Consider the following 57,671-nt stretch of genomic DNA (forward strand, 5'->3'; position numbering starts at 1 on the left):
CCACACCATCCCATCAACCACCAAACCCACACCCATCAAAAAACCGCCATCATCGCGGCGTCGACGGCGTGCGCCTTCGCAACCTCCCGATGAACATCCCCGTTCAGCGGCCAAATGACGATTCACCCTGGTGCATAAAGGCGGCTATCTGGTCATCGTCGGCGAGATCAAGCGGATGGAACTGAAGACGTAACGACCGGCCGGGGTGGGCGGGGGTCGATGGCCTACCGCCCCTCGCCCGGTACGCGTCGAACGGTTTGGCAGAGAACGGTCTGGCAAAGGGTCTTTCCCATGTATATCGGCGAACAGCTCATCAACCCCACCGACAAGCGCCTGCGCCTGTCCGCCCAGCTCGGCGCCCGGGGCATCGTCATCGACAGCCGGCCGAACGCGCCGGTCATGGCTGACGACAATGTCGAGGCCGGGCTGTGGGACGGCCGCAAGGTCGCCGATCAGCGCAAGTGGGTGGAGGGCCATGGCCTGACGCTGGACTGTCTGGCGCTGGACGTCGGCTCCATCCTGCTCGACAGCCTGCGGGAGCCGGAGAAGGCGGCGGCCACCGCGGAGCGGCTGCGCCACAACATCCGCGCCGCCGCCGACGGCGGGGTCGACACGGTGAAATACACGGTCGCCATGGTCGGCATCACCCGCACCGGCGTGGTCGACGGCCGCGGCGGCATGAAGTGCAGCATTTTCCGCGCCGACGAGTACAAGGCGGAGAACGACGCCCGCTTCTCCTACTGGGGAACCGTGCTGCCGGAGGACGAGACGGGGACCAAGCCGTCGCCGCTGGATGCACGTGGCGCGCCGGAAACCTGCGGGCAGGTGATGGCGAGCGAGGCCGGCGGCGTCAGCGAGGCCGACGGCTGGCGCGCCATCGAATATCTGGTCGAGGCCATCCTGCCGACCGCCGAGAAGGCCGGTGTCAAGCTGGCCTGCCACCCGCACGACCCGGCCTATCCGCCGGGGGGCCTGAACGGCGTCCACCATGTGCTGGGCTCGCTCGACGGGCTGCGGCGCTTCGTCAATCTGGCGCCGGAGAGCAAGTCGCTCGGCTTCAACTTCTGCCAGGGCACCATCGCCGAGATGTCGCGCAATCCGACCGAGACGGTGCTGGAGGCGATCCGCGAGTTCGGCCCGCAGAACCGTATCTTCATGGTCCATTTCCGCAACATCAAGGGCGGCTATCTCGACTTCCGCGAGGCGATGCCGGACGAGGGGTCGGTCGACATGGCGGCCTGCATCCGCGCCTACCGCGAGGTCGGATACCAGGGGATCCTCTGCCCCGACCATGTGCCCTTCTCCGAGGTCGATCCCGACCGCGAACGCTTCTTCGCCTTCGCGCTCGGCTATACCCAGGCGCTGCTGCAAGCCGCCTGATCCGTCCTTCCCGCCTTTCCCGGACCCCGCATCATGGCCACTCAGATGTCGTCGCCCAAAGTCACCGAAATGCTGGTCGTGCCGGTCGCCGGCCAGGACAGCATGCTGCTGAACCTGTCGGGCGCCCATGCGCCCTATTTCACCCGCAACGTGGTGATCCTGAAGGACAGCGCCGGCCACACCGGCGTCGGCGAGGTGCCGGGCGGCGAGCGCATCCGCCAGACGCTGGAGGATGCCCGCGCCCTGGTGGTCGGCCAGCCGGTCGGCGCCTGGAACGCCATCCTCAACAGCGTGCGCCGTGGCTTCGCTGACCGCGATTCCGGCGGGCGCGGTTTGCAGACCTTCGATTTGCGCATCACCATCCATGCGGTGACGGCGCTGGAGGCGGCGCTGCTCGACCTGCTGGGCCAGTTCCTGGAGGTGCCGGTGGCGGCCCTGTTGGGCGAGGGGCAGCAGCGAGACGCGGTGGAGATGCTGGGCTACCTGTTCTATGTCGGCGACCGCAACAGGACCGACCTGCCGTACCGGGCGGAGACGGCCGCCAAGGACGACTGGTTCCATCTGCGCAACGAGGTGGCGCTGACCCCCGACTCGGTGGTGCGGCTGGCCGAGGCGGCGCATGACCGCTACGGTTTCAACGACTTCAAGCTGAAGGGCGGCGTGCTGCGCGGCGAGGAGGAGATCGAGGCGGTGACGGCGCTGGCGAAGCGCTTCCCCCAGGCCCGCGTCACGCTCGATCCCAACGGCGCGTGGTCGCTGGAGGAGGCGATCCGCCTTTGCAAGGGCAAGGGCGACGTGTTGGCCTATGCCGAGGATCCCTGCGGCGCCGAGCGGGGCTATTCCGGGCGCGAGGTCATGGCGGAGTTCCGCCGCGCCACCGGCCTGCCGACCGCCACCAACATGATCGCCACCGATTGGCGCCAGATGGGCCATGCCATCCAGTTGCAGTCGGTCGACATCCCGCTGGCCGACCCGCATTTCTGGACCATGCAAGGGTCCGTCCGCGTCGCCCAGATGTGCCATGAATGGGGCCTGACCTGGGGGTCGCACTCCAACAACCATTTCGACATCTCGCTGGCGATGTTCACCCATGTCGCCGCGGCGGCGCCGGGCCGGATCACCGCCATCGACACCCACTGGATCTGGCAGGACGGCCAGCGCCTGACCAAGGAGCCGTTCCGCATCGAGGGCGGTCTGGTCGCCGTGCCGCAGAGGCCGGGGCTCGGCGTCGAGATCGACATGGACGAGCTGGCGAAGGCGCACGACCTCTACAAGCGGCACGGGCTGGGCGCGCGCGACGACGCCACGGCGATGCAGTACCTGATCCCCGGCTGGACATTCGACAACAAGCGGCCGTGCCTGGTGCGGTGAAGCCGCTCCGCAACGCCTTCAACCCGACCAAACAGTCAGGGCAAGCCATGACCCAGAAGCCTCTCTACATCCTGGTCCATCCCGAGGACAACGTCGCCATTGTGGTGAATTCCGGCGGGCTGCCGCCGGGGACGGAGTTCGAGTGTGGGCTGGTCCTGACCGACTTCGTGCCGCAGGGCCACAAGGTGGCGCTGGCCGACCTGGACGAAGGGGCGTCGATCATCCGCTACGGGCAGGTGATCGGCACCGCGGCCCGGCCGGTTCGCCGCGGCGCCTGGATCGAGGAGTCGCTGGTCCGCCTGCCGCAGGCGCCGGATCTGGATACGCTGCCGCTGGCGACCGCCGTGCCGCCCGACGCCCCGGCGCTGGACGGCTATACGTTCGAGGGCTACCGCAATCCCGACGGGACGGTCGGCACCAAGAATGTGCTGGGCATCAGCATCAGCGTGCAGTGCGTCGCCGGGGTGATGGATTTCGCCATCGAGCGGATCAAGAAGGAATTGCTGCCGAAATACCCCAACGTCGATGACGTTGTCGCCCTCAACCACACCTACGGCTGCGGCGTGGCGATCAACGCGCCGGGGGCCGCGGTGCCGATCCGCACCTTGCAGAACCTCGCCCGCAACCCCAACCTGGGCGGGGCGGTGATGGTGGTCGGGCTCGGCTGCGAGAAGCTCCAGCCGGAACGGCTGCTGCCGGCCGGGGTGGAGCCGAGCATCGTCACCTTGCAGGACGAACGCCACCAGGGCTTCGGCGACATGGTCGCCTCCATCCTGGAGATGGCGGACCGCCGGCTGTCCCAGCTCAACGAGCGGCGGCGCGAGACCTGCCCGGCGTCGGACCTCGTCGTCGGGCTGCAATGCGGCGGCAGCGACGCCTTTTCCGGCGTGACCGCCAACCCGGCGCTGGGCTATGCCGCCGACCTGCTGGTGCGGGCCGGGGCGACGGTCATGTTCTCCGAAGTGACGGAGGTGCGCGACGCCATCCATCTGCTGACCCCGCGTGCCATCGACGAGGAGACCGGCCGGGCGCTGATCCGCGAGATGCGCTGGTACGACGACTATCTGGAGACCGGTTCGGCCGACCGCAGCGCCAACCCGACCCCCGGCAACAAGAAGGGCGGCCTCGCCAACGTGGTGGAGAAGGCGCTGGGCTCCATCGCCAAGTCGGGCACCAGCCCGATTGCCGGCGTGCTGTCGCCGGGCGAGCGGGCGACCCGCAAGGGGCTGCTCTATGCCGCCACGCCGGCCAGCGACTTCATCTGCGGCACGCTGCAACTGGCATCGGGCTGCAACATCGAGGTGTTCACCACGGGGCGCGGCACGCCCTACGGCCTCGCCATGGCGCCGGTGATCAAGGTGGCGACGCGGACCGAGCTGGCCTCGCGCTGGCACGACCTGATCGACGTCGATGCCGGCCGCATCGCCACCGGCGACGCCACCATCGAGGATGTGGGCTGGGAGCTGTTCCGCCTGATCCTGGAGGTGGCGAGCGGCCGCAAGCAGACCTGGGCCGACCATTGGGGCCTGCGCAACACGCTGACCCTGTTCAACCCGGCGCCGGTGACCTGACCGGAGGCTGGGTCTTAAGCCTCCTGCCGCGGAGATGACCGGAGCAACCGGCGCCCGCGGCGGGCAGACATCCACACAAGGGAGGATATCATGGGACGCCGCTACGGCATCGCGCTGGCGATGCTGCTGACTTCCGCTGCCTTCGTCGGAGCCGTGCCGGCGCAAGCCGACAGTTTCGCTTATGTGTCCAACGCCGGCAGCAACGACATCAGCGTCTTCCGGCTGGACGGCAACAGCGGCGCCATGACCCCGGTGGGGACGGCGCCCTTCGTCGGGGTGGACAAGCCCGGATCCTCCACCCCCCTGGCGCTCAGTCCCGACCGGCGCTTCCTCTATGCCGGCGTGCGCTCGCAGCCCTATCAGGTGCAGATCTTCGCCATCGACGCGGCGACCGGCAAGCTGAGCCATCTCGGCAGCGGCCCGCTGGCCGACAGCATGGCGAACATCGTCACCGACCGCAGCGGCAAGTACCTGTTCAGCGCGTCCTACGGCGGCGACAAGGTGGCGGTCAACCCGATCGGGCCGGACGGCAAGGTTGGACCGCCGCAGCAGGTGGTGGCGACCGGCAAGAACGCCCATTCGATCCAGCCGTCGCCCGACAACCGCTTCGCCTTCGCCACCAACCTGGGATCGGACCGGCTGGTGCAGTTCCGCTTCGACGCGGCCACCGGAGGGTTGAGCGAGAACGATCCGCCGTCGGTGGCGCTGCCGGCGAAATCCGGTCCGCGCCACATCGTCTTCCATCCCGACGGCCGCCACCTCTATCTGGTGGACGAGCTGGACGCCGCCGTCGCGGTGTTCGCCTACGACCCCGCGACCGGCAGGCTGACGGAGACGCAGCGTCTGCCGTCCCTGCCGGCCGATTTCAAGGGCGAGCCCTGGGCCGCCGACATCCACACGACGCCGGACGGCCGCTTCCTCTACATCTCCGAACGGCGGACCAGCACCATCCGCTCCTTCCGGATCGACCCGGAAAGCCGCCAGCTGACCCCGCTCGCCAGCGTGGCGACCGAGGAGCAGCCGCGCGGCTTCAACATCGACCCGACCGGCCGGTTCCTGGCGGCGGTGGGCGAGAAGTCGGACGGCATGACCGTCTACCGCATCGACGGCGGCAGCGGCGCGCTGACCACGCTCGCCCGCTATCCGGCCGGCAAGCAGCCGAACTGGGTGGAGTTCGTCGCCGCGCCGTAATACCAGGGTCAGAAAGTTTTGACTTTTGACCCTGGTATCGGCCGCGACGGCGGCCGCGCGGGCACATGCCCGCGAAGCCAAGGCCCGCGCACGCGGGCCGCCCGGCGTCTGAGGGGCCGGAAAGTGCCGACCGCAGGTCGGAACTTTCCGGGACTGGTATAAGGCGCCGGCCTTGCGGGCCGGTCAGCCGGCCCGCACCTGCGCCAGGAAGCGGCCGACCTCGCCGCGCAGGCTTTCGGTCTGCATCGACAATTCCCGCACATTCTCCAGCACTTCGTAGGCGACCGTGCCGTTCCGCCCGGCGGCCTCGTTCACGCCGCCGATGCTGGACGACACCTCGTGGCTGCCCCGGGCGGCCTGCTGGATGTTGCGGCTGATCTCGCGGGTCGCGGCCCCCTGCTGCTCGACCGCCGAGGCGATGGAGGTGGCGACGTCGTTGACCCGGCCGATGACCTGCGCCACGTCCCTGATCTCGCGCACTGCCTGGGTGGTCTCGCCCTGGATGGCGGCGACCTGGGTGGCGATCTCCTCGGTGGCCTGGGCGGTCTGGTTGGCGAGCGCCTTGACCTCGTTCGCCACCACGGCGAAGCCGCGCCCGGCTTCGCCGGCACGGGCCGCCTCAATGGTGGCGTTGAGCGCCAGCAGGTTGGTCTGGCTGGCGATGGAGTTGATCAGACCGACCACGGCGCCGATCCGCTCCACCGCGCCGGCCAGCCCCTCGACCTTGCCGTTGGCCCGTTCGGCGCTCTCGACCGCCTCGCGGGCGATCTCAGCCGACGAGCCGACCTGCCGGCTGATCTCGTTGATCGAGCTGGTCAGCTCCTCCGTCGCTGCGGCGACGGTCTGGACGTTGGCCGAGGTCTGTTCGGTCGCCGCGGTGACGGCGCCGGCCAGCCTGCCGGTCTCGTCGGCGGCGCGCGTCATGTCCTGGGCGCGCCGTTCGATGGCGTCCGCCTCGCCGGCGACGTCATGGATCAGGTTGCCGACGGTCTGTTCGAAATGGCTGGCGAGCATTGTCATCGCCTCCCGCTTCTCGGCTGCGGCACGCTCCGCCTGCTCGGCTTGGCTGGCTTCCAGGCTGGCCTTGGCCTGGGCATTCTCCTTGAACACCTGAAGCGCCTGCGTCATGCCGCCGATCTCGTTCCGCCGCGTCGCTTCCGGGAAAGTGACGCCCATGTCGCCGGCGGCGAGCGCCGTCATCTTGTCGCGCAGCCGGTGCAGCGAGCGCACGATGTCGCGGTTGACCAGGAAGGCGATCAGTACCAGCACGGCAATCAGCGCGGCGGTGGCGGCGCCGGTCCTGGTCAGGAATTCGTGATAGGCGGCGTCGATGTCGTCGGTGTAGACGCCGGAACCGACGATCAGGCCGAGCGGCTGGTAGCGCTGCACGTAGTTGGTCTTCAGCAGCGGGACGTCGGACCCCAGCTTCGGCCAGACATAATGGATGATGGCGTTGTCCTGCCGGCGCAGCGTGTCGACGATCTCGCGGACGAAATACTTGCCGGCCTTGTCCTGCAGCCCCATCCGGTCGGTGCCGACCGCCTTGTGGTTGGAGGGGTTGGCGACGGCGATGCCGTTGAGATCGTAGGCGAACAGATAGTCGGCGCCGTCATGGTAGGACATCGCATGCACCGCGTTGCGGAAGCGCGCCAGCGCCTGCTCGCGCGGTAGGGTTCCCGCCTCGACTTCGGCATTCAGCCCCTTCGCCATGCCGACCGCCATCTCCACCGCGGAGCGGATGGTGTCGATGCGGTCGTCGATCATGCGCTGGTGGGCGAAGCTGCTGCTGATGGCGATCACCACGGCCGGAGCCAGGACGGACAAGGCGACCAATGCGGTCAGCTTCGCCCGGATCGTCAGATTTTCCAGGAGTCTCATGGGTGCCTTCATGTCGCGCGCGTCGGGGGGCGGCAACTGATATACTACGAAAGAGGAGGGCGGTTGAAATCGGATTGGCTGATTTCAGTAATATACTGACGTTATCCAGTTAAAAAATTATTCCAGCCACGTTACCGCTTCGCGGCGGCCTCCATGTTGGAGAAGTGGGCGAGCGTCGAGCCGGCGACCTCGCGCAGCAGGGCGGCGAAACGCTCCGCCGCCGGCGACAGGGAGCGGCCGGTCTTGCGGATGAAGCCGATCCGGCGCACCAGCCCGGCGGTGCGGATCGGCTCCACCACGATGCCCTCGCAGGAGGCGGCGTCGACGGCGGATTCCGGCAGGACCGAGACGCCGAGCCCGGCCCGCACCATGCCGACCGCCGTCGACATGTAGTTCGCCTCGCAGGACAGGCTGATCTCCAGCCCTTCCTTCTCCAACGCCCGCTCGACCAGCGACCGCACGCTGGTGCCGCGCGCCGTCAGGATCATCGGGAAGGCGACGATGTCCTTCAGCAGCAGCGGGCGCCGGCCGTTCAGCGGGTGGTCGGCGGGGAAGAAGGCGCACATGCGGTCGCAGAGGAAATCGATCACCTCGACGTCGCGGTCGGGGCCGACCCGGCTGCCGATGCCGAAATCGACCTCCTCCGCCTTGACCAGCTGGATGATCCGCTCGGCGACGACGTCGCTGACCCTGACATCGATGTTGGGGTGGTCGGCGGCGAAGCGGCGGATGGCGATGGGCAGCAGCCCGGCGGCGACCGACGGCAGGGTGGCGACCGACACCGAGCCGCGCCGCAGCCCGGCCAGATCGTGGCTGACGCTCATCACCGCATCCAGTTCGGCCAGCACCCGCTGCAAGGCCGGGAGCAGGTCGCGGCCGGCCTGGGTCAGCACGACATGGCGTTTGTTGCGGTCGAACAGGCGCACACCCAGGCTCTCTTCGAGCTGGCGGATCTGCACGGTCAGCGCCGGCTGCGACAGGTTGACCTCCGCCGCAGCCTTCGTGAAGCTGCCCAGACGCGCCACAGCGACGAAGGCCTTGATATGTCTCACTCCCTGGAGCATGGCGCGCCTCTTATAGTAAAATCAAATTACCGTGATACAACAAATTCATTTCTCTAATCTGATTGTGGGTTCGTACAGTGTCAATCGCGGATACCGCTTCGGCACGGTGCGGCAAAGTGGCTGATTTATAAAAGGCCCCGCTGCCAGTCCTTCCGTCGGCCGGATTCGCAAAAGACGCAGTTTTATCGAAATCCGCTCATGCGGCGTTACTCGGGGATCGAAGCCGGTCGCCCGCAGGACTCCGCCATGTTTCTTCACCGGACGTGAAGGAATTGTGCAGTGGACGGAAAACAACAATAACAACGGCCATGGAGGAGGTTACATGCTCGCGTTACTCGGCTTGGCAACCATCGTCGTTCTGCTGGCGGCGATCATGACCAACCGGATGTCGCCGCTGGTCGCGCTGATCGCCGTGCCGATCATCGCCGCGCTGGCGGGCGGCTTCGGTCTCGAAACCAGCAAGTTCATCATCGCCGGCATCCGTTCCATCGCGCCGACCGCCGGTATGTTCGTCTTCGCCATCATCTTCTTCGGGGTCGTCACCGATGCCGGGATGATGGACCCGATCATCGACCGCATCCTGCGCGTCGTCGGCACGCGGCCGGCACGCATCACCATGGGCACCACCCTGCTGGCCCTGCTGATCCATCTCGACGGGTCGGGCGCCGTCTGCTTCCTCATCACCATTCCGGCGATGCTGCCGCTCTACGACCGGCTGGGCATGGACAAGCGCATCCTGGCGCTGTGCGTGTCGATGGCGGCGGGCGTCAATTTCCTGCCCTGGACCGGGCCGATGATCCGGTCGGCCGCCGCGCTGAAGGTGCCGGTGACCGACATCTTCAACCCGCTGATCGCGGTGCAGGGCATCGGGCTGCTGTTCATCTTCACTGTCGCCTTCCTGCTCGGTAAGCGCGAGGAACGGCGTCTCGGCCTGTCCTCCCGGCCGCTCGCGGCGGGGGAGGCGCGGTCGGTCGGCGCCATGGGGGTGGATGCCGCCCCGGTCGGGCCGGCGCCGCGCGTGCTGACGCCGGAGCAGATCAAGATCCGCCGTCCCAAGCTGTTCTGGGTCAATCTGGTTCTCACCGCCATCATCATGGCCGTGATGATCGAGGGGGCGGTCGATCCGGTGGTGATGTTCATGGTCGGCACCGTGCTGGCGCTGATGATCAACTATCCCGACGTCAAGATGCAGAAGGAGCGCGTCGACGCCCACGCCAAGGCGGCGCTGATGATGGCGAGCATCCTGCTGGCGGCCGGCGTCTTCACCGGCATCATGACCGGCACCAAGATGCTGACGGCCATGGCCCAGTCCGCCGTCGCCTTCGTCCCGCCGGACATGGCGCAGCATGTTCCCTTCGCGCTGGGCATCCTGTCGATGCCGCTCAGCCTGCTGTTCGACCCGGACTCCTATTATTTCGGCATGATGCCGGTGATCGCCGAAGTCTATAAGACGCTGGGCGGCGACCCGATCCAGATCGCCCAGGCCTCCGTTCTCGGCCAGATGACCGTCGGTTTCCCGGTCAGCCCGCTCACCCCCGCCACCTTCCTGGTCGTCGGCCTGTGCGGCATCGGGCTGGGCGAGCATCAGAAATTCTCGATCCCCTATCTGTTCGCCGCCTCGGTCGTCATGACCGTCGCCGCGGCCATCCTCGGGGTCATCCCCTTCTGACGCGGGCCCAAGGGGGTCCGCACACAGGAGTACCATCATGAAGACCATCCGCATCGGATCGGGCGCCGGCTATTCGGGCGACCGCATCGAGCCGGCCGTTGAACTGGCCGAGAAGGGTGACATCCAGTATCTCGTCTTCGAATGCCTGGCGGAGCGCACCATCGCCATCGCCCAGGGCGCCAAGCTGAAGGACCCGGCGCAGGGCTACGATCCCCTGCTGGCGGAGCGCATGCTGGCGGTGCTGCGGCCGTGCCATGAGAAGGGCATCCGCATCGTTACCAACATGGGGGCGGCCAACCCGGCCGCCGCCGCGGCGAAGACGCGGGACATCGCCCGGTCGCTCGGCCTGGAGGGGCTGAAGATCGCCGCCGTGTCCGGCGACGACGTGCTGGAGACGCTGAAATCTGGCGACCACTGCATTGAGGAGACCGGCGAGCCGGTGTCGGCGATGGCCGGCAGTCTGGTCTCGGCCAACGCCTATCTCGGCGCCGCCCCCATCGTCGCGGCGCTGAAGGCCGGAGCCGACATCGTCATCACCGGCCGCGTCGCCGACCCGGCCCTGTTCCTCGCCCCGCAGATCTTCGAGTTCGGCTGGTCGATGGAGGATTGGGACCGGCTCGGCAAGGGAACGGTGGTCGGGCATCTGCTGGAATGCGCCGGCCAGATCACCGGCGGCTATTTCGCCGATCCCGGCGTGAAGGACGTCGCCGCCCTGGCCCGGCTCGGCTTCCCCATTGCCGAGGTGGGGGAGGACGGCAGCGCCGTCATCACCAAGGTGGTGGGATCCGGCGGCGCGGTGACCACCGCCACCTGCAAGGAACAGCTGCTCTACGAGATCCACGACCCCGCCGCCTATTTCACCCCCGACGTGGTGGCCGACTTCTCGCAGGTGCGCTTCACCCAGGAGGGGCCGGACCGGGTGCGGGTGGCCGGCGCCACCGGGCGTCCGCGGCCGGCCACACTGAAGGTCTCGGTCGGCTACATCGACAGCTTCATCGGCGAGGGGCAGATCTCCTACGCTGGTCCCGGCGCGCTGGCGCGCGGCCGGCTGGCGCTGGAGATCGTGCGCGAGCGTCTGGCGCTGACCGGCGTCGAGGCGACCGAACTGCGCTTCGACCTGATCGGCGTCGATTCCATCCACGGCAACGCGCTGTCCACCGCGGGTGGACAGGAGCCATACGAGGTGCGGGTGCGGGTGGTCGGCCGCACCCGCAGCCTGAAGGAGGCGCGGCGCATCGGCAACGAGGTCGAGACCCTCTACACCAACGGCCCGGCCAGCGGCGGTGGCGCCACCAAGTCGGCCAAGGACGTGGTGGCGATGCTGTCGGCCCTGCTGCCCCGCGAGCTGGCAAAGCCCGCCATCGAGTTTATGGAGGCCTGACATGAAACTCCGCGACATCGCCCACTCCCGCACCGGCGACAAGGGCGACATCTCCAACATCTCCGTCATCGCCTTCGACGAGGCTGACTATCCGCTGATCGAGGCCCACGTCACCGCCGACTGCGTGAAGGAGCTGTTCCACGAGGTCGTCCATGGCGAGGTGGTGCGCTACGAGATCCCCAGCATCGGCGCGCTGAACTTCGTGATGCGGCAGGCGCTGGGCGGCGGGGTGACCCGGTCGCTGGCGCTCGACGCCCATGGCAAGTGTCTGGCTTCGGCGCTGCTCGATCTCGATGTTCCGGTTCCAGACCGGCCCAATCAGGCAGTGTAACGGGAGAAGCGCGTTACTCCCGGCCACGCCGGGCTTTGCCCAGCGCGCTGCCGGCCGACGCGCACATGATGCAGGCGATGGCGGCCCACTGCACGGCGCTCAGCCGCTCGCCCAGCATCAGGAAGCCGATCAGCGCCGCCACGGCGGGGGAGGCGCTGACGGCGAGGCCGAACACATGGCTCGGCAGGCGGCGGAGCGCCATCATCTCCAGCAGATAGGGCACCATGCTCGACAGCACCGCCACCGCCAAGCCGGTGAAGAGCACCGCCGGAACCAGCAGCCCGGCGCCGGCATGGGAAATCCCCAGCGGGACGGTGAAGCTGGCCGCCACCAGCATGCCCCAGGCTACCGCCTGCCCGCCCGGCAGGGCCGAGGCGCGCTTGCCGAACACGATATAGAGCGCCCAGCAGAAGGCCGCCGCCGCCGCATAGGCGACGCCCACCGGGTTCAGCGCGCTGGAGGCCTCCCGCAGCGGCAGCAGAAGGACAAGCCCGACCGCAGCGCAGGCGATCCACAGGAAATCCTTCAGCCGGCGCGATCCGAGCAGCGCCACCGCAAGCGGCCCGGTCACCTCGATGGCGATGGCGATGCCGATGGGGATCAACTCCATCGCGCGGTAGATCGACAGGTTCATCGCCCCCAGCGTGGCGCCGTAGACCAGCAGGTTGCGCAGATCCCCGCGTCCCGGCAGGCTGCGCCACGGGCGCAGGATCGCCATCAGCATCAGCGCCGACAGCCCCACCCGCAGGCCGGTGACGCCCTCTGCCCCGACCAGCGGGAACAGCGATTTCGCCGACGCAGCCCCGACATATTGCGACAGCAGCGAGGCAAGCAGGAGCAGCAGCGGCAGCGCCGCCGGTTCGGGCCGGGTGGCGGCAGACGTTTCGATGGAGGCGTTCGCCATATGCCGGGCTCCCGGTAGAAGAGGATCGGGCGAAAAGATACTGTGACGATGGGGCAGAGGGCGCTTAAGTTTGGCGCTTCCGACGCACTGTTCTTTCGCCGAAGCCGCCATGCGCTCAACAATCGCTCGCCCGCCGGATCAGCTCGACGACCAGGACCGCGCGATCCTGCGCATCCTGCAATTGGACAACAAGACCTCACAGCGCGAGATCGGCGAGGCGGTGCATCTCTCCGCTCCGGCCGTGCAGCGTCGCATTGCCCGCATGGAGGCGGCCGGCATCCTTCGCCGCAATGTGGCGGTGGTCGATCCGGCCGCGGTGGGGCAGGGCGTGACGGTGGTGGTGGAGGTCCAGACGGTCAACGACCGCTCCCCCGTCATCGCCGCCGCCAAGCGCCTGTTCCGCGAGGCGCCGGAGGTTCAGCAATGCTATTTCGTCACCGGGAAGGCCAGTTTCGTCCTGATCCTGCTGGTCCCGGACATGGCGAGCTACGAGGTGCTGTCGCGCCGCCTGTTCGCCGACAACGAGCTGGTGCAGTCCTTCCAGACGATGGTCGTGCTCGACCCGGTGAAGGTGACGCTGGAGGTCGATCTGTAGGGCGGAGCCGCCATCAATCCGGCCATTCCTCGTATCCCCAATCCTCGGCATCCGGGTCGGCGGTGCCCAGCGGCGCCACGGTGGCGCCAGCGTCGAGCGCCGCCGCAAGCCAGGGCTCGACGCTGGTGACCGGGGACAGGCGGCACCAGCGCCGTCGCCGGCCGTCCCACCGGCAATGGCCCTGCCGCTTCATCTCCTCCCGCAATTCCCAGGACGGGATGGCGGGAAAGCGCAGTTCCAGTCCTCGGTCGCTCTGCACGATCTCCACGCGCTCTCCGTCGGCGGTGGTGTGGGTCAGCCCGTCCTTCAACACCTTGCGCAGGGCGGCGGCGCGGTCCTCGCGAACGCGCGCCTCCGCTTCCCGTTGCCGGCGGCGTTCGGCCATGGCGTCGGCGATCCAGTCCGGCGGCTCCTCCAGCACGCGGTAACCGGCGCCACCGCGCGGGCCGGGCGCCTCTTCCAGCAGCCCGTCGCGCAGAAGGTCGGCAAGCAGAGACTTCAGCCGGTCGCGGTCGGCCGGGATGCCGGGCAGGCGCTTCGCCGCGGCATCGGCGACGGTGAAGCGCTCGCCGGCGCCCCAGCCCTCATGGATCGCGGCGGCCAGGGCGTGCAGCTCGGCGATGCGGCTTCGCTGGTCGGTCAGGTGGCCGGCAACGATGGGGTTTGGCGGCAGGTCGGCCCGTCCGGTCAGGCCGCAAGTCCGGCACTGCCAGGCACCGGGGTCGGACAGCAGCAACTGGGGCGCGCAGCGGCGCTTGCGGCAATGCTCCTCGCTGCCCGGTTCCGGCAAGCCGCGCCCGCTGTCCAGCAGGGCGCGGATGGCGTCGAGCGGCGTGTCGGCGACATCGCGCAACCGGTCCAGCACGTCGGCCGGCAGCCAGACCTCAGCACCTCCGCTCTCGTCGGTGGAGACGAAGCGGCTTTTCAGAGCGCGGCGTCTTGCGGGCGTCAGCAGGGCCAGCACCCGTTCGGCAGTGTAGCTCTCGTCGAAGGTGTCGGCGAGCAAGTCCGCCAGATCGCCGAGCGTTGCCGGGGGCGCCAGCGCGCCCTCGTCCCCGGCGGCAAGGATTCGACGGGCCTCGCCAAGGATTTCCGTGTTTTCGTCCGCCCCCATCGCCATCTACGTCCCGATCCCCGTCCAGTCCGCGTAGCAAGCTGGGCATGCCGTAAATGCCAGTCAAGCGCCGGCTGGACAGTCGGCAGAGGCCGCCTGGATCAGGAACGGCCCCTTGAGGCGCGGTGTTGAGCGGGTGCATCGAACGGTGCCAGCGACGGAGAGGTTTTCCAATGTCAGACAGCACGCATTTCGCCCCGCCCGGCCCGCTCGGCTTCGGCGGAGCGCCCCTGGGCAACATGTTCGAGGAGGTGACCGACGAGACGGCCGCGGCAACCCTCGACGCCGCCTGGGACGCCGGCATCCGCTATTTCGATACGGCCCCCGAATATGGTCCCGGCATTTCCGAACACCGGTTCGGCCATGTCCTGCGCAGCCGTCCGCGCGACGGGTTCGTCCTGTCGACCAAGGTCGGCCGGCTGCTGCGCGCCGATGCCAGCAAGGGCGGTCAGCATGGCCCCTTCGTGAAGGGCCTGCCGTTCCGCGTCGATTACGACTACACCGCCGACGGCGTGCGCCGCTCCATCGAGGACAGCCTGCAGCGGCTTGGCATGGCGCGCATCGACATCGCCTATATCCACGACTGCGCCGAGGACGCCCATGGCGACCGCTGGCTGGAGGTGTTCGACACCGCCATGAAGGGCGCCGCCGTCGCCTTGACCCGGCTGCGCGAGGAGGGGGTGATCCGCGGCTGGGGCCTTGGCGTCAACCGGGTGGAGCCCTGCGTGATGGCGCTGGAGCGGGCGGACCCCGACGTATTCCTGCTGGCCGGACGCTACAGCCTGCTGAACCAGCCGGCACTGGACGAGCTGTTTCCCCGCTGTGCCGAGCGTGGCGTCCATGTGGTGGTCGGCGGTCCCTACAACTCCGGCATCATCGCCGGGGGCAGGAATTTCGAATATCAGGAGGCGTCCCCCGACAAGGTGGCGGCGCGCGACCGGCTGGCGGAGATCGCCAGGCGCCACGGTGTCGACCTGCGCGCGGCGGCCCTGCAATTCTGCGCCGCGCATCCGGTCGTCGCTTCTGTTATTCCCGGCACCAAGAACCCGGCGCGCGTGCATGAGAATGTGACGCTGATGGGCCAACCGATCCCCGCCGACTTCTGGCGCGAACTGAAGTCTTCCGGCGTCCTGCCGGAGCAGGCGCCGACCCCGGCCTGAGCAAGTCCCGGTTCAGGCACTCTGGCGGCGGTGCCGGCGCTCAGCGCCGCGCCGCCGCCATCGGCGGCGATGGTGGAACGCCCTTCAGGCGGAACCGTGGCCGCCGGCTTATGGTCCAGCACGCATGCGGCGGACCCAACCGTCAGGTTCGGCTCTCCTGTCAGCCGTCCACCACCGTCCCCGGGTGCCCCACTTCGAAGCGGGCAGGGTCGATGCCGTGGGTGGCCAGCGCGGCGCGCAGCAGCTGCGGCGGCTCGTCCCGCGCTTCGTCGGTCAGGGCGAAGGTTCCCCAATGGATGCCGACGGCCTTCCTCGCCCCGATGTCCAGCATGATCCGCACCGCTTCGTCCGGGTCGCAATGCTGGGCGGACATGAACCAGCGCGGGTCATAGGCGCCGATGGGAATCAGCCCCAGATCGCAGGCCCCCAGCCGTTCGCCGATGGCGCGGAAGGCCGCTCCGCTGCCATAGCCGGTGTCCCCGGCGAAATAGACCGAGCCGGCCGGGGTACGCAGGACGAAGCCGCCCCACAGCGCCATGCGCCGGTCACGCCCGGTGCGCGACGACCAGTGGTTGGCCGGCACGATGTGGACCTCCGCCTCCGGCGCCAGTTCGAACCGGCTCCACCAGTCGCCCGCCGCGACCCGCACACCCGGGATGTGCTTGCGCAGGATGGTGTCGTTGCCGAGCGGCGTGACCATCAGTGGCGCGTCGCGCCGGTGCAGGCGCTTCAGCGTCGCCACGTCGAGATGGTCGTAATGGTTGTGCGACACCAGGACCGCGTCGATCTTCGGCAAATCGTGGAAGCGGATGCCCGGTGCGGTGACCCGCTTCGGCCCGGCGAAGCGCACCGGGCTGGCGCGGTCGGACCAGACCGGGTCGGTCAGGATGTTCAGCCCGGCCGCCTGGACCAAAGTGGTGACATGTCCAACCACCGTCACGCGGAGGCCCGCGACGTGCCGTGCCGGCATCGCCGGCGTCACCGCCACCTGCCGCGGCCATTTGACCGCCTTCCGCCCGAATTGCCAGCGAAGCAGTTCGCGCAGGCCGCGGTCGGTTTCCGGTTCGCCCGGATTGAAGAAGCGCAGCCCGTCGAAATTCGACGTCGCCGGACCCTGCCAATAGGGATTGCGCATGCGTACCGGATCCTTTGCAACCATGGTCCCGGAGGAGATGGTGTCGCCGCGGCGAAGTTCTATGGACCGGCGGTGGGCGGGCGGGCTACTGTGCCGTCTTCATTCATGGTTTGATCCCGGTTCGATCCAATGCAGTCCGATAGCCCGACCGACGAACAGCATCGCGCCATCCAGGCGATCGACGCCTGGTACAAGGACGACGACGCCCAGCAGGTCTTCTGGCTGGCCGGGGAGGCCGGGACCGGCAAGACCAAGACCACCGTCTTCGCGCTGGAGCATCTGCTCGAACGTCGCCGGCTGACCGACTATGTGGTGGGCGCCCCCACCGGCAAGGCCGCCCAGGTGCTGCGCCAGAAGGGCATCGACGGGGCGGCGACCCTGCATTCGCTGCTCTACGCCCCGCGCAAGGACGGCGATAGCGGCGAACTGATCTTCGCCCGCCGCAACGACGGGCCGGTGGCCGACGCCGACCTGATCGTCTGCGACGAGGGGTCGATGATCGGCGACGATCTGGCGCGCGACCTGATGCGGACCGGCAAGAAGATCCTCGTCATCGCCGACGATTACCAGCTGCCGCCGGTCTCCGGTCAGGGGCTGTTTACCAGCGGGGAGCCGGATTTCCGCCTGACAGAGCCGCACCGCACCGCCCGCGAAAGCCCGGTGATCCGGCTGGCCCATCTTCTGCGCCGACAGGAGATGCCGCGGCGCTTCGGCTCCGTCGGCAAGGTCCATGTCCTGCCGCTGGAGCACCGCACCCAGTCGCTGGTGATGCGGCAGTCGTCACAGGCGATCTGCGGCACCCACCGCGTCCGCACCACCTACACCAAGCGCATGCGCACGCTGCTGGGCCATGACTCCACGATGCCGCAGGCGGGGGAGCGGGTCATCTGCCGGCGCAACCAGAAGGACGAGGGGCTGTTCAACGGCATGATCGGGGCCCTGACCCGGCCGGCCGCCGAGGCGCAGGGCCGCGATGCCGGCCTGTGGTCGCTCGGCGTGCAGATGGAGGACGAGGTGCGGTCGCGCAGCAAGCTGATCGTCCATCCCTGGATGTTTCAGGCCCACTACACCGAGGGGATGGTCCAGCCGCGGGTGGGCAAGGACATCCAGCTTTACGACTGGGCGTGGCTGATCACCTGCCATGCCTCGCAGGGGTCGGAATTCCCGTCGGTCACCGTGGTGGACGATTCGGCAGCCTTCCGGGAGCATCGCTGGCGCTGGCTCTACACCGCCGTCACCCGCTCGCGCGAGGAATTGGTTCTGCTGCTGCGCAATGCCGATCTCGGCGGGCCGTGGCAGGTTCCTGAATTCGACGACTGCCTGCCGGCCTGATCCATAAGTTCAATTTATCGAACGCATCACATCTTTGTGTTGGATGTGATCGGAAGCGGTCTCCATAATTTTACGTATGGGAACGGTGTTTTTCCGGTCCCAACCGCTTCCGGAGACCCGTCCCATGATCCCCGATACCGCGGCACCCGCAAAGGCGGTGCCGGGAAAGCCCATGCTTTTCCAAATTCGCAGCCTTCTGCCCGGTCTTGCGCTGTGCGTCGCCGTTACCGCACTCGCCTTCGCCGTGGCGAGGGCGGAGGTGGCGCTGTTCGGCGAGGCGTGGATCGAGGCGCTGGTGCTGGCGATCCTGATCGGCACCACGTTCCGCACTGCCTGGGCGCCGTCCGCAAGCTGGCAACCGGGCATCGCCTTTTCCGCCAAAATCCTGCTGGAGGTGGCGGTGGTCCTGCTGGGGGCCTCGGTCAGCGCCGCGACCATCCTGTCGGCCGGGCCGGCCCTGCTGCTGGGCATTGCAGGCGTGGTGGCGCTGGCGCTGCTTGCGGGATTCGGGATCGGGAGGCTGCTCGGTCTGCCGGTGCGCATGGCGGTGCTGGTGGCCTGCGGCAACGCCATCTGCGGCAATTCGGCCATTGCCGCGGTGGCGCCGGTGATCGATGCGCACAGCGACGACGTCGCCGCCTCCATCGCCTTCACCGCCGTGCTGGGCGTGGCCGTCGTGCTTGGCCTGCCGCTGCTGGGCATCGGGTTGCGGCTGAGCGGGGTTCAGTATGGCGCGCTGGCGGGACTGACCGTCTATGCCGTGCCGCAGGTGATCGCTGCCGCCGCCCCACTGGGCGCCACCGCCGTGCAGGTCGGCACGCTGGTGAAGCTGGTGCGGGTGCTGATGCTCGGGCCGGTCTGCCTGCTGCTATCGCTGCTGGCACCCCGGCTGGGTGGAGACTCGGTAGGCGCCGATGCCGGCGCGCCGCGTCGAGGCCGGCCCCGCCCGCCGGTCCATCATCTGGTGCCGTGGTTCATCCAGGGCTTCCTGGCGATGATCGCCCTACGCTCGTTCGATCTCATCCCGCATACCGCCCTGCTGGCGATGGAGCACGCGGCCACCCTGCTGACGGTGGTGTCGATGGCGGCGCTGGGGCTGGGGGTCGATGTGCGGACGGTGGCGCGGGCGGGCGGACGGGTGACGGCGGCGGTGGTGCTTTCCCTGCTGGCGCTGGGTACGATCAGCCTGACCCTGATCCGCCTGATCGGCCTGACTTGAGGCTTGGGCTGGAAAACGGGCGGGAGTCTACATCCGGCACCCGAGGGCCGCATTGATGCAGGTTAATGCAGGATTCCGCCGCTGTGCGATCCTGGGATCACCAAGCCCCTTCGCCCGCCCCTCACCGGCTGGCCGGCGGATGGGGCGGGCCCCGCGGGGAGGGCGGCCCAGGCGCCGCGCGCCCCGCGCGTAGAACAAGGAGCATGGTCATGCGTCAACCGTTGCAGATCGCCTTCCGCAACATCGACCCCTCTCCCGCCCTGGAGCATTCGATCCGCGAGCATGCCGACAAGCTCGACCGCTATTTCGGAAACATCCTGTCCAAACGCGTGGTCTTCGAAGTTCCCCACCGCCACCAGCATCAGGGCAAGCAGTACACCGTCCAGGTCGCCCTGACCGTTCCCGGAGAGGAACTGGTCGTGCGCAGCGACAAATCCGGCGGTCATGGCCACGAGAGCGCCGATGCGGCCATCCGGGACGCCTTCGACGCCGCACGCCGCACATTGGAGCGTTTCGCCGAGCGTCATCGTCACGAGGTGAAGGCCCACGCGTCCGACGCCGCCCTGCCGTAATCGCCTGGACAGCAAGCTGTCCGTTTCCGATCCGCCCAGCGCCCCGCCTATCCGGCCATCCGGACGGGCGGGGTACTTTGCTTTATGGCAGATCTGCATAATTAAACTATTTTATAATGTAATAAATAACGACCACATCGGCAATTAACACTCAAATATGAATTTCCCTACTTGAAAAGTAGGAAAATGTGATGTTCAATCTCCCCCGATCCGTCGGGGCGAGCCGTGTCGCTCCGGACATTCGTGCCGCAGGAGAACGGAGCCATGACGATCGACACTGCTCAACACTCCGCCCCGCCGTCTCTCAACCATCTGGTCGGGGTGATCGGGGACAATCTGCGTGGCCTCCGCCGGCGGCAGGGGCTGTCGGTGGACGGGCTGGCACAGCTGTCCGGTAGCGACCCGCACATCCTGATGGCCATCGAAGAGGGACGACACCGGCCCGACATCGGCACCTTGTGGACGGTCGCCAAGGCGCTGGACCTGTCATTTTCCAGCCTGCTCAGTACCGGAGGCGACGCCGGCACCACGGTGATCCGGCGGGCCGAGCAGCGCAGCCTGACCTCCCGCGACGGCCTGTTCACCTCCCGCGCCCTGTTCCCGCTGAAGGGCGAGCGGCAGGTGGAGTTCTACGAACTGCGCCTATCGCCCGGCGCCGACGAGTCCGCCGACGGCCACTCCCCCGGCACCGTCGAAAACATCCTGGTCGGCCGCGGGCAGGTCGACATCGCCACCGCCGACGGCGAGCACCGGCTGGAGGAGGGCGACTCGATCCTGTTCGAGGCCGACGTTCCCCACCGCTACCGCAATTCCGGCGATGGCGAGGCGGTGCTGTACCTTGTCATGTCCTACATCCTCTGACCTTGGGGAGAGAGGCGATGCCGGACACCGTCCTGCCTTTTCAGCGACATCTGCCCGATCCGCAGGTGGTGGAGCTGGGCGCGCTGGCGGCCCGCGCCGGCCTCGTTCCCGCCGATCCGCTGCGCCAGCCGCTGGCCGAGGCGCGTGCCGCGGCGGAGCGCTACCATGTCTTCCTCAACGGCCCGGCGCTGCCCGCGGCGCTGCCCGCCGATGTGCGGGAGGTGGTGACGGACGGCCCGGCAGGGCCTTTGCGTCTGCGCCTGATCCGGCCGCCGGGCGCGCCGGAGGATGGCAGGCCCTTGCCGGTGCTGATCTACTTCCATGGCGGCGGCTTCGTGGTCAATTCCATCGACACCCACGACCGGCTGCTGCGTTTGTTGGCCCGGCACAGCGGTGCCGTGGTCTGCGCCGTCGCCTACAGCCTCGCACCGGAGCGGCGCTTTCCCCATCAGCGGGGGGAGGCGTTGGCCGCCCTGCGCTGGGTGGTCCGCCATGGGGCCGGCCATGGCCTCGACCCGGAGCGGATCGCCGCCGGTGGCGATTCCGCGGGTGCCAATCTGGCGCTCGGCCTCGCCCTCGATGCGCGGGACGAGCCGGGGCCGCCGCTGTCCTTCGTCCTGCTGCTCTACGGCATGTTCGCCCATGATTTCGACACCGAATCGCACCGGCTGTTCGGCGACGGACGCTTCGGCCTGACAACGGAACGGATGCGCTGGTACTGGCGGCAGTATCTCGGCCATGGCGGGATCAGCCGCGACCCCGCGGCGGCTCCGCTGCTCGCCGATCTGCGCGGTTTGCCGGCGCTGCACATTGCCGCCGCCGGGCTGGATTGCCTGCGCGACGACAGCCTGCGGCTCGCCCAGCGGCTGGAGCAGGCACGAATCCCGCACCGGCTGGTCCTGCATGACACTCTTCCCCACTCCTTCGCCAGCATGACCCACCATGTCCGCAAGGCGGAGGAGGCGGTGATCCTGGCCGCCAACTCCGTCCGCCGGGTCCTGTGCCCCGGACTGTGCCGCTGAACGCCAGCCGTCCGTTTCCCGGCCATTCTCTGCCGCGCCCGTCCGGTTCGTCCGGGCGGGCGCAACATTTTCAGCCTGCCGGGCCGGTCAGGAGGCAATCCTGCTTGCCGATGCGCCGCACACTATGGTTGCATCGGTCATTGCGATTGATCGGGGGCTCGACATGATCGAAAACGGTTCCTCGATTCTGGAGCGCCACAAGGTCTCCGTGGTCGGATCGGGGGCGGAAACGCTGGTCCTCATTCCCGGCTTCGGCACGGAACAGTCGGCGTGGCGCCACGTCGTGGAGGCGATGCAGGACCGCTATCGCATCGTGCTGTTCGATCTGGCCGGGATCGGTCCCGGCAACCAGATGCATTACGACCATGCCAGCTACGCCACGCTGGACGCCTATGCCCGCGATGTGGTGGCCATCCTCGAAACCCTTTGGATCGAGAAGTGCATCTGCATCGGCCATTCGGTGGCGGGGATGGTGGCGGTGCTCGCCTCGATCAGGATGCCGAACCTGTTTGCCAAGCTGGTCCTGCTGGGCGGATCGGCCTGCTATCGCAATATCGGCGACTATCGCGGCGGCTTCGACGCCGCCGGCATCGATACCCTGATCGACAATGCCACGCAGGATTACATGCGGTGGACGGTCCAATTCGGCCAGCTGGTCGTTTCCCGCCCGGCGGAGGATCCGGTCGTGCGGGAATTCGCCGCCTCGCTGCGGGCGATGCGTCCGGACATGGCGCTGTCGCTGCTGCTGACCGTGCTGCGCAGCGACGTCCGCAGCCGCCTTGCCGAGGTGACGGTGCCCGCCGTCCTCCTGCAAGCCCGGGAGGATGCCGCGGTGACCCGTGAAGCGGCGGAATATCTGCGCGACCATCTGTCGGGCAGCGTTCTGGAGATCCTGGAGGCATCCGGGCATCTGCCCCACCTGTCGGCACCCGGAACGGTGATCGCGGCACTCGACCGCCATCTCTGCTGACTTTGCTAAATTAGTGATCGCGCAGTATAAATCCGGTATTCGCTGCATCGAAGGCCAAGACCCTAAACCAAGGTCTAGGGTCGCTCGACCTAAACACTGCCGGGGTTAATCTGTGTCTAGTGGTGTGCGGCACATGGTCGCGCTTACTCTGTGTGGGCAAGCCGGGCGGTGCTTCCTCTCCGTGGGAAGACGCGCGCAAGCCAACGGAGACGCCCCATGGCCTCGACCCACCAGTCCAATCTGCGGATGCGCTACGTTCCGACGCCGGATGAGCCGGAGGTTCTGATCCTCGGCTCGGGCAGCGGCACGGTGGGGGTTGCACGGATCCGCTGCATGGCGGGCGGCGTCGGCCATTTCAGCCCGGCGTCGGAGGACGCCTTTCTGGTCAGCCATCATCTGTCCAATTTCCATTCCGACGTCTGGGTCGACGGCCGGCTGGTGGAGAAGCCCGCCAACATCGCCGGGCTGACCTCGATCCACGACTACCGCCGCAAGATCGATTGCCACATGCACACGGCTTTCGACACGCTGACCTTCCATCTACCCCGCACGGCGCTGGAAAGCGCCTGCCCCGATGTCCATGGCGGCCGGCTGGAGGATCTGTCGATTGCGCCCAGCAGTCCGGTCAACGATCCGACCGTGCGGGCGCTGGCATCGGCCATCCTGCCGACACTGGAGTTTCCGGAGCGGATCAGCCTGCTGTATCTCGACCATGTCTGTTCGGCGCTGGCGGCCCATGTCGTGACCGCCTATGGCCGGGTGAGCGCCGCCAGGACCGGCGGCATGCTGGCGCCCTGGCAGGAGAGGCGGGTGAAGGAGATGATCGCCGCCAATCTCGACGGCGAGATCCGGCTGGCCGATCTTGCCGCCGAATGCCGGCTGTCGGTCGGGCATTTCGTCCGCGCTTTCCGCCGTACCGCCAACACCACGCCCTACCAGTGGCTGCTGCACCGGCGGATCGACCACGCGAAGACGCTGATGCGCGACGGATCCCAGACGCTGGCCGACGTGGCGCTGGCCTGCGGCTTCGCCGACCAGAGCCATTTCACCCGCACCTTCAGCCGTCTGGTCGGCATTTCGCCGCGCAGCTGGCGGCGGCGCAATGCCGGTGTCGATGCCGGCCTGCCGGCGGGTCTCTCGTCCCATGCGCTTGCCGAAATCCCCTGTGCCTGATCGCCCTGCCGGCGCATCGCGGCAATTTCCCCAACTGCGGCGGAATGCCGCTATCCTGCCGAGGCTGTGCTGGGGAAGGGCCGTTTCATGGAGTCCAGTCTAGACCATCTGACGGAGACGGGCTCCGGCACCCACGCGCTTGGCGGCGATGGGGAAACCCGGCTGCTGCGGGTGACGCGACCGGGCCAGCCCTTTCCGATCCTGGCGCGCATGGCGGAACCGGGTGTGCCCACCGATGCCGTGCTCGCCCGCCTGCGGCAGGAGCATGAGCTGTCGCCGCTGCTCGACCCCGCCTGGGCGGTGAAGCCGCTCGAGCTGCTGCGCCATGGTGCCGTGCCGGTGCTGACCCTGGCCGATCCGGGTGGGCAGCCGCTGCCGGCGCTGTCGCTGTCCATGCCTGCCGTATCCGCCGGGGCATTCCGCCAGCGGCTGTCCCTGGCGATCCGCATCGCCGCCGCGGTGGCGCGGCTGCACCGCCGCGGGATCCTGCATGGCGACCTGCGGCCCTTCAACCTGCTGGTCGGGGAGGATGGCGCGGTGCGGCTGACCGGCTTCGGCCGCGCCGCCGACCTGTCGGCCCCGCAACGGCAGGAGGTGGAGCGGCCGGCGGCGCTGCTGCCCTACATGGCGCCCGAGCAGTCGGGGCGGATGAACCGTCCGGTCGACCGGCGCAGCGACCTCTATGCGCTGGGCGTCACGCTCTACGAGCTGTTCACGGGAGAACTGCCCTTCGCCGCCCGCGATGCGATGGAGTGGGTCCACAGCCATCTCGCCCGCGCGCCGATCCCGCCGGCCACCCATGCTCCCGATCTGCCGCCGGCGATGTCCGGCATTCTGCTGCGGCTGCTCGCCAAGACGGCGGAGGACCGCTACCAGACCGCCGACGGCCTTGTCCGCGACCTCACCCACGCCCTCCAGCTCTGGGATGGGCAGGGCCGCATCCCGGCCTTCCCGCCCGGCAGCCGCGACCTGCCGGAGGGGCTGGAGCCGCCCGCCTCGCTCTATGGCCGGGAGGAACCGGTGGCCGTGCTCCAGGCCGCCTTCGATCGGGTCGCCGGGCGGGGCCGGATGGGCATCGTGCTGATTTCCGGCCGGTCCGGCGTGGGGAAGTCGGCGGTCGTCCATGCGCTGGAGGAACAACTGGTGCCGCCGCGTGGCCTGTTCGCCGCCGGCAAGTTCGACCAGGGCCGCCGCGACCTCCCCTATGCCAGTCTGGCGGAGGCCTTCCGCAGCCTGATCGCGCGCCTCCTCGCCCTGCCGGTTCCGCACCGCGACCAGTGGAGCCGCGGCCTTGCCGACGCGGTCGGCGACGGCGGCGCGCTGATGACCGCGCTGATCCCCAACCTCGCCCTGCTGATCGGCGAACAGCCGGCGGTGCCGCCGCTGCCGCCGCAGGAGGCGCAGAACCGCTTCGACCTGCTGTTCCGCCGCGTGCTCCAGCTCTTCGCCCGCGCCGACCACCCGCTGGTGCTGTTCCTCGACGATCTGCAATGGCTGGACCACGCGACGCTGGATCTGCTGAACCGGCTGGTCGCCGACGGCGGTATCGGTCATCTGCTGCTGATTGGCGCCTACCGCAGCGACGAGGTCGGGCCGGACCACCCGCTCGCTGCCCTGTTGGAGCGGATCAGGCGTTCGGCGGCAGAGCCTGCCGAAGCGGAAATCGATTGCTGCGAGATCGCGCTGGGACCGCTGTCGTCCGACGACCTGCGCCGGATGGTTTCCGACAGCCTGGACCGCAAGCCGGACGAGGTGGCGGCGCTGGCCGCCCTGCTGGAGGAGCGGACCGGCGGCAACGCCTTCTTCGCCGTGCAGCTCCTGACCGCGCTGGAGCGCTCCGGCCGGCTGTGGTTCGACCGCGAGGCAAAGCGCTGGGACTGGGACATGGCGGCGGTGGAGACGGCCCGGTCGGGCGCCAGCATTGCCACCTTGATGACCGAACGGCTCGGGCGCTTCCCGGCGCGGGCGCGCGACCTGCTGGCCCGGCTTGCCGCGCTGGGCGCCAGCGCTCCCCTCACGACCCTGGCGCTTGCCGCCGGCCTGACGGAGGCGGAAACCAGGCGCGATCTGGAGCCGGTTCTGGCCGAAGGGCTGATTCTGCGCAGCGACGGCGGTTACCGCTTCCTCCACGACCGGGTGCAGGAGGGGGCCTATGCGCTGGTGCCGGCCGAGGGGCGCAGCAGGCTCCATCTCGACATCGCCCGTGCGTTGCATCGCGGTTTCGCCGCCGATCTGTCGGGAGGGCGGCTGTTCGCGCTGGTCGGGCAGTATGACCGCTGCCTCTCCCTGATCCAGGACGGGCGCGAGCGGGAGGAGGTGGCGACGCTCCACCTCGCCGCCGGTCATCAGGCCAAGGCCGCCAGTGCCCACGGCTCCGCACTCGCCTATGCGCTGGCCGGGTTGCGCCTGCTGGAGGGCGGCCAGTGGGAGCGGCGGCACCGGCTGGCCTTCGCGCTGGAACATCTCCAGGCCGAATGCGAGTTCCTCAGCGGCGACCTGCAACGGGCGGAACTGCGGCTTCTCGGGCTGGTCGGGCGGAGCGGATGTCCGGCCGACCGCGCCGCCATCACCGCCCTGCTGGTGACCGTCTACACCGCCATCGACCGCAGCGACCGCGCCATCGACGCCTGCCTCGCCTATCTGCGCGGTGCCGGCATCGACTGGCCGGCCCACCCGCCGGCCGCCCTGGCCCATGAGGAGTACGCACGGCTGCGCGAGGCTATCGGCGGCCGGCCGATCAGTTCGCTGGCGGCGCTGTCGGCGGTGAACGATCCCGACAGCCGGGCGACGCTGGACGTGCTGGCGGCCGCCTTGCCGCCCGCCTTCTTCAGCGACCGTAACCTCGTCTGCCTGATCCTCTGCCGGATGGCGAACCTGACGCTCCAGCATGGGCGCAGCGATGCTTCCGCCCTGGGCTTCGCCTATCTCGGCATGATGGCCGGCCCCTATTTCGGCGATTATGACGCCGGCTACGCGTTCGGCCGGCTCGGCTACGATCTGGCGGAGCGGCACGGGCGGACGCGTTACCGGGCGCGGGTGCTGATGACGTTCGCCTATCATGTCGTGCCCTGGACCCGCGACATCCGCAGCGAGCGGCCGTTGCTCCTGCGCGCCTTCGAGGAGGCGCGGGAGGCCGGCGACGTCACCTATGGCGGTTTCACCAGCGTGACGCTGGTCACCAGCATGCTGGCGTCGGGCGATCCGCTGGCGACGGTGCAGCGCACGGCGGAGGCGCGGCTCGCCTATGTGCGGCAGGTGAAGTTCGGGCTGTGCGCCGACATCCTGACGACCCAGTTGCAGCTTGTGCGCGCCTTGCGCGGGCGGACCGACGAACTCGGCTCCTTCGACGGGCGCGGCTTCGACAATGCCGCCTTCGAGGCGCGGCTGCTGGCCAACCCCAGCCTGGACATCGCCACCTGCTGGCATTGGATCCGCACGCTCCAGCTCCGCTGCATCGCCGGCCGGATGGCGGCGGCGGTCGAGGCGGCCGAGCGCGCCGAGGGCCTTCTGTGGACCACCTCGGGCCATTGGGAGATGGCGGAGTTCCATTTCCACGCCGCCCTGGCCAGGGCCGGGGCGATGGACGGGGCGGAGCCGGAGGAGCGCGCCCGGCATGCCGTGGCGCTGTCCCGCCATCTCAACCAGTTGCGCGAATGGGCCGGCCACAGCCCCGACAGCTTCGACGCGCGCTTCGCCCTGGCGGAGGCGGAGGCGGCACGCACGCAGGGGCGGACCGAGGATGCGATGCGCGGCTACGACCGCGCCGTTCTGGCCGCCCGCCGCAACGCCCTGCCGCATGTGGAGGCGCTGGCCCATGAATGCGCCGCCGGCCTCTACCGCCGGATGGGGGTTCCCACGCTGGAGCTGGCCTGCATCCGCGAGGCGGCCGACCGCTACGCCCGTTGGGGCGCGACGGGCAAGGTCCGGCAGCTCGCCCGCCGCCATCCCTCCCTGACGCTGGAGTCGGGCGAGGCGGTGATGCCGGAGGCCCCGCGTGGGTTCGATGGGGTCGATCTGGCCTCTCTTCTGGAGACGCTGCGCACCGTTTCCGATCAGGCCGGCGTGGAGCAGCTGACCGCCACCCTGCTGACCCTGGTGCTGGAACATGCCGGCGCCAGCCGCGGCCTGCTGATCCTTGCCCGCGGCGAACGGCTGCGCGTGGAGGCGGAGGCGACCATCGGCCTCTATGGCGTGTCGGTCCGGCTGGTGCAGGAGGATGCTGACCGTTTCCCGCTGCCCCACACCATCATCCATGGCGCCGTCCGTGACCAGGAGGCGGTGATCGTCGACGACACCCGCGCCGCCGGCCCGCTGTCCGCCGATCCCTATTTCCAGGAGACGGAGGCGCGCTCCATCCTGTGTCTGCCGCTGGTCCGCCGCCGCCGTGTCGTCGGACTGCTGCATCTGGAGAATGCGCTGGCGACCTACGCCTTCACCCCGCAGCGGGTCAATGTTCTGACCCTGCTCGGCGCCCAGGCGGCGGCCTCGCTGGAGACGGCGACGCTGGAGGAGAAGGACGCGCTGCTGAAGGAAATCCACCATCGGGTGAAGAACAACCTCCAGCTCGTCACCAGCCTGCTCAACCTCCAATCCCGCCGCATCGAGGACAAGGCGGTGGCAGCATTGTTCGCCGACAGCCGCGACCGCGTGCGCTCGATGGCGTTGGTGCACGAAAGCCTCTACCGTTTGGGCAACTTCGCCTGGGTGCCGATGCGCGAGCATCTGGAATCGGTCTGTGCCCATCTGCTGCGCGCCTATTCCCGAAATGCCGGGGCGGTGCGGCTGGAAACCGAACTCGACGACCTGAAGCTGGACCTCGACCGCGCGGTGCCCTGCGGGCTGATCGTCAACGAACTGATCTCCAACGCGCTGAAGCATGCCTTTCCGGGCGGGCAGGGTGGGGTTCTGCGGATCGCCCTGACCACCGACGGGCAGGAGTGCCGCCTGTCCGTCCGGGACGACGGCGTGGGCTTGCCCGAAGGATGCGATCCCGATAGGATGGAGTCCGTAGGCTTTCAGCTTGTTTCGGACTTGACCAGTCAGTTGCACGGTGCATTGAAGTACAGGTCGGGTGCCGGTTCAGAATTCATCGTTACCTTTCCTTTGAAGGGGCGCAATCGGGGAAGTCAATGATCGCGGCACGCATCCTGATCGTCGAAGACGACCGCATCGTTGCGCGCGATATTCAGCATCAACTGTCCCGCATGGGTCATGTGGTTGTCGGCATGTCTGCCAGCGGCGAGGATGCCGTGCGGATGGCTTGCAGCCAGCAACCCGATCTCGTCCTGATGGACATCCGCCTGGAAGGGGAGATGGACGGGATCGAGGCGGCACGCCGGATCCGCGACGCCCACCGCATCCCTATCGTCTTCCTGACCGCCTATGCCAACGACGAGGTCGTGCATCGCGCCAGCCTGACGGAGCCCTTCGGCTATCTGCTGAAGCCCTTCGAAGAGCCGCAGATGCGCACCGTGATCCAGATGGCGCTGTACAAGCATGCCAGCGACACCAGGCTGCGCCTCAGCGAGCGGCGCTATGCTGCGACTCTGGCCAGCATCCGCGACGGCGTCATTCTGTGCAACCGCGACGGCCGGGTCGATTTCATGAACCGTGCGGCGGAGACGATGACCGGCTGGACCGCCGCGGAGGCCGCCGGACAGCCGCTGTCGGTCGTCTTCGTCGTGGTCGACGAGGAAACGCAGCAGCCGCTGGAGGATTTCTCCGCCGTCGTCCTGCGCAGCGGCGACTTCGCCCCGCCGGAACGGCAATCCCGCCTGTTGCCGCGCGGCGGGGATGCGGATGCTTTGCCGGCCGGGATCGTCGTCGAGGAGCGTTGCTCCGCCATCATCGACGACCGTGGGGATTTTGTCGGATCGATCCTGGTTTTCCGCGATCTGACCCAGCGCCGCCGGATCGCCGAGGCCTTGCGCACGGCCCAGGCCGACCTCGCCCATATCGGCCGGCTGACCATGATGGGGGAACTGGCCGCCGCCGTCGCACATGAGGTGAACCAGCCGCTGATGGCCATTGTCACCAATGCCGGAACCTGCCTCCAGCACCTGTCGCAGCCTCAGCCCGACCTCGACAAGACCCGCATGGTGGTGGAGCGGATCGTGCGCGACGCCCAGCGGGCCGGCGACGTGGTGCGCAGCATCCGCGCGCTGGCCCGCCGGACTCCGGTCGATCCCGGCTGGGTCGACATCAGCGCGCTGACCGCCGACACGCTGGAACTGGTGCGGGCCGAGCTGCGCCGCGCCCGCATCACGGTGGAAACCGATCTTCAGGCCGGTCCGCCCTGGGTCCATGGCGACCGGGTGCAGTTGCAGCAGCTCGTCCTCAATCTGGTGATGAACGCCATCGAGGCGATGTCCGCCGACGATCTGCCCGAACGGCGGCTGCGCATCGTCACCGGCAGCGACGGCGGCTGGCTCCGCGTCCGGGTCGAGGACAGCGGGCCGGGCATCGTCGACACCGACATCGACGCCATCTTCCGCGCGCTGTACACCACCAAGCCCGACGGGCTGGGCATGGGCCTGTCGATCAGCCGGTCGATCGTCGAGCTGCATGGCGGACGGCTGACCGCGACGCCCGGCACGTCGGGCGGGAGCGTGTTCGAATTCGTGCTGCCCGTATCGCCCGGAGGAAAGTGATGGTGAGGAAGGCGGAGGCTGTGGCCGCGGTAGAGACCGTCGTCATCATCGACGACGATGAAGCCGTCCGCGAGGCGCTGGAGGGGCTGCTCGATTCCGTCGGCTTGCAGGTCAGGAGCTACGGCTCGGTCCAGCAGTATGTCGACCAGCGGCCGGCCATCGACGTCGGCTGCATGGTGCTGGACGTGCGGTTGCCGGGGCGCAGCGGCCTGGATTTCCAGGCGGAACTCGCGCGCTCCGGCAACAGCCTGCCGGTGATCTTCATCAGCGGCCATGCCGACGTGCCGATGTCGGTGCGCGCCATGAAGGCGGGAGCTTTCGAGTTCCTGACGAAGCCCGTGCATCACCAGGAGCTTCTGGACGCCATCCATGCCGCCATCGCCGCCCATGGCGAGCGCCGCTGCCAGGAGCGCGGCCTGACCACCCAGCGTGCCCGCTTCGACACGCTGACCCCGCGGGAACGCGAGATCACGTTGATGGTGGTGTCCGGTCTGCGCAACAAGCAGATCGCCGACGATCTCGGACTCAGCGAGGCGACGGTGAAGCTGCACCGCGGCCAGGCCATGCGCAAGATGGAGGCCCGCTCCGTCGTGGAACTGGTACGCATCGTCGACAGCCTGACCGCGACCGGCCGGACCCAGTAGGGGGCAGTTGTCCGCCTTCGCCTGTGAGCCTCCTTGGCATGTCGGATCCCAATCATATGACCATTTCCATAGATCCGTCGCCACGGACCGGCACGGCGATGGCCCGCGACGGAATCCTCCCCGGCAAGCGCGTCGACCGGCAACGATGGCGCAACGGCGGCCAATTTGTTGAACTAAGCTTTCGAAGTGATCGTTGCCCTTCGATCAATCCGTATGACTGAGACAATCACCCGAAGAGAAGTCAGGAATTTATTCTAACTTTTTCTTAAGTATTCTCCCGTTTTTCCTGTCTGACATGGGTGCCGGAAAAGGCATACGCCGCAAAAGAAGAGCAAGGCGCCGTTGGCGGGACTAAATCGGGGATTGGGTATGACGATCAGGGCTTTGTCCCTTGCGGGCAAGACTGTGATGCTCTGCGGCGGTGGGCTGCTGTTGCTTGCATTCTCTACATTCGGTGTGAATGAATTTCTGCTGACCAGCTATGCCGACCGGGTGGCGATGGAGCGGCAGGAAACCAACATGCGCGTCGCCTGGGACGTGCTGAACCAGTATGGACAGGCATTCGATGCGCATGACGGCAAGCTGTTTGCCGGCGAGCGCGCTCTGAACGACTTCTTCGAGCCGGTGGATCGGGTCAAGCGGCTGGTCGGCGGCACCGCGACCCTGTTCATGGGCGACCGCCGCGTCGCCACCAACGTGCTGAAGCCGGACGGCGGCCGCGCGGTCGGGACGACGCTGGCGAAGGGTCCGGTCTACGACGCCGTGCTGGGGCGCGGCGTGCCCTATCGCGGGCAGGCCGACATTCTGGGCACGCCCTTCTACACCGCCTACGACCCGATCAAGGCGCCGGACGGCCGTGTCGTCGGCATCCTCTATGTCGGCATTCCGAAGGCGGAGTTCTTCGCGGCGATCCGCGATACCCAGGCGATGATCGCGGTCATAAGCGCCATCGTCACCCTGCTGGTCGCCGCCGGCTGCCTGCTGCTGGCGCGTCGCATGTTCCGGCCGCTGTCCGGTATCCGTGTCGCGATGGAGGAACTGGCGCGTGGCAACCTGTCGGCCGCCATCCCGGCGCTGGGCCGCAAGGACGAGATCGGCGGCATGGCCAGGGCGCTCGGCGTGTTCAAGGAGAACGCGCTGGAGGTCGCCCAACTGCACGAGGCCCAGGCGGCGGAGCGAGCGCGGTCGGTTCAGGAACGCCGTGCGGCGATGGAGGAGGTGGCGCAGTCTTTCGAAGGTTCGCTTCTGGGCGTCGTCGGCGTGCTGAGCGCCACCACGACGCAGTTGCAGGCCAATGCCCAGCGCCTGCACGACATCGCCGAGACCGGCAGCGTCCGCGCCCACACCGTCAGCACCGCGGCGGGCGAGGCCAGCGACGACGTGCGCACCGTCGCCGGTGCTGCGGAGGAGATGAGTAGCTCCATCGGCGAGGTCGGCCGGCAGGTGGAGGAGTCCGCCCGCATGGTCCGCAGCGCGGTGGAGGAGGTGACCCGCACCAACCACACGATGGACGGGCTGGCCGCCGCCGCCAGCAAGATCGGCGAGGTGGTGACGCTGATCCAGGACATCGCGGCGCAGACCAACCTGCTGGCGCTGAACGCCACCATCGAGGCGGCGCGGGCGGGAGAGGCCGGCAAGGGTTTCGCCGTCGTCGCCGGCGAGGTGAAGACGCTCGCCAACCAGACCGCGCGCGCCACCGACGACATCGCCCGCCAAGTGGCGGAAATCCAGGCGGTGACCGGCCATGCGGTGGAGGCCATCGAAGGGATCGGCCGCACCGTGCTGTCGGTCAGCGACCTCGTCGGCCGCATCGCCGTCTCCGCCGACCACCAGAGCGCCACCACCGCCGACATCGCCCAGTCGGTCCAGCGCGCCGCCGACCGCACGACGGAGGTCACCCACAACATCGAGGAGGTCTCGCAGTCCGCGCACGAGACCGGCGTGATGGCCTCTGAAGTCCGCGCCGCCGCCGCCGACTTGGGCCGGCAGGCGCTGTCCCTGCGCGATCAGGCGGAGGAGTTCCTCCGCCATGTCCGGGCGGCTTGATACCGCAATCAGGCGCCGCGATCAGCCGCCGAAGATCACCGAGCGATCGATGTCCGGCAGGGTCGGCCGCCCGGTGAGCGCCATGGCGACCTCCAGTTCGGTTTGCAGCAGGGTCAGCATGTGGGCGACGCCGGCCATGCCGCCGACGGCCAGCGCATGCAGCACCGGCTGACCTACCAGCACCGCGTCGGCGCCCAGCGCCAGCGCCTTCAGGATGTCGGTGCCGCGGCGGATGCCGCCATCCATCAGGACCGGCAGACGGCGGGCCGCCCGCTCCGCCACCGCCGGCAGGGCGTCGATGCCGGCGGGTAGGGTATCCAGCGTCCGGCCGCCATGGTTGGAGACGATCAGGCCGCCGGTCCCGGCGGCGATGGCGGGCTCCACATCCTCGGGATTGAGGATGCCCTTCAGCAGGACGGGCAGGCCCGTTTCGCTGCACAGCCACGCCACCATGTCCCAGGTCGGGGCGGCGTGCAGCATGCCCTGGAAAACCGGGCTGCCGGGGCGGGCCGGGCGGAAATCGTCGGGAGCGAGGCCGGCGAGGTTCACTGGGGCGATGGTTGGCGGCAGGCGGAAGCCGGCGCGCTGTTCCATGTTGCGCATCCCGTTCACCGGCGCGTCCACCGTCAGAACCAGCGCCTTGCAGCCGGCATCCTCCGCCCGCCGCACCAGGGTCAGCGTGTCCTCCCGCCGCGGCTGGCTGTAGAGCTGGAACCACAGGGGCGCCGTCGCCCGCCGGGCGATCTCGTCTACCCGGACGCTGGCCTGGGTGCTGACGGTCATCCAGCTGCGGGTCAGGCCGGCGGCCTCCACCGTCGCCAGTTCGCCGTCGGGATGGACCAGCCTGTGGTGGGCCATCGGCGCCAGGACGATGGGATAATCCAGCACTTCCCCGAACAGCTCGGATCGGGCGGTGGCGCCGGACAGGTTGCGCAGGACGCGCGGCATCAGCCGCAGGCGGTCGAAGGCCTCGCGGTTGGCGCGCTGGGTGATGCCGTCGGCCCCGGCCCCGGCGATGTAGGCGCGGGTCGCCGGATCGATCCGGCCGTTGAAATGCCGCTCATAGTCGGACAGCGACACGGTGTCGGGCGGGACGATCATCGACAAGCCTCCTTCCGGCTTTCGGCCAGCCTCAGGGCCTCGGCGGCCAGCGCCTGGATCTGCGGATCGGGATGCGGCGCCAGGGCCGCCGCCATGCTGCGGTAGAAGTCGGGAAAACCGCTGTCGAGCGCGAGGCGGAACCAGCGCAGCGCCTCCTCCCTCGCACCGTCCCCGATCAGCAGGCGGGCATGGTTGAAGCGGCCCCAGCAATCGCCGCCCTCCGCCGCCGCCTTGAACAGGGCACGCGCCGCGGCCTCGTCGGCCGGCACCGCGCGCCCGCTCTCGTGGAACAGGCCCAGCATGTTCAACGCCTTGGCATTGCCCTTGGCGGCGGAGGCGGCATAGAGCCGATAGGCGGCCTCGTCATCCCTGGCGACGCCGATCCCGCGGCAATGGAGGTCGGCCAGATTGAACATCGCCCAGCCGTCGCCGAGATCGGCCGCCTTGCGATAATGGGCCGCCGCCTGGACGGGATCGGCGGGAACGCCCCAGCCATGTTCATGGCAACGGCCGAGCAGGTTGATGGCGCGGGCGTCGCCGCCGCGCGCCGCGCTGCGGAACCAGGCGAAGGCCTGCCCGCCCTCGCCGCGGTCGAGGCAGGACTGGCCGAGCGCCAGCAGGGTGTCCGCCGGGCCGATGTCGCGGGAGGTGGACCGCATCGGAGCCGTCCTCACACCTCCGCCCAGCGGCGCAGCAGGTTGTGGTAATGGTTGACCAGCGACAGGACGGCATGGTGGTTGTCGCCCAACTCCTGCCGCAGCTCGATGATCGCCATGTCGAGATCGTAGAGCATGGCGCGCAGCCCGTCGTCGCGCACCATCGACTGGGTGAAGAAGAAGGAGGCCCAGCGCGATCCGCGCGTCACCGGGCTGACCTGATGCAGGCTGCTGGACGGATAGACCACCGCATGCCCCGCCGGCAGCTTGACCGGCCGGGTGCCGTAGGTGTCCTCGACGATCAGCTCGCCGCCCTCGTACTCCTCGGGATCGCTGAGGAAGATGGTGGTCGACACGTCGGCCCGCATGCGCATGCCGCCGGTTCCGGGGATCGCGCGGATGCTGTTGTCGACGTGATAGCCGTAGGTCATGGCGTGGTCGTAGCGGTTGAACATCGGCGGTAGCACGCGCAGCGGCAAGGCGGCGGAATTGAAGGCCGGGCTGCGGGCCAGCGCGCGCAGGATGACGGTGCCAAGCTCCCGCGCGGTGTCGCTCTCCTCCGGGATTTGCAGATTGCGCTTGGCGCTTGCCGCCTGATCGCCCGCGGTCACCCGCCCGTCGACCCAGGGCGATGCCTCCAGCACCGTGCGGCACTGCGCGATCTCATCCGCGGTGAGGATGTCGGGGATCTGCAGGAGCATGGGGTGGTTCCTCGTACAAGAGAGGCCGGACCGCCCGTTACGGGGGCGGCCCGGCCGACTTTTCAGGCGATGCGGCGACGGATCAGAAGGTCAGCCCGGTGGTCAGCATGACGGTGCGGCCGGAGGCCGGCACGGCGCGGCTGGCGTTGAAGGCCGAGGTGTAGTTGCGGTGGTCGGTCAGGTTGTAGCCGTTCAGCGCCACCGAGACGTTGCGGAACTCGTAGGACACCAGCGCATCCGCCGAGAAGGTGTAGGGCAGGCGGCCGGTGTTGGCGCTGTCCGTCCAATATTCCGACGCCACCTGCACGCCGCCGCCGACCGTGAACTTGCCGACGCTGCCGGCATCGAACTCGTAGGTCGTCCACAGGCTGCCATTGTGCTTCGGCACGTTGGGGGCGGCATGGCCGACCAGCGCCGCGTTGGTGCGCGATTCCGTCACCTTGCCGGTGAGATAGGCGTAGTTGGTGTAGACGCTCCAGCCTTCCGTCAGCTTGCCGCTGATGCTGGCCTCGAAACCGCGGACGCGGACACCCAGTCCGGCTTCGGAGAAGCCGTCGGTGACGGTGCCGGTGGCGGGGTCGACCGAGTAGGTGTTGGTCTTTTCCGCCTGGAAGATGGCGCCGCTGACGCCCAGCCGGCCGTTCAGGAAGTCGGCCTTGCCGCCGATCTCGTACAGGTCGGTCTGTTCCGGATCGAAGCTGCGGGCGCCGTTCGGCGTCTCCGCCGTGCCGTTGGTGACCGCCGCGGCGATGTCGGTGCCGATCGGCTTGTAGGAGCGCGAGTAGGAGGCGTAGACCGACGACTCCTTGGTCGGTTCATAGATCAGGCTGACCGACGGGCTCCAGGTGCGGTCGGAAGCCTGCCCGCCGGCGATGGTCGGAGAGGCGGAGCCGAAGCTGGTGCGGAAATAGTCCCAGCGCAGGCCGCCCTGGACCGACAGCGTGTCGAACAGCCACATGCGGTCGGTGACGAACAGGCCGGCGTTGGTCACGCTGGCCTCGCGGCCGCCGCTTTCCGGATAGATGATGGCGGTGTTGGCCGAGTAGTTGCGCGTCGGGTTGCGGACCGTCTGGTTGTTGACCCGGTTGACCCAGGTGCCGGTCTCGCGCTTGTCGCGCTGATAGCTGACGTCGAGGCCGCCGTTCAGGGAGTGGCGCAGCCCGAACAGATCGCCGTCGACCTTGGCGCCGGTGACGTTCTGAACGCCGAAGCCCTGCTGCTTGAACGCCATGCCGCCGCCGGCGCCATAGCTAAGCGCCACGTCGCGGCCGGCGAGGAACTGGGTCGCGGCGGCGCCGCTGAGGGGCGACGGGGTGGTGGCGGCGATGTTGCGCTCGTAATGGCTGAAGCGGGAGTCGTTGTAGACCGACAGTGCCTTGTTCACCTCATGCGCGAAGGACGAGGTGAGGATGTGGTTCTCGGTGTCGTCGCGGTCGAGGGTGCGGACATAGGAGGTCGAACGGTTGAGGCCGTATTCCGCGGCCGGACGGAAGATGCCGTCACGGCCCTGCACCATCGGCTGGCCCATGTCGGGCGTCTTCTCGCCCTTCAGGAAGGCGTAGTTCAGATGCCAGGTGGTCGGCGTGCCGAGACCCAGGCCCAGGTCGGCGGCGATGCCGCGGCGGTCGGCGTCCACATCGTCACGACCGGGGACGTTCTGGGTGTGGTAGAGGCCGTTCACCCGCAGCGCCGCGGTGTCGCTCAGCGGCTGATTCACGTCCACCGTGGTGCGGTAGGTCGGGCCGCTGCCCACCGACTGCTCCACCTTGGCCTTCTGCTGCAGGGACGCCTTCTTGGTGCCCTGGTTGATGACGCCGCCGGAATTGCCGACGCCGAAGCCGTTGCCCGACGGCCCTTTGAAGACCTGCACCGTCTCGGTGTTGAAGACGTCGTGGGTGTAGACGCCGAAATCCTTCAGCCCGTCGGTGTAGATGTCGCCGCGCGCGGTCAGGCCGCGGATGCGGAACTGGTCGCCGTTCTGGCCGCCGTTGCCCTCGCCGGTCGAAATGGTGATGCCCGGCACGTTGCGCAGCGTCTGTTCCAGCGAGGTGGCGCGCTGCTGCTCGATGATCTCCTGCGGCACGACGTTGACGACGCGGGGCGTGTCCTTGACCGTGTCGGGCAGGCGGGACACGCCGGTTGGGGCGGCGTTGACGTTGCCGGTCTGCGGCGCTGCGGCATCGACCTTGATCGAATCGAGCTGCAAGGCGTCGCCGGAGGACCGTTGCGGCGTCGGACCGGTCCCCGGATTTCCCGATCCCGTGCCGGTGCCTTGCGCATCGGCCGTCGCCGGCAGGGCGAAGCTCATGGCAAGGCTGGCGGTGGCGGCGGCACCTGCCAGAAGGGGTCTCAGTCCATGGGGGGACGTGGTCTGTCGCATCAAGCTCTCCCGAAATGCGCCAAGGTGGATTGGACGATCGCTGGAGCGCCTTCTACCAATGGGATAGGCCTTCCTTGCAACAGCTGAGATTGAGAGGCATTCTGAGTTGGAGGGCGGGAGGACAGCCGCCGCGGGCGAACGGAAAGGCTTTCACGCCGAATGCGCGTGGTTGGTCATCTGGGTCGCGGCGGCGGCAGGCTGCGTCGGATTATGGAATTTATGTTTAATTATCAATAAGATGACGTGTGCTTGCGGTGGCGGGTCGATGTCGGCGGAAGGGGGCGTCTCGGGGTGGAAATCGGCAATGTTGCCGAAAAGTCACTATGATAATAAGAATGATTTTCATTCGCGCAGGACTTGGTGAGGTAGCTCGTTCAGGTGCGGAAAACCGGCGTCACTTGAATGCCAGCAGAATCACCCCGGCGGCGATCAGCACGACCCCCAGCCAGTTCGGCGCCGACAGTTTTTCACCCAGGAACAGCACGCCGAAAACCGCGACCAGCACGACGCTGAGCTTGTCGACCGGCGCCACCTGCGAGGCGGGCCCCAACTTCAGCGCGCGGAAATAACATAGCCAGGAGGCCCCGGTGGCGAGACCGGAGAGGACGAGGAACAGCCATGTCCTGCCCGACACCGCCGACGGCGACAGCGACTGCCCCGACGAGACGACGATCCCGATCAGCATCGCGAAGATGACGGCGGTGCGGATCAGCGTCGCCATGTCGGACCCGACGCCTTCGACGCCGACCTTGGCGAAGACGGCGGTCAATGCCGCGAAGCAGGCCGACAGCAGCGCCCACAGCATCCAGGACGGAAACAGGTCACCGGTCATCTCTTGGTTTCCTTCAGATCGCTTCCGTCCGGTCAGTTGTCCCAGGGCTTCGGGTCTGGCCGGGTGTCGGGCGGCAGCAGGTCGTTGGTGTCCCAGCTCAGCATCAGCAGCAGCACCCATTCCGCCCGGTTGGAGAAGCCGTATTGCGGCCCGCTGGAGGACACCAGAGTACCCGAATTCTTATCGTAGGCGGTGGCGGCGATCTTGGCGACGCCCTGGGTCAGCTCCTTCTTGAACAGCGAAATCTCCGGCGTGGAGGAACTGCCGCCGACCGGCATCGGAATGTCGATGCTGGGAATGCCGAGCAGCGAGCTTTCGCTGTCCACCGACAGGGCGCCGACCCGCAACTCCACGATGGTCGCCGCCTTGTCGCGGTTCTCGGCCATGGCGGCGCCGTGGCGCAGCAGGGCGTCGCGCACTGCGGAGACGGCGTATTTGGTGTCGTAGCCTTCGACGCCGGCGGAATCGACATAAATGCTTCCCTGCACCGCCAGCTTGTCGGCCAAACGCTCGGCGGCCTGATCGGCTGCGGTGGAGATCAGCAGCTGTTCGGTGGCGGAGCGGGCAGGGGTGGTGACGTGGGAGGTCGAGCAGCCGGCCAGTCCAAACCCGACGATGCTCAATAGAAGCGGCAGCCCGATCCGGTAAAGCCGGCTCCATGCGCCATCATGAATCGGTGCTTCATTGTGAGAGTATTTGGTTTGCCCACCGAACATCAGTCCTTTTCCTGGCATCTTCCCGGCGATCAGCCGCGTTGGGCGGCCTATCCAGACCGACGGCAGGCGTCCGGTCAACGGCGCAGATGTCCAGGTCCGCCGCGAAGGGCGGTACCACCCGCCCCCATCGCACGGATCAGGGGACGGCCAGCCGGTCCACCTGCTCCGGGTTGGGGGTGCCGTTCGCCCGCAGCAGCACCGCCTCGCCCGAAGCCGGGAAGATGCCGGTCAGAGCGGTGACGGTGACCTGATGGGTGACCAGCACGACCGGCTTGCCGTCGCGCGGCAGGTCGGCCAGGAACTGGCGCAGTTGGGTGATCCTGTCCTTCTCCTCGTCCTGCTGGCCGAAGAAGGAGTTGAGGACCGGCAATTCCTTCACCGGGCCGAGATCCAGCAGGCGGGCGGTGTCCAGGCAGCGGCACCATTGGCTGGACAGCACGCGTGCCTGATCGATGCCGAGTTGCCGCAGCCGCCCGCCGATCCGCGCCGCCTGGGTGCGGCCGTCCTCGCTGAGGTTGCGCTGGGTTGCGCAGTCGTCCAGCGTGAATCCGGCCGGATCGCCGGTGCCGGGTGCGTCCGCATGGCGCATCAGCACGATGAGCCCGGCCGTGTCCTGTGCCGCGGCGGGAGATACACCGACCAGGGCAGCGAACAGCGCCGCGGCGGACAGGGCAATCAGGCTGCGGCGGTGTGGGGCAGGCATCGGCTTCTTCCTCGGTGGTGCGGCCGCTGGTCGGAGCCCTGTGCGGCTTCCGTTTCCTCCTGCTCAACGCCCGATCCGGGGTGCTTGTTGCCTACGGAATTCTCCGCGACTTGAGAGGGACCGCCGGAAAGTGCCGGACGGCCCCTGTCCGCATGTCCCGGCTCAGTAGGTGTAGAACATCTTTTGGATGGCCTTGCTGTCGGTCGTCCTGGTCAGCGCCAGCATCAGCAGGATGCGCGCCTTCTGCGGGTTGAGGGTGTCGCTGGCGACGAAGTCCAGCTCGTCGTCGTTGGCCTCGCCGTTGCGCGCGACGATGCCGTTGCCGACGCGGGACGAGCGGACGATTGCCACCCCCTGCTTGCGGGCATCGATCAGGCCGGGCTTCATCGCGTTGGACAGGCTGCCGTCACCGACGCCGGCATGGACGATGCCCTTGGCCCCCGCCTTCACCAGCGCGTCGAGCGCCGTGCGGTTGTTGTTGGCATAGCCATAGACGATGTCGACCTGCGGGAGGCTGTCCAGATTGGAGATGTCGAACTCCGCTTCGGCGGTGTGCTTGCGCACGACCTGACGGTAGAAGTGCGCCTTGTTGTCCTGCATATAGCCGAGGAAGCCCAGTTCGGGCGTGCGGAAGGTGTCGGCGGTCGAGGTGTTGGTCTTGGTGACGTCGCGGCCGGCGTTGATCTGGTCGTTCAGCGAGACCAGCACGCCCTTGCCGACGGCGTCCTTGGAGCCGGCCAGCGTCACCGCGTTGTAGAGGTTGACCGGACCGTCGGCGCTGATGGCGGTGGATGGCCGCATGGCGCCGACGATCACCACCGGCTTGGTGCTCTTGACCGTCAGGTTCAGGAAATAGGCGGTTTCCTCGATGGTGTCAGTGCCGTGGGTGATGACGATGCCATCGACGTCCTTCTGCGCCAGCAACTCGTTGACCCGCTTGGCCAGCTTCAGCCAATGGTCGTTGGTCATGTTCTCGCTGGCGATCTGAAAGACCTGCTCGCCCTTGACGGTGGCGACCTTCTTCAACTCCGGCACCGCTTCGATCAGCTTCTCGACGCCGACCTTGGCGGCGGTGTAGCCGACGGTCGTGGTGCTGGTGGCGCCGGTGCCGGCGATGGTGCCGCCGGTCGCCAGGATGGTGACGTTGGGCAGCCCGTCATCGGCGAAGGCGGCGTGGGTCGCGGTTCCGCTCAGCAGCAGCGCGGCAAGTCCGGCGGCGGCCATTTTGCGGCCCATGCTGCGGCCCATGGTGCGGGTGGTGGTCTTGAACACGGCGTTCCTCTCCCATTGCGATTTTTATGGCCGGCCCGTGCCAGCCTGCGGGAGAGCGCAATCTCGTCAATTCCATTGAATGCCCTTAGTCAGCGTCATGAACGGTTTGCGGACCGAATGTGAATGCCCGTTCGAAAATCGGCGCCGCGGGCGGGAGAGTTCGCCGGCCTTGCAAACCTTCCCGCCCGCTGGCCCGCCCGCTGGCCCGCCCGTCGGCCCGCCCCGCGCCTCAGCCCCGGTCGGTGAAGTCGGTGCTGCGGGTCACCGCTTCCCAGGCGTCGATTTCCGCGATCACGGCGTCGAGCTTGGACCGGGCGCGGTTGAGGGCATCGGACCCCAGCAGAAGATGGAGCGGAGGGGTGTCGGAACGGACGGCGGCCAGGATGGCTTGTGCGGCGCGATCCGGATCGCCGAGCTGGCGCCCGGCCATGCCGTCGAAGGCGGATGACATGCGTCCGACGCTGTCGGCATAGGCTGCGTCCTCGGCGCTGCTCTTGCGGATCGAATGGTTGGACAGGAAGTCGGTGCGGAAGGCGCCGGGGGCCACCGCCGTCACTTTGATGCCAAGCGGGCCAACCTCCTGCGCGAGACTGGAGGACAATCCTTCCAAGGCGTGTTTGGCCGCCGCATAGAGGCCGGAACCGGCGCCGGGTGCCCGTCCGGCGATGGAGGTGATGTTGACGATATGCCCGGCCCCCTGGGCGCGCAGGCGGGGCAGGGCGGCGCGGACGATGCGGAAGGGCGCGAACACGTCGACCGCGAACAGCCGGGCGACCTCGTCGTCGCTGGCCTGCTCGACCGCCCCCAGCAGGCCGTAGCCCGCATTGTTGACGATCACGTCGATGCGGCCGGCGAGAGCGAAGGCCTGACCGACCGCCGCCTCGGCCGCATCGACGTCGGCGAGATCGACGGTGAGGACATGCAGGGTGCCGCGTCCTGCGGGGAGGTCCGGCCTGCCGGTGCGGACGGTGCCGACGACGGTGTCGCCCTCCGCAAGGGCCGCCTTGGCGAGCGCCAGCCCGAGGCCGCGCGAGATGCCGGTGATGAACCATGTGGTCATGGGGAGACTCCTTTCGCGGTCAGAGATACGTCCCGTGGCATGTTTACAGAATGCCCGGATTTCTGATCAGACTTGTAAGCGTGGCTGAAGAATGCTTTCTTCGGCCCATGGATCCCTTACTCTCCGGCAGCGACTACAACCAGCTTCGCGCGTTCCTCGCCGTCGGCGAGACGCTGAGTTTCAGCCGGGCGGCGGAGCGGCTGGGCGTTTCCCCGTCGGCGCTCAGCCAGCTGGTGCGCGGGTTCGAGGAGCGGGTCGGAGTGCGGCTGCTCAACCGGACCACGCGCAGCGTCGCGCTGACCGATGCCGGCGAAAATCTGCTCCGGCGCGTGCAGCCGGCCGTCTCGGAACTCGGCGATGCCATCGGGCAGGTGCGCCAGTATCGCGAGCGTCCAGCCGGCACCGTTCGCGTGCATAGTTTCCGCGCGGCGGCGGAACGCTACATCGAGCCGATGCTGGCGGACTTCGCGCGGGACTTTCCGGATGTGGTGCTGGACATCACGCTGGACGATGCGGTGGTGGATCTGGTGGCCGGCGGCTTCGATGCGGCGATCCGGATCGGCGAAGTAATCGACCGCGACATGGTGGCCGTGCGTCTCGGTCCGGATTTGCGGCAGATCGCCGCGGCGTCGCCGGATTATCTGGATCGCCATGGCCGCCCGGCGCATCCGCGCGATCTGGTTGATCATCGTTGCATCCGCTGGCGCTGGCCGGGCCATGTGATGCCTTATGCCTGGGAATTCTTCGGAAACGGGACCTGGTTCGAGGTCGCGGTCGACGGGCCGCTGATCTTCAACGACAAGGACGTGGCACTGCGTGCGACCCTCCGGGGAATCGGGATCGGCTTTTGTGTCGAGGACGCGGTGACCGGGCCTATCGCGGCGGGAGAGCTGGTTCCGCTGCTGGAGGACTGGTCCGCCGCCTTTCCCGGCCGGTTCCTGTGCTATCCGCGCCAGAGGCAGATGGCCCCGGCCCTGCGGGCCTTCATCGACGCGGTTCGCGCCGCCGCGTCCATGGCGGACAGCAAGGCGGATGCCGGGTTGGTGCAGGACGATGGTCGCCGACCTTGAATCCCGTGCCGTTGCCTGGGCAGAGTGCCGGCACTGCTTTCGATCCGAAGGAAACCGGCTTTGAAGATCCTGGGACGCACCGTCGCGCTCGCCCTGTCGCTTTTCGTGTGGGTGGCGGCCTCGGGTGAGGCCGCGGCGGAACGGCGGGTGGCGCTGGTGCTGGGCAACAGCGACTACCGCTTTGCGCCACGGCTGCCCAACCCGACCAACGATGCCAAGGCGATGGCGGAGTCCCTGCGCGCGGCCGGCTTCGAGTTGATCGGCGGGGCGCCGCAGCTCGATCTGGATCGGGCCGCAACGGAACGGGCGATCCGCAACTTCGGCGCCAAGCTGGCCGGGGCCGATGTCGGCTTGTTCTTCTATGCCGGACACGGCATGCAGGCGCGGGGCACCAATTACCTGCTGCCGGTTTCCGCCAATCTGGAGAAGGAGGCGGACGTCCGGTACGAACTGATCGACGTCGCCATGGTGCTGGACGAGATGGCGCTGGCGGAAAGCCGGCTGAACATCGTCATCCTGGACGCCTGCCGCAACAATCCCTTCGGCGGGCGCGGCATGCGTGCGGCGTCGCCGGGCCTGGCGCAGATGCAGGCCCCCGCCGGGACGATCATCGCCTATGCGACCCAGCCGGGCGCCGTGGCGGCCGATGGCGCCGGCTCCAACAGCCCCTACACCGAGGTGCTGTCGAAGGCGATGCTGAAGCCGGGCGAAGCCGTGTTCGATATCTTCAACGATGTCGGCATCGCGGTGAAGCGCAACTCCGGCGGGGTGCAGCAGCCCTGGGTTTCGGCCTCTCCCATCGAAGGGCGCTTCTATTTCCTGGGGCCGACCACGGTGGTGACGGCGCCTCCCGCCGACGCAGCGCCTGCGGCGTCGGCGGCGCCCGTGGCGAACGCCGACAAGGAGACGCTGTTCTGGGACAGCATCAAGGGCAGTTCCAACCGCGGCTTGTTCGAAGCCTATCTGAAGCAGTTCCCGCAAGGCACCTTCGCCCCCATCGCCGAGGCGCGCGTCGCCGAACTGGGCGGGACGGTGCCTGCGGAGCGGGCCCAGCTTTCGGTCGCGGCACTCGCCGCCCCGCCGGTTCCTGCTCCAGTTCCCGGCCCAACTCCTGCCCCGGCGCCGATCCCGGCCCCCTCGGCAATCCCGGCTCCGGCGGCTCCGCCGGCCCGGCCGCTCGATGTGGCGGCGATCCCCTATCTCAACGCCAAATCGCGGCAAACGTTGGCGATGTATGGGGGATTGCCCTCGCCCAAGGCGCTGGCGATCTCGACCAAGGGCAATTACGCCTATTTCTCCAACAAGTCGAACAGCCGGACCGGGGACGACGTCAAGCGCAGCGCCCTGCAATATTGCCAGTACCGTGCGGAGGAGCCCTGCACGCTCTATGCGGTCGACGATGCGGTGGTGATGGACGCCAAGGGCTTCACGCCGATGCCGGTCGAGATCCTCGGGGCCGGCCGTTTCGATCCGGCGCGCGTGCCCTTCGTCAGCGACCACACCCGCAAGGTCGGCATGGTGAACTACCAGCGCAACCCCGGCTACAAGGCGCTGGCCGTGACGCTCGCCGGCCGCTGGGCCACCGTCTGGGATCGCGACAGCGAGGAAGAGGCGAAGGACGCGGCGCTGGAGCGGTGCGAGCAGTCCGGCGGCAACCATGAGTGCATGCTCTACGCCGTAGGAGACAGGATCGTCTTCGAAGAGGTTCCGGAAGAGGAGGAAGACGAGGAAGAGGAGTGACCGAGGGCGCCGAAAGGTTGCGTCGCCATAGGTCAGTGTCTGCCCTCGGGTACCACCGGTGGAGACTACATTTGCGTCCACCGCACTGACCGTTTGTGCTCGATCATCGCCCAATGATGACGGCGTGCGCCATTGAGCCCGGGTGTATGTCTTTCGATCATTGGAAATCATCGTTTCGCCGCTGATCTGTTGTGCAATGCGACAACGGCTGCGGTTGTGACGATTCCGGGATGATCCAGACATGAACCCAAGCAAAAGCCCGAATACGGGCCAGCCAAGCGTGTTCCACACCAGCCGCCGCCGCTTCCTCGCCACCACGGCGATGGGGCTGGTGGCGCTGACGGCCTCCGGCGCCCGGGCGAAAATCCTGTTCGGCACCGGGCTGCCCTGGGATTCCGGCTCCATCGAGCCGCCCCGCCAAGTCCTTCCCGGCCCCTGGACCTTCTTCACCCCACGCGAGGGCGAACTGGTCGAGGCCATCGTCGAACGGCTGATCCCCGCGGACGACCTCAGCGTCAGCGGCAAGGATGCCGGCTGCGCCGTCTTCATCGACCGCCAGCTGTCCGGCCATTACGGCACCTCCGACCGGCTCTACATGAAGGGGCCGTTCCAGCCCGGCCTGCCGACCCAGGGCGACCAGACCGACCTGCCCCCGGCGATGAGGTACCGCCAGGGTCTGAAGGCGCTGGACGACCATTGCCGCCGGACGATGGACGGCAAGAGTTTCACCGACCTGTCGCCGGAGCAGAAGGACAAGCTGCTGACGGCGATGGAGGCGGGCGAGACAAAGTTCGACGGTCCCGTCGGTTCCGGCAGCCTCTTCAGCCTGTTGTTGCAGAACACGATGGAAGGGTTCTTCGCCGACCCGATCCATGGCGGCAACCGCGACATGGTCAGCTGGAAGATGATCGGCTTTCCCGGCACCCGGTACGACTACCGGGACCATGTGCTGAAGCACAATCAGAAATACACGTTGCCGCCGGTGTCGATCGGCGGTCGCGGCGACTGGGCCAGGAAGGGCTGAGGAATGGCGCGCAAACTTCCCCACAAGGATGTGGTGATCGTCGGCCTCGGCTGGACCGGCTCGATCATTGCGAACGAGCTGTGCGACGAAGGGCTGGACGTGGTGGCGCTGGAGCGCGGCCCCTGGCGCGACACCGCCACCGACTTCAACATCGGCTATGCCCCGGACGAGCTGCGCTACAACTCGCGCCAGGAGCTGATGCTGCGCCCGGCGCAGACCACGGTCACCGCCCGCAACAACGCCGACCAGACGGCGCTGCCGATGCGGCAGTTCGGCTCCTTCCATCCCGGCAACGGCGTCGGCGGCGCCGGTGTGCATTGGGCCGGCATCACCTGGCGGTTCTCGCCCGCCGACTTCCGGTTGCGCTCTCATTTTACTGAGCGTTATGGCGCTCAGGCCATACCGGATGACATGACGATCCAGGACTGGGGCCTGACCTATGAGGACATGGAGCCCTATTACGACAGGTTCGAGTATCTGGCCGGCGTGTCGGGCAAGGCCGGCAACCTGAACGGCCAGATCCAGGAGGGCGGCAATCCGTTCGAAGGGCCGCGCAAGCGCGAGTTCCCCAACCCGCCGATGATGCAGACCTACGGCCCCACCCTGTTCGCCGAGGCGGCGGCCAAGATGGGCTACAAGCCCTTCCCGATCCCGTCCTCGCTGCTGTCGCGCACCTACACCAACCCGCTGGGCGTGACGATGGGGCAATGCACCTTCTGCGGTTTCTGCACCAATTACGGCTGCGCCAACTATTCGAAGGCGAGCGCCCAGACGACCGTGCTGCCGGTGCTGATGCGCAAGTCCAACTTCGAGCTGCGCACCCTGTGCGAGGTGCTGAAGGTCAATCTGGACTCCACCGGCAAGAAGGCGACCGGCGTCACCTATGTCGACACCTCGGGCGAAGAGCTGGAGCAGACGGCCGATCTGGTGATCCTCTGCGCCTTCATGCTGGACAATGTGCGGCTGATGCTGCTGTCCGGCATCGGCAAGCCTTACGACGTCAGCACCGGCACCGGCGTGGTGGGGCGGAATTTCTGCTACCAGATGGCCAATCAGGTCGTCGGTTTCTTCGATCCCGCCAAATACAACTTCAACAACTTCATCGGCGGCGGCGCCACCGGCATGGCGATCGACGAGCTGAACAACGACAATTTCGACCATGGGCCGCTGGGATTCCTCGGCGGCGGCAGCACGCGCTGCGCCCCCATCGGGGCGGAACCGATCTCCAAGCGACCGACGCTGCCGGGCACCCCGGCCTGGGGGTCGGGCTGGAAGAAGGCGATGAGGGACAGCTATCTCAGCAATCTCAGCGTCGGCTGCGAGGCCAGCAGCTATGCCAACCGCGGCAATTTCCTCGACCTCGATCCCACCTACACCGACCGTCTCGGCCGGCCGCTGATGCGCATCACCTTCGACTTCCCCGAGAACGACGTGAAGATGTCGGCCTACGTCACCAAGAAGGTCGGGGAGATCGTCCGCGCCATGGGGGCGCAGCAGAGCGTCGAGTATCCGCGCACCGGGCCCTGGTCGACGGTTCCCTACCAGTCCACCCATGTGGTCGGCGGCACGGCGATGGGTGCCGATCCCTCCACCAGCGTGGTGAACCCGTTCCTGCAAAGCTGGGACGTGCCGAACGTCTTCACCGTCGGGGCGAATGTCTTTCCGCAGAATTCAGGCTTCAACCCGACCGGAACGGTGGGGGCGCTGGCCTTCCGCGCGGCGGATGCGATCCGCAGCCGTTACCTGAAATCCCCCGGCCCCTTGGTGCACGCATGACCAGGAACCGTCTCGCCATCGCCGCGGCCCTGCTGGTCACGGCGTCATTCAGCGTCATTGCCGCCGTCATGACGCCGGCCCTCGCCGACGACCAGGACTTCACCCTGATCGAGCGCGGCCGCTATGTCGCCACTGCCGCCGACTGCGTCGCCTGCCACAGCGTGCCGGGTGGCAAGCCCTATGCCGGCGGAACGGCCTTGCAGACCCCTTTCGGCACGCTGGTCGCTCCCAACATCACGCCGGACCGCGAGACCGGCATCGGCAACTGGACCGAGGAGGATCTGCGGCGAACCCTGCGCGAGGGCGTCGGCCGCGGCGGCAAGCGGCTCTACCCCGCCATGCCCTATCCCGCCTACACCCGGATGACCGACGACGACATCCATGCGCTGTGGGTCTATCTCCAGACGCTGGAGTCGGTGAGCAATGCGGTGGAAGCCAACCAGCTGCCCTTCCCCTTCAACATCCGGCTGCTGATGGCGGGCTGGAACCTGCTGAATTTCGAACCTTCGGGCTTCAAGCCCGACCCGCAGAAGTCGGAGGAGTGGAACCGCGGCGCCTATCTGGTCCAGGCGCTGGGCCATTGCGGCACCTGTCACACGCCGAAGAGCGCGCTGGGGGCCGACGACAACGACCGCGCCTTGCAGGGTGCCAACCTACAGGCTTGGTATGCACCGTCGATCACTGCGGACAAGCGGCAGGGCATCGGCAACTGGTCGGTTGACCAGCTGACCGCCTATCTGAAGACCGGGGCGAACCACCAGTCGCTCGCCTCCGGCCCGATGGCGGAGGAGATCCAGAACTCCAGCTCCAAGATGACCGATGCCGATCTCAAGGCCATCGCGACCTATCTGCTCGACCGGACGCCGCCCGCGGGGAAGGCGCCGGTGCCGCTGGCGGCGGATGACGCGCGGATGAGGACGGGCGGGGCCGTCTATACCGACACCTGCATGGCCTGCCACGGCGGCGACGGCAAGGGCCAGACCTTCCTGTTTCCGACCTTGGCCGGCAGCGGTCTGGTGCAGGCCGACGACCCGGCGACGCTGATCCGGCTGGTGCTGGACGGCTCCCGCGCGGTGGCGACCGACGACCGTCCGACCGGACCGGCGATGCCGCCGCTCGGCTGGCGGCTGACCGATGCCGACGTGGCGGCGGTCGTCACCTACATCCGCAACAGCTGGAGCAATGCCGCCCCGCCGGTCAGTGCCGGGGATGTGGCGAAGGTGCGCAAGACGCTGGCCCAGGCGAACTGACGGGGGCGGGGCAGCGGCGGCGAACCGGCCGCCGCTGCCCGTTCTCCGGGACGATGGAGGTGTCGCACCGTCTCTGGCGATTTGCGCCGTCATGGTGGACACTGAGCGCCAGTCGGAGATGGACCGGGACTGATGGAATGAGCGGGTGGCGGAGCGTGCCGGCGTCGTGGGTGGCGCGGAACCGGTCCAAGCTGGTGCATGCCTTGCGGATGACCGCCTCCACCCTCGCAACCTTCGCGCTGGCGGAGGTGCTGGACCTGCCGCAGGGCTTCTGGGCCGTCATCACCGCGCTGATCGTGACCCAAAGCAATGTCGGCGGCTCGCTGAAGGCGGCGCTGGACCGCTTCGTCGGATCGCTGGTTGGCGTTGCCTATGGCGGGGCGATTGCCATGCTGATCCCGCACACGGACGGGCTGGCGCGTGCCGCGGCACTGCTTGCGGCGGTGGCGCCGCTGTCCTACTTGGCCGCCAAGTCGGCCGGCTTCCGCATCGCACCGATCACCGCGATCATCGTGCTGCTGGGCAGCGCCGGAGCCAGCCTCGGCCCCCTCAGCTTCGCCACCGACCGCATGCTGGAGGTCGGGCTCGGCTGCATCGTCGGCATTCTGGTGTCGCTGCTGGTGGTGCCGGCCCGCGCCTCGCGCTCCGTGCTGGACACGGCGGCGGAGGCGGCGCGGCTGATGGCCGAGCAATTGGATGCGTTGGCGGTCACCGACGACGCTTCCCAGGCCATCATGAACCGGCTCGTGGTGCGGACCCGGCAAGCCCTGACCCGGCTGGAAACCCTGGTGGGCGAGGCCGCGCGGGAGCGGCGGAGCCGGCTGGCCGACATGCCCGACCCCGATCCGCTGCTGCGCACGCTGATGCGGCTGCGGCACGACGTGGTGATGCTGCGCCGCGCGGTGGGGGAGCCCCGGCAGGATATCGCCGACCGTGACGTCTGCCCCGACTGGACACCGGTCGCGGCGGCGGGAGCGTCCACCCTGCGCGGTCTGGCCGACGCCCTCGCCACCGGCCAGCCGCCCGACCGCTCGACGGCGCTCGCCGATGCGCTGGCGGGCTACCGGGCCGGCATCGACCGCACGCGGGCGGAAAGGCGGACGCGCGACATGCCGACCGACTGGCTGTGGCGGATGTTCGGCACCGGCTTCGCGCTGGAGCAGTTCCGCCGCAACCTGGACGACCTCGTCGAACGGACGGCTGACTTCGCCGCCCATCGGTAGGCCGCTGCCACCGGACGGCGAAAGGGCCGGCACCGCGAGGATGCCGGCCCTGGCCGTTTCAACAAGTCCGGGCTTGCCCGGTCAGCGGTCGCCCAGATCGTGTTCGATCTCGGTCACCAGCCGTTCGGCGCAGTGCAGCGCCCGCTGGCGGTCGTCGTCGCTCATCCCCTGCATGGGGTCGGACTGGGCCGGAAAGGACTCCGACCGGCAGAGCCGGCGGCCCGAGGCGCAGACCATCACTTCATAGTGGCGGCTGTCCTCGTTGAACAGGCACTCGGACTCGAAGCCCTTGGCGTCGGTTTCGGCCCACATGATCGTCTTGCTCATCGTCCGGCTCCTTTTGGTCTGGGTCGGGCTGGTGTTATCTGGCGTTCGCCATSGCGACGGCGGTGTCGSYCATSCGGTTGGAGAAGCCCCACTCGTTRTCGTACCAKGYCATGAYGCGRACGAARTTGCCGTCGATGACCTTGGTCTCGTTCAGCGCGAAGRTCGAGCTGTGCGSGTCGTGGTTGAARTCSGWCGAMACCAGCTCCTCGKYRTAGGCSYCCAGCACGCCYTTCAGCGRGCCGTTGGCGGCSTCRSRGATCGCCTTGRYGATCTCYTCGACCGAGGTGGCGCGCYTGGMSGTGAACTTGAAGTCGACGACCGACACGTTCGGKGTSGGMACGCGCATGGCGGTGCCGTCCAGCTTGCCCTTCAGCTCCGGCAGGACCTTGCCGACGGCCTTGGCGGCACCGGTCGAAGTCGGGATCATGTTCAGGGCCGCRGCGCGGGCGCGGTGCAGGTCCTTGTGGTTGGTGTCGACGATCCGCTGGTCACCCGTGTAGGAGTGGATCGTCGTCATGAAGCCCTTTTCGATGCCGACGAGGTTGTTCAGCACGAAGGCCACCGGGGCCAGGCAGTTGGTGGTGCAGGACGCGTTCGAGACGATCCGGTGCTCGGCGGTCAGCTTGTCGTGGTTGACGCCGTAGACGACGGTGATGTCCTCGTCGGTGGCCGGGGCCGAGATCAGCACCTTCTCGGCGCCGGCTTCCAGATGCTTGGYGGCATCGGCGCGCTTGGTGAAGATGCCCGAGCATTCCATGGCGATCTSGAYGCCCAGATCCTTCCACGGCAGCTTGGCCGGGTCACGCTCCTGSACGACCTTGATGGAGTGGCCGTTGACGATCAGCACGCCATTTCCGTTTTCATCGGCACCGGTCTCGATGGTGCCGGGGAAGCGGCCGTGGACGCTGTCGTACTTCAGCAGGTGGGCATTGGCCTTCAGATCGGCGAGGTCGTTGATCGCCACGACCTCCACGTCCTTGCGGCCGCTCTCGTAGATGGCGCGCAGAACCAGACGGCCGATGCGGCCGAACCCATTGATCGCTACCCGTACAGCCATGATGTGCTCCAGTCGTTCGGTTGCGGTCCCGTGCCGGTTGGGGCGGTGACCTGATTCAACCGGGGAATGCGGGTTTCAGCCCGCAGGAATTGCAATTTAAGGGCGTTCTTTTGCCTTCATGCCGGAACGGCGCGCGGCGACATCGCATCCAGCCACGCCGGCAGGGCGTCGCGGCTGGTCAGCTCGCTGAAGCGGTCCTCCACCCCGGCGGCAGCCAGGGCGGCGATGGTGTCGTCACCGGCCGCCACCGACCGCAGGCCGGCATCGCGGGTGCGCCGGGCGATGAACCATGCGAGCGCGTTGGTGCCGCCGTCGAAGGGGGCGATTTCATAAACCCCGAGCGGTCCCGTCCACACCACGGTGCGGGCGCCCTCGACGCAGGCGGTCAGCCGCGCCGCCGTCGCCGGCCCGATGTCGAGCACCATGTCCTCCGGCCCGATGGCAGCGCAGGGGACGACGCGGTCTTCCACCCCGTTTTTCGCTTCGGTCGCCACCACCACGTCGACCGGCAGCAGCAGCTCGCAACCGCAGGCCTTCGCCCGGTCCAGCAGCTTGCGGGCCTCGTCGATCAGCCCGTAATCGCACAGCGAGGCGCCCATGTCGGTGCCGGTCGCCGCCAGGACGCTGTTGGCGATGCCGCCGCCCAGCGCCAGAACGTCGACCCGCGTCACCAGCCGGATCAGCAGATCCAGCTTGGCGGACAGTTTCGCACCGCCGACGATGGCGCAGACCGCGTGATCGGATCGTCCCGCCTTGCGGGCGGGGGTGAACAGGGTTGACTGCGCCGGCCCGCTCGCATCACGACCACCCGTGATCAGATGCAGCCGGCCGGTCAGTCGGGGGGCCAGATTGCCTCGGACATCGGTCGTAAGCATGATGCTTGTCCTTTCCTTCGAACCAGTCTTGTTCTTCGTTCTTTGCTGTTCAGGCGGTCCGGATCGGTCCGGGGCCAGAGTGTGTCGTGCAAGGCTTCGGTGGGGACGCGGCGGCGCGGCGGGTTTCGCGGTAGAGGATCAGCAGTCCGCTGCCGATCACCACGGTGGCGCCGACGATCACATGCGGGGCCGGCACGTCGCCCCAGACCAGCCAGCCGAGGATCGTCGCGTAGATCAGGCTGGCATAGCTGAAGGGGCCGACCACCACCGCCCGGGCCAGCGAATAGGCCCGCGTGCTGAAATACTGTGCTCCGCCGCCGGCAATCCCCATTCCCGCCATCAGCACCAGCGCATGGCCGTCCGGCGTCGTCCAGCCGAACGGCAGGGCCAGCGCGCTGAGCAGGGTCGAGACCACGGTGAAATAGAAGACCGTCGTCACCGGCTTCTCCGTACGGCCCAGCTGGCGCATGGCGATCATCGCCAGCGCGTAGCAGACGGCGGCGGTCAGCGCCACCAGCGCCCCGCGGTCGAGCATGCCGGCGCCGGGCTGGACCATGATCAGCACCCCGGCGAAGCCGACCGCCACCGCACCCCAGCGGAAGGCGCCGACCCTCTCTCCCAGCAGCGGAACCGAGAGGGCGGTTAGGAACAGCGGGGCGGAGTAGGAGATCGCCACCGCATTGGCCAGCGGCATCAGGTGATAGGCCCAGAACAGCAGCACCATCGATGCCAGCCCGACGATGGCCCGCCACAGATGCCCCTGCCAATGGTCGGTGTGCAGGCAGCTCCGGCCGCCCGCCGCGGCGACCATGGCGACCGCCGGCAGCAGGGCGAACAGGTTGCGGAAGAAGGTGACCTCGCCCAGCGGGTAGCTCTCCGCCAGGATCTTGGCGAGCGCGTTCATGATCGTCATCAGGGCCATCGCCAGCAGCATCGACAGGATGCCGAGCCGGACGTTTTCCGGCGGTTTGGCGGCGGCGCTCGTAGGGACCTGTTCCATGATGACGCTTTCCTGCCCAGGGAGGTCTCCCCCTCCCGTTCCGGGAGAGGGAGAAGTGCCGGCGTCTGCTGCGCTTACGCCGCCCGTTCCAACTGCTCTGCTGCAATCACGCCCAGCGTGTGGCGGGCGATCATCCGTTCCTCGTCGGTCGGGATGATGAAGACCGGCACGCGGCTCTCCTGGGCGGAGATGCGGGTCGCCTTCGCCCGGTTGGCCGCCGGGTCGATGGCGACGCCGAGCCAGGACAGCTTCTCCGCCACCCGCGACCGCACCAGCGTGGAGTTCTCGCCGACGCCGGCAGTGAAGACCACCGCATCCAGTCCGCCCATCGAGCCAGCCAGCGCCGCCACCTGCTTGGCGACGTTGTGGCAGAACAGCTCCACCGCCTCGGCAGCGGCCGGCAGGTCGGAGCTTTCCAGGTCGCGCATGTCGTTGGAAATGCCCGAGACGCCCAGCATGCCCGACTTGTGGTAAAGCAGCTTCTCCAGCTCGTCGGCGCCGTAGCCCTTCTCGCGCATCAGATAGATCAGCACGCCGGGATCGATGGTGCCCGGCCGGGTGCCCATCGGCACGCCGTCCAGCGCGGTGAAGCCCATGGTGGTGTCGACGCTGTGCCCGCCGCGCATGGCGCACAGGCTGGCGCCGCTGCCGAGATGGCAGACCACCACATGGGCGTCGGCCAGTTCCGGCGCCACCTGGGGCAGGCGGTGGGCGATGTACTCGTAGCTCAGCCCGTGGAAGCCGTAGCGGCGGATGCCCTCCGCCGTCAGTTCGCGCGGGATGGCGAAGGTCTGCGACTGCCAGGGCTGGGTCTGGTGGAAGGCGGTGTCGAAGCAGGCGACCTGCGGCAGCGACGGGTAGACCTGGGCCAGCGCCCGCATGGCGGCGATGTTGTGCGGCTCATGCAGGGGAGCGAGCGGGATCAGCTCCTCCAACTGGTCGAGCACCGCCGGGGTGACGCGGACGGGGGCCGAGAAGCGGGTGCCGCCGTGGACGACGCGGTGGCCGGCGGCCACCAGCGTGGCGCCCTTCAGCGTGTCGCCGATCCAGTCGAGCAGATGGTGGAGCAACTCCGGACGGCCCGGATTCTCCCCGTCGGCCCAGCTGTGGTCGGCGATCTTATGGCGGGCGGCATCCTTCGCCTCGAAACGGGGCGCGGTGCCGATGCCGGAGATCTGGCCGGTGACGACCGGCTCGATCTCGGTGGCGCTGCCACCCTGGAAGACGCAGAATTTCAGGCTGGAGGAACCCGCATTGATGACGAGGCAGGCGTCCTCGCTGGAGTTTGACAGTGCGACCATGACGGAAAGTCCTATTCGGCGGCCAGCGCGAGCTTCGGCTGGCGTTTGGCGGCGGCGACCAGCGAGGCGACGGCGCAGGAGGCGAGCCGGGCCCGCACATTGTCGGCGCGGCTGGTGAGGATGACCGGCACCTTGGCGCCCAGCACAATGCCGGCGAGGTCGGCATTCGCCAGGAAGGACAGCTGCTTGACCAGCATGTTGCCGGCCTCCAGATCGGGCGCAAGCAGGATGTCCGGCTGGCCGGCGACCGGGGAGACGATGCCCTTGGTGCGGGCGGCTTCGGCGGAGATGGCGTTGTCGAAGGCCAGCGGACCGTCGAGGATGCCGCCGGTGATCTGGCCGCGGTCGGCCATCTTGCAGAGTGCTGCCGCTTCCAGCGTGGTGTTGATCTTCGGGTTGATCGTCTCGACCGCCGACAGGATGGCGACGCGCGGGGTGGCGACGCCCAGCACCTTGGCAAGGTCGATGGCGTTCTGGACGATGTGGACCTTGTCCTCCAGCGTCGGGTAGATGTTGATCGCCGCGTCGGTGATCAGCAGCGTCTTGGAGTAGGTCGGCACATTCATCAGGAAGACGTGGCTGATACGGCTGGCGGTGCGCAGGCCGGTTTCCTTCTTCACCACCTCGCCCATCAACTCGTCGGTGTGCAGGCTGCCCTTCATCACCGCTTCGGCCTCGCCGGTGCGGGCCAGCGCCACGGCAGCTGCCGCGGCGGCGCGGCTGTGGGTGGCGTCGACGATGCGGTAACGGGCGATGTCCAGCCCGCCGGCCGCGGCGACCTTGCGGATGAGCGCTTCCGGCCCGACTAGGATCGGCTCGATCAGCCCGGCCTCTGCCGCCTCGACGGCGCCCTGGAGCGAGCTGGCATCGCAGGGATAGGCGACGGCGGTGACCACCGGCGGCAGCTCGTCGCACTTGGCGAGCAGGGCGTCGTGCTTGTCGTGGCGGATCATCTGGATCTGCGGCAGCTCATGCGCCGGGCGGGCGACCTTCTGGGTCGGGGCGACCACCTCGGCGGTGCCCAGCACGACGATCTCGCCATCCTGGTTGGTGCAGACGCAGTCGAAGACGACGACGTTCTTGGCCGGACGCTTCTCGATCACGGTGACGGTGGCGGTGACGATGTCGCCCAGGCCCACCGGGCGGCGGAACTGCAGGCTTTGGCCGGCATAGAGCGAGCCGGCGCCCGGCAGGTAGGTGCCCAGCACGCCGGAGATCAGCGAGCCCGACCACATGCCGGGACCGATCACCTTCTGGAACCGGCTGTCGGCGGCGAATTTCGGGTCGAGATGGGCCGGGTTGATGTTGCCTGACACGGTGGCGAACAGCTCCACATCCATCAGGGTGAGCTGGCGCGACAGGCTGGCCGACTGGCCGATCTGGATTTCGTCAAAGGTCACATTCTCGACGACGGCGCAGGCGCCGTTGCCGGAAGCTTCACCACTGGCACGCATTTTTGAACACTCCGGTTGACCGGGTCGAGCGAGCGGCCCGTTTTCTTCGGTCCGAAGGGGCGGCGTCGGGAGGGGACGGAAAGGGAGGCCGTCCAGTGTGTCGTCCGAGGTCGTCGCCCGTTTTGCGCCAGCGTTCTGCGCCGCGCCGGGAACCTTAGATATATTAATATATTAACTGTGCATCGCAACATGGAACCGTCGAAAAGCCCGGCCCTTGACACTATGCCGCAGGTGGCTCGGAGCCGATTTCTGCGGGATGGCCGGGCGGGGCTTCCCCCTCCTCCCGGGGAGAGACGGGAGGAGGGGGCACAACGGCGGGACGTCTCAGCGATCAAGGGCGCCCGCCGCCCGTCCTTGAAGTCCCTTCAGGGGCAGTCCTTGCCGTCGTGATCGCCTCTCCGGGGGCAGGAGAGGGGGCGGAGGATTGCCGGGCAGGGGACTTCAGGAAGCTCGTGGAACTCAGGCCTTGAGGATGCCGCGGCCGGCGAAGCGGGATGCTGCGCCGAGCTGCTCCTCGATGCGGATCAGCTGGTTGTACTTGGCCAGACGGTCCGAACGGCTCAGCGAGCCGGTCTTGATCTGGCCGCAGTTGGTGGCGACCGCCAGGTCGGCGATGGTGCTGTCCTCGGTCTCGCCCGAGCGGTGCGACAGAACGGCGGTGTAGCCGGCCTTGTGCGCCATATCGACCGCTTCCAGCGTTTCCGACAGCGTGCCGATCTGGTTCACCTTCACCAGGATCGAGTTCGCCACACCTTGGCGGATGCCTTGGGCCAGACGCTTCGGATTGGTGACGAACAGATCGTCGCCGACCAGCTGCACCTTGCTGCCGATGGCGTCGGTCAGCGCCTTCCAGCCTTCCCAGTCGTCTTCCGCCATGCCGTCCTCGATCGAGATGATCGGGTAGCGGCCGGCCAGATCGG

General features: G+C 68.1%; 47 protein-coding genes (1 of these 47 running past the window's edge). 26 read left to right on the top strand and 21 right to left on the bottom strand.

What is annotated here, in order from left to right; translation table 11 throughout:
- The first annotated feature begins 291 nt into the window (after positions 1–291).
- From VH569_RS24120 to VH569_RS24135, 4 genes are all read left to right on the top strand, one after another.
- Positions 292–1,380, top strand: coding sequence for a mannonate dehydratase (locus VH569_RS24120; RefSeq protein ID WP_423318551.1), 1,089 nt, complete (start codon positions 292–294; stop codon positions 1,378–1,380).
- A 33-nt stretch (positions 1,381–1,413) separates the two neighbouring features.
- The gene (gene gudD / locus VH569_RS24125; RefSeq protein WP_423318553.1) at positions 1,414–2,751 is read left to right on the top strand and encodes a glucarate dehydratase; all 1,338 of its coding nucleotides are present in this window, start codon (positions 1,414–1,416) and stop codon (positions 2,749–2,751) included.
- Positions 2,752–2,798: 47 nt separating this feature from the next.
- A complete protein-coding gene (gene garD, locus VH569_RS24130) occupies positions 2,799–4,322 on the top strand; it encodes a galactarate dehydratase (RefSeq protein WP_423318555.1) in 1,524 nt (507 codons plus the stop codon).
- Between the two features lie 90 nt (positions 4,323–4,412).
- A complete protein-coding gene (locus VH569_RS24135; RefSeq protein ID WP_423318556.1) occupies positions 4,413–5,513 on the top strand; it encodes a lactonase family protein in 1,101 nt (366 codons plus the stop codon).
- 183 nt (positions 5,514–5,696) lie between these two features.
- Here the strand turns inward: VH569_RS24135 and VH569_RS24140 are convergent, their stop codons facing one another.
- Both VH569_RS24140 and VH569_RS24145 read right to left on the bottom strand, forming a co-directional pair.
- Positions 5,697–7,391, bottom strand: a complete 1,695-nt coding sequence (locus VH569_RS24140) for a methyl-accepting chemotaxis protein (RefSeq protein WP_423318558.1) — start codon at positions 7,389–7,391, stop codon at positions 5,697–5,699.
- A 131-nt stretch (positions 7,392–7,522) separates the two neighbouring features.
- Positions 7,523–8,455 (bottom strand): LysR family transcriptional regulator, encoded by a 933-nt coding sequence (locus tag VH569_RS24145; protein WP_423318560.1) that lies wholly within the window; start codon positions 8,453–8,455, stop codon positions 7,523–7,525.
- A 322-nt stretch (positions 8,456–8,777) separates the two neighbouring features.
- On the opposite strand from VH569_RS24145, the gene VH569_RS24150 reads away from it, so the two are divergent.
- Genes VH569_RS24150 through VH569_RS24160 form a run of 3 tightly spaced genes read left to right on the top strand, consistent with a single transcriptional unit; the run spans position 8,778 to position 11,836 of the window.
- Positions 8,778–10,124: a CitMHS family transporter gene (locus VH569_RS24150; protein WP_423318562.1), complete on the top strand. Its 1,347-nt coding sequence runs from the start codon at positions 8,778–8,780 to the stop codon at positions 10,122–10,124.
- Positions 10,125–10,161: 37 nt separating this feature from the next.
- On the top strand, positions 10,162–11,505 hold the full coding sequence (locus VH569_RS24155; RefSeq protein WP_423318563.1) for an acyclic terpene utilization AtuA family protein: 1,344 nt from the start codon (positions 10,162–10,164) through the stop codon (positions 11,503–11,505).
- Position 11,506: 1 nt separating this feature from the next.
- The gene (locus VH569_RS24160) at positions 11,507–11,836 is read left to right on the top strand and encodes an AtuA-related protein (RefSeq protein ID WP_423318564.1); all 330 of its coding nucleotides are present in this window, start codon (positions 11,507–11,509) and stop codon (positions 11,834–11,836) included.
- Between the two features lie 13 nt (positions 11,837–11,849).
- Here the strand turns inward: VH569_RS24160 and VH569_RS24165 are convergent, their stop codons facing one another.
- Entirely contained in the window at positions 11,850–12,740 is an 891-nt protein-coding gene (locus VH569_RS24165; RefSeq protein ID WP_423318566.1) for an EamA family transporter, read from the bottom strand.
- A gap of 109 nt (positions 12,741–12,849) precedes the next feature.
- Between VH569_RS24165 and VH569_RS24170 the strand changes: the two genes are divergently transcribed.
- Positions 12,850–13,335: an Lrp/AsnC family transcriptional regulator gene (locus tag VH569_RS24170; RefSeq protein WP_423318568.1), complete on the top strand. Its 486-nt coding sequence runs from the start codon at positions 12,850–12,852 to the stop codon at positions 13,333–13,335.
- A 13-nt stretch (positions 13,336–13,348) separates the two neighbouring features.
- Here the strand turns inward: VH569_RS24170 and VH569_RS24175 are convergent, their stop codons facing one another.
- A complete protein-coding gene (locus tag VH569_RS24175) occupies positions 13,349–14,449 on the bottom strand; it encodes a hypothetical protein (RefSeq protein WP_423318569.1) in 1,101 nt (366 codons plus the stop codon).
- A 173-nt stretch (positions 14,450–14,622) separates the two neighbouring features.
- Here VH569_RS24175 and VH569_RS24180 point away from each other — a divergent pair, with 173 nt between their 5' ends.
- Positions 14,623–15,609 carry an aldo/keto reductase gene (locus tag VH569_RS24180; protein WP_423318571.1) on the top strand — a complete coding sequence of 329 codons (987 nt, stop codon included), beginning with the start codon at positions 14,623–14,625 and terminating at the stop codon, positions 15,607–15,609.
- Between the two features lie 160 nt (positions 15,610–15,769).
- Here VH569_RS24180 and VH569_RS24185 read toward each other — a convergent pair whose 3' ends face one another.
- Positions 15,770–16,744 (bottom strand): MBL fold metallo-hydrolase, encoded by a 975-nt coding sequence (locus VH569_RS24185; RefSeq protein WP_423318573.1) that lies wholly within the window; start codon positions 16,742–16,744, stop codon positions 15,770–15,772.
- A 129-nt stretch (positions 16,745–16,873) separates the two neighbouring features.
- On the opposite strand from VH569_RS24185, the gene VH569_RS24190 reads away from it, so the two are divergent.
- From VH569_RS24190 to VH569_RS24240, 11 genes are all read left to right on the top strand, one after another.
- Complete coding sequence (locus tag VH569_RS24190; protein ID WP_423318575.1) at positions 16,874–18,076, top strand: ATP-dependent DNA helicase; 1,203 nt, start codon at positions 16,874–16,876, stop codon at positions 18,074–18,076.
- Positions 18,077–18,248: 172 nt separating this feature from the next.
- Positions 18,249–19,295 carry a YeiH family protein gene (locus tag VH569_RS24195; protein WP_423318577.1) on the top strand — a complete coding sequence of 349 codons (1,047 nt, stop codon included), beginning with the start codon at positions 18,249–18,251 and terminating at the stop codon, positions 19,293–19,295.
- A 209-nt stretch (positions 19,296–19,504) separates the two neighbouring features.
- Positions 19,505–19,867 carry an HPF/RaiA family ribosome-associated protein gene (locus tag VH569_RS24200; protein ID WP_098736932.1) on the top strand — a complete coding sequence of 121 codons (363 nt, stop codon included), beginning with the start codon at positions 19,505–19,507 and terminating at the stop codon, positions 19,865–19,867.
- A 264-nt stretch (positions 19,868–20,131) separates the two neighbouring features.
- The gene (locus tag VH569_RS24205) at positions 20,132–20,728 is read left to right on the top strand and encodes a helix-turn-helix domain-containing protein (protein ID WP_423318579.1); all 597 of its coding nucleotides are present in this window, start codon (positions 20,132–20,134) and stop codon (positions 20,726–20,728) included.
- Positions 20,729–20,745: 17 nt separating this feature from the next.
- Positions 20,746–21,750: an alpha/beta hydrolase gene (locus VH569_RS24210; protein WP_423318581.1), complete on the top strand. Its 1,005-nt coding sequence runs from the start codon at positions 20,746–20,748 to the stop codon at positions 21,748–21,750.
- 163 nt (positions 21,751–21,913) lie between these two features.
- Positions 21,914–22,720 carry an alpha/beta fold hydrolase gene (locus VH569_RS24215; protein ID WP_423318583.1) on the top strand — a complete coding sequence of 269 codons (807 nt, stop codon included), beginning with the start codon at positions 21,914–21,916 and terminating at the stop codon, positions 22,718–22,720.
- 216 nt (positions 22,721–22,936) lie between these two features.
- Complete coding sequence (locus tag VH569_RS24220) at positions 22,937–23,893, top strand: helix-turn-helix transcriptional regulator (RefSeq protein ID WP_423318584.1); 957 nt, start codon at positions 22,937–22,939, stop codon at positions 23,891–23,893.
- A gap of 87 nt (positions 23,894–23,980) precedes the next feature.
- Positions 23,981–29,026, top strand: a complete 5,046-nt coding sequence (locus VH569_RS24225; RefSeq protein WP_423318586.1) for an AAA family ATPase — start codon at positions 23,981–23,983, stop codon at positions 29,024–29,026.
- Positions 29,023–30,543 carry a response regulator gene (locus tag VH569_RS24230; RefSeq protein WP_423318588.1) on the top strand — a complete coding sequence of 507 codons (1,521 nt, stop codon included), beginning with the start codon at positions 29,023–29,025 and terminating at the stop codon, positions 30,541–30,543. The genes VH569_RS24225 and VH569_RS24230 overlap by 4 nt, the downstream gene beginning before the upstream one ends.
- Positions 30,543–31,187 carry a response regulator transcription factor gene (locus tag VH569_RS24235; RefSeq protein ID WP_423318590.1) on the top strand — a complete coding sequence of 215 codons (645 nt, stop codon included), beginning with the start codon at positions 30,543–30,545 and terminating at the stop codon, positions 31,185–31,187. Before VH569_RS24230 ends, VH569_RS24235 begins: the two co-directional genes overlap by 1 nt.
- A gap of 456 nt (positions 31,188–31,643) precedes the next feature.
- The gene (locus VH569_RS24240) at positions 31,644–33,233 is read left to right on the top strand and encodes a methyl-accepting chemotaxis protein (RefSeq protein ID WP_423318592.1); all 1,590 of its coding nucleotides are present in this window, start codon (positions 31,644–31,646) and stop codon (positions 33,231–33,233) included.
- 21 nt (positions 33,234–33,254) lie between these two features.
- On the opposite strand, the gene VH569_RS24245 is transcribed toward VH569_RS24240, so the two are convergent.
- The 9 genes from VH569_RS24245 to VH569_RS24285 all read right to left on the bottom strand — a co-directional run bounded on the left by VH569_RS24245 (position 33,255) and on the right by VH569_RS24285 (position 42,654).
- Positions 33,255–34,334, bottom strand: a complete 1,080-nt coding sequence (locus tag VH569_RS24245; RefSeq protein ID WP_423318594.1) for an alpha-hydroxy acid oxidase — start codon at positions 34,332–34,334, stop codon at positions 33,255–33,257.
- Positions 34,331–34,993, bottom strand: a complete 663-nt coding sequence (locus tag VH569_RS24250; RefSeq protein ID WP_423318595.1) for a tetratricopeptide repeat protein — start codon at positions 34,991–34,993, stop codon at positions 34,331–34,333. The genes VH569_RS24245 and VH569_RS24250 overlap by 4 nt, the downstream gene beginning before the upstream one ends.
- 11 nt (positions 34,994–35,004) lie before the next feature.
- On the bottom strand, positions 35,005–35,691 hold the full coding sequence (locus tag VH569_RS24255) for a Fe2+-dependent dioxygenase (RefSeq protein WP_423318597.1): 687 nt from the start codon (positions 35,689–35,691) through the stop codon (positions 35,005–35,007).
- Positions 35,692–35,773: 82 nt separating this feature from the next.
- Positions 35,774–38,071 carry a TonB-dependent receptor gene (locus VH569_RS24260; RefSeq protein WP_423318599.1) on the bottom strand — a complete coding sequence of 766 codons (2,298 nt, stop codon included), beginning with the start codon at positions 38,069–38,071 and terminating at the stop codon, positions 35,774–35,776.
- A gap of 394 nt (positions 38,072–38,465) precedes the next feature.
- Entirely contained in the window at positions 38,466–38,903 is a 438-nt protein-coding gene (locus VH569_RS24265) for an EamA family transporter (RefSeq protein ID WP_109050726.1), read from the bottom strand.
- A gap of 32 nt (positions 38,904–38,935) precedes the next feature.
- Positions 38,936–39,619, bottom strand: coding sequence for a DUF6655 family protein (locus VH569_RS24270; RefSeq protein ID WP_423318602.1), 684 nt, complete (start codon positions 39,617–39,619; stop codon positions 38,936–38,938).
- A 136-nt stretch (positions 39,620–39,755) separates the two neighbouring features.
- Positions 39,756–40,322, bottom strand: a complete 567-nt coding sequence (locus VH569_RS24275) for a histidine phosphatase family protein (RefSeq protein ID WP_423318604.1) — start codon at positions 40,320–40,322, stop codon at positions 39,756–39,758.
- 162 nt (positions 40,323–40,484) lie between these two features.
- The gene (locus VH569_RS24280) at positions 40,485–41,594 is read right to left on the bottom strand and encodes a type II asparaginase (protein WP_423318606.1); all 1,110 of its coding nucleotides are present in this window, start codon (positions 41,592–41,594) and stop codon (positions 40,485–40,487) included.
- Between the two features lie 229 nt (positions 41,595–41,823).
- A complete protein-coding gene (locus tag VH569_RS24285) occupies positions 41,824–42,654 on the bottom strand; it encodes an oxidoreductase (protein ID WP_423318607.1) in 831 nt (276 codons plus the stop codon).
- A 50-nt stretch (positions 42,655–42,704) separates the two neighbouring features.
- Here VH569_RS24285 and VH569_RS24290 point away from each other — a divergent pair, with 50 nt between their 5' ends.
- From VH569_RS24290 to VH569_RS24315, 6 genes are all read left to right on the top strand, one after another.
- Positions 42,705–43,724 (top strand): LysR family transcriptional regulator, encoded by a 1,020-nt coding sequence (locus VH569_RS24290; protein WP_423318608.1) that lies wholly within the window; start codon positions 42,705–42,707, stop codon positions 43,722–43,724.
- A 60-nt stretch (positions 43,725–43,784) separates the two neighbouring features.
- A complete protein-coding gene (locus VH569_RS24295) occupies positions 43,785–45,464 on the top strand; it encodes a caspase family protein (RefSeq protein WP_423318610.1) in 1,680 nt (559 codons plus the stop codon).
- 241 nt (positions 45,465–45,705) lie between these two features.
- On the top strand, positions 45,706–46,488 hold the full coding sequence (locus VH569_RS24300) for a gluconate 2-dehydrogenase subunit 3 family protein (protein WP_423318612.1): 783 nt from the start codon (positions 45,706–45,708) through the stop codon (positions 46,486–46,488).
- Positions 46,489–46,491: 3 nt separating this feature from the next.
- Positions 46,492–48,264, top strand: coding sequence for a GMC family oxidoreductase (locus VH569_RS24305; RefSeq protein WP_423318614.1), 1,773 nt, complete (start codon positions 46,492–46,494; stop codon positions 48,262–48,264).
- Entirely contained in the window at positions 48,261–49,514 is a 1,254-nt protein-coding gene (locus tag VH569_RS24310) for a c-type cytochrome (RefSeq protein ID WP_423318615.1), read from the top strand. The genes VH569_RS24305 and VH569_RS24310 overlap by 4 nt, the downstream gene beginning before the upstream one ends.
- A 137-nt stretch (positions 49,515–49,651) precedes the next feature.
- On the top strand, positions 49,652–50,737 hold the full coding sequence (locus tag VH569_RS24315; RefSeq protein WP_423318617.1) for an FUSC family protein: 1,086 nt from the start codon (positions 49,652–49,654) through the stop codon (positions 50,735–50,737).
- Between the two features lie 81 nt (positions 50,738–50,818).
- Here VH569_RS24315 and VH569_RS24320 read toward each other — a convergent pair whose 3' ends face one another.
- The 7 genes from VH569_RS24320 to eno all read right to left on the bottom strand — a co-directional run.
- The gene (locus VH569_RS24320) at positions 50,819–51,064 is read right to left on the bottom strand and encodes a hypothetical protein (RefSeq protein ID WP_042691513.1); all 246 of its coding nucleotides are present in this window, start codon (positions 51,062–51,064) and stop codon (positions 50,819–50,821) included.
- Positions 51,065–51,098: 34 nt separating this feature from the next.
- A complete protein-coding gene (gap, locus tag VH569_RS24325) occupies positions 51,099–52,121 on the bottom strand; it encodes a type I glyceraldehyde-3-phosphate dehydrogenase (RefSeq protein ID WP_423318619.1) in 1,023 nt (340 codons plus the stop codon).
- A 116-nt stretch (positions 52,122–52,237) separates the two neighbouring features.
- A complete protein-coding gene (gene pgk / locus VH569_RS24330; RefSeq protein ID WP_423318621.1) occupies positions 52,238–52,996 on the bottom strand; it encodes a phosphoglycerate kinase in 759 nt (252 codons plus the stop codon).
- Positions 52,997–53,045: 49 nt separating this feature from the next.
- Positions 53,046–53,996, bottom strand: coding sequence for a DMT family transporter (locus VH569_RS24335; protein WP_423318623.1), 951 nt, complete (start codon positions 53,994–53,996; stop codon positions 53,046–53,048).
- A gap of 74 nt (positions 53,997–54,070) precedes the next feature.
- The gene (locus VH569_RS24340; protein WP_423318624.1) at positions 54,071–55,297 is read right to left on the bottom strand and encodes an acetate/propionate family kinase; all 1,227 of its coding nucleotides are present in this window, start codon (positions 55,295–55,297) and stop codon (positions 54,071–54,073) included.
- Positions 55,298–55,308: 11 nt separating this feature from the next.
- Positions 55,309–56,751, bottom strand: coding sequence for a bifunctional enoyl-CoA hydratase/phosphate acetyltransferase (locus tag VH569_RS24345; RefSeq protein ID WP_423318626.1), 1,443 nt, complete (start codon positions 56,749–56,751; stop codon positions 55,309–55,311).
- Positions 56,752–57,210: 459 nt separating this feature from the next.
- Positions 57,211–57,671 carry the final stretch of a phosphopyruvate hydratase gene (gene eno, locus VH569_RS24350; RefSeq protein WP_423318628.1) on the bottom strand. Its footprint extends 817 nt past the window's final position, so the window shows 461 of its 1,278 coding nt (coding positions 818–1,278); its start codon lies off the right edge, out of view; the stop codon is at positions 57,211–57,213.

Origin of the sequence: Azospirillum sp. 11R-A (assembly GCF_049472615.1) — a bacterium.
Taxonomy (GTDB): Bacteria; Pseudomonadota; Alphaproteobacteria; order Azospirillales; family Azospirillaceae; genus Azospirillum; species Azospirillum palustre.

Excerpts from the sequence above, each read along its gene's own strand:
- VH569_RS24155 (WP_423318563.1), top strand. The coding sequence starts at position 10,162 with ATGAAGACCATCCGCATCGGATCGGGCGCCGGCTATTCGGGCGACCGC.
- VH569_RS24320 (WP_042691513.1), bottom strand. The coding sequence starts at position 51,064 with ATGAGCAAGACGATCATGTGGGCCGAAACCGACGCCAAGGGCTTCGAG.
- VH569_RS24255 (WP_423318597.1), bottom strand. The coding sequence starts at position 35,691 with ATGCTCCTGCAGATCCCCGACATCCTCACCGCGGATGAGATCGCGCAG.
- VH569_RS24285 (WP_423318607.1), bottom strand. The coding sequence starts at position 42,654 with ATGACCACATGGTTCATCACCGGCATCTCGCGCGGCCTCGGGCTGGCG.
- VH569_RS24315 (WP_423318617.1), top strand. The coding sequence starts at position 49,652 with ATGAGCGGGTGGCGGAGCGTGCCGGCGTCGTGGGTGGCGCGGAACCGG.
- VH569_RS24225 (WP_423318586.1), top strand. The coding sequence starts at position 23,981 with ATGGAGTCCAGTCTAGACCATCTGACGGAGACGGGCTCCGGCACCCAC.
- garD (WP_423318555.1), top strand. The coding sequence starts at position 2,799 with ATGACCCAGAAGCCTCTCTACATCCTGGTCCATCCCGAGGACAACGTC.
- VH569_RS24230 (WP_423318588.1), top strand. The coding sequence starts at position 29,023 with ATGATCGCGGCACGCATCCTGATCGTCGAAGACGACCGCATCGTTGCG.
- VH569_RS24185 (WP_423318573.1), bottom strand. The coding sequence starts at position 16,744 with ATGCGCAATCCCTATTGGCAGGGTCCGGCGACGTCGAATTTCGACGGG.
- pgk (WP_423318621.1), bottom strand. The coding sequence starts at position 52,996 with ATGCTTACGACCGATGTCCGAGGCAATCTGGCCCCCCGACTGACCGGC.
- VH569_RS24250 (WP_423318595.1), bottom strand. The coding sequence starts at position 34,993 with ATGCGGTCCACCTCCCGCGACATCGGCCCGGCGGACACCCTGCTGGCG.
- VH569_RS24120 (WP_423318551.1), top strand. The coding sequence starts at position 292 with ATGTATATCGGCGAACAGCTCATCAACCCCACCGACAAGCGCCTGCGC.
- VH569_RS24145 (WP_423318560.1), bottom strand. The coding sequence starts at position 8,455 with ATGCTCCAGGGAGTGAGACATATCAAGGCCTTCGTCGCTGTGGCGCGT.
- gudD (WP_423318553.1), top strand. The coding sequence starts at position 1,414 with ATGGCCACTCAGATGTCGTCGCCCAAAGTCACCGAAATGCTGGTCGTG.
- VH569_RS24290 (WP_423318608.1), top strand. The coding sequence starts at position 42,705 with ATGCCCGGATTTCTGATCAGACTTGTAAGCGTGGCTGAAGAATGCTTT.
- VH569_RS24135 (WP_423318556.1), top strand. The coding sequence starts at position 4,413 with ATGGGACGCCGCTACGGCATCGCGCTGGCGATGCTGCTGACTTCCGCT.
- VH569_RS24345 (WP_423318626.1), bottom strand. The coding sequence starts at position 56,751 with ATGCGTGCCAGTGGTGAAGCTTCCGGCAACGGCGCCTGCGCCGTCGTC.
- VH569_RS24305 (WP_423318614.1), top strand. The coding sequence starts at position 46,492 with ATGGCGCGCAAACTTCCCCACAAGGATGTGGTGATCGTCGGCCTCGGC.
- VH569_RS24180 (WP_423318571.1), top strand. The coding sequence starts at position 14,623 with ATGTCAGACAGCACGCATTTCGCCCCGCCCGGCCCGCTCGGCTTCGGC.
- VH569_RS24200 (WP_098736932.1), top strand. The coding sequence starts at position 19,505 with ATGCGTCAACCGTTGCAGATCGCCTTCCGCAACATCGACCCCTCTCCC.
- VH569_RS24165 (WP_423318566.1), bottom strand. The coding sequence starts at position 12,740 with ATGGCGAACGCCTCCATCGAAACGTCTGCCGCCACCCGGCCCGAACCG.
- VH569_RS24210 (WP_423318581.1), top strand. The coding sequence starts at position 20,746 with ATGCCGGACACCGTCCTGCCTTTTCAGCGACATCTGCCCGATCCGCAG.
- VH569_RS24270 (WP_423318602.1), bottom strand. The coding sequence starts at position 39,619 with ATGTTCGGTGGGCAAACCAAATACTCTCACAATGAAGCACCGATTCAT.
- VH569_RS24175 (WP_423318569.1), bottom strand. The coding sequence starts at position 14,449 with ATGGGGGCGGACGAAAACACGGAAATCCTTGGCGAGGCCCGTCGAATC.
- VH569_RS24205 (WP_423318579.1), top strand. The coding sequence starts at position 20,132 with ATGACGATCGACACTGCTCAACACTCCGCCCCGCCGTCTCTCAACCAT.
- VH569_RS24340 (WP_423318624.1), bottom strand. The coding sequence starts at position 55,297 with ATGGTCGCACTGTCAAACTCCAGCGAGGACGCCTGCCTCGTCATCAAT.
- VH569_RS24265 (WP_109050726.1), bottom strand. The coding sequence starts at position 38,903 with ATGACCGGTGACCTGTTTCCGTCCTGGATGCTGTGGGCGCTGCTGTCG.
- VH569_RS24235 (WP_423318590.1), top strand. The coding sequence starts at position 30,543 with ATGGTGAGGAAGGCGGAGGCTGTGGCCGCGGTAGAGACCGTCGTCATC.
- VH569_RS24160 (WP_423318564.1), top strand. The coding sequence starts at position 11,507 with ATGAAACTCCGCGACATCGCCCACTCCCGCACCGGCGACAAGGGCGAC.
- VH569_RS24310 (WP_423318615.1), top strand. The coding sequence starts at position 48,261 with ATGACCAGGAACCGTCTCGCCATCGCCGCGGCCCTGCTGGTCACGGCG.
- VH569_RS24215 (WP_423318583.1), top strand. The coding sequence starts at position 21,914 with ATGATCGAAAACGGTTCCTCGATTCTGGAGCGCCACAAGGTCTCCGTG.
- VH569_RS24260 (WP_423318599.1), bottom strand. The coding sequence starts at position 38,071 with ATGCGACAGACCACGTCCCCCCATGGACTGAGACCCCTTCTGGCAGGT.
- VH569_RS24275 (WP_423318604.1), bottom strand. The coding sequence starts at position 40,322 with ATGCCTGCCCCACACCGCCGCAGCCTGATTGCCCTGTCCGCCGCGGCG.
- VH569_RS24140 (WP_423318558.1), bottom strand. The coding sequence starts at position 7,391 with ATGAGACTCCTGGAAAATCTGACGATCCGGGCGAAGCTGACCGCATTG.
- VH569_RS24190 (WP_423318575.1), top strand. The coding sequence starts at position 16,874 with ATGCAGTCCGATAGCCCGACCGACGAACAGCATCGCGCCATCCAGGCG.
- VH569_RS24300 (WP_423318612.1), top strand. The coding sequence starts at position 45,706 with ATGAACCCAAGCAAAAGCCCGAATACGGGCCAGCCAAGCGTGTTCCAC.
- VH569_RS24195 (WP_423318577.1), top strand. The coding sequence starts at position 18,249 with ATGCTTTTCCAAATTCGCAGCCTTCTGCCCGGTCTTGCGCTGTGCGTC.
- VH569_RS24170 (WP_423318568.1), top strand. The coding sequence starts at position 12,850 with ATGCGCTCAACAATCGCTCGCCCGCCGGATCAGCTCGACGACCAGGAC.
- VH569_RS24335 (WP_423318623.1), bottom strand. The coding sequence starts at position 53,996 with ATGGAACAGGTCCCTACGAGCGCCGCCGCCAAACCGCCGGAAAACGTC.
- VH569_RS24150 (WP_423318562.1), top strand. The coding sequence starts at position 8,778 with ATGCTCGCGTTACTCGGCTTGGCAACCATCGTCGTTCTGCTGGCGGCG.
- VH569_RS24220 (WP_423318584.1), top strand. The coding sequence starts at position 22,937 with ATGGCCTCGACCCACCAGTCCAATCTGCGGATGCGCTACGTTCCGACG.
- VH569_RS24245 (WP_423318594.1), bottom strand. The coding sequence starts at position 34,334 with ATGATCGTCCCGCCCGACACCGTGTCGCTGTCCGACTATGAGCGGCAT.